Origin of the sequence: Sulfuricystis multivorans, assembly GCF_003966565.1 — a bacterium.
In the GTDB taxonomy this organism is placed as follows: Bacteria; Pseudomonadota; Gammaproteobacteria; order Burkholderiales; family Rhodocyclaceae; genus Sulfuricystis; species Sulfuricystis multivorans.
On the sequence record NZ_AP018718.1, the window covers coordinates 618,787 to 674,041 of the forward strand.

54 protein-coding genes and 3 tRNA genes (2 of these 57 running past the window's edge) are annotated in these 55,255 nt (G+C 63.9%); 21 read left to right on the plus strand and 36 right to left on the minus strand.

Annotation, left to right across the window (positions count from 1 at the left end; genetic code table 11):
• The 9 genes from EL335_RS03040 to EL335_RS03080 form a co-directional block, all read left to right on the plus strand.
• Window positions 1-181: the end of a DUF4910 domain-containing protein gene (locus tag EL335_RS03040; RefSeq protein WP_284155422.1), read on the plus strand. 1,115 nt of this gene lie to the left of the window's left edge; the window shows 181 of its 1,296 coding nt (coding positions 1,116-1,296); its start codon lies off the left edge, out of view; the stop codon is at window positions 179-181.
• 160 nt (window positions 182-341) lie between these two features.
• Window positions 342-1,970, plus strand: a complete 1,629-nt coding sequence (flgK, locus tag EL335_RS03045; RefSeq protein ID WP_126444187.1) for a flagellar hook-associated protein FlgK — start codon at window positions 342-344, stop codon at window positions 1,968-1,970.
• Window positions 1,971-1,975: 5 nt separating this feature from the next.
• Window positions 1,976-2,890 carry a flagellar hook-associated protein FlgL gene (gene flgL, locus EL335_RS03050; RefSeq protein ID WP_126444188.1) on the plus strand — a complete coding sequence of 305 codons (915 nt, stop codon included), beginning with the start codon at window positions 1,976-1,978 and terminating at the stop codon, window positions 2,888-2,890.
• Complete coding sequence (pseB, locus tag EL335_RS03055; protein ID WP_126444189.1) at window positions 2,890-3,891, plus strand: UDP-N-acetylglucosamine 4,6-dehydratase (inverting); 1,002 nt, start codon at window positions 2,890-2,892, stop codon at window positions 3,889-3,891. Before flgL ends, pseB begins: the two co-directional genes overlap by 1 nt.
• Window positions 3,888-5,048: a UDP-4-amino-4,6-dideoxy-N-acetyl-beta-L-altrosamine transaminase gene (gene pseC / locus EL335_RS03060; protein ID WP_126444190.1), complete on the plus strand. Its 1,161-nt coding sequence runs from the start codon at window positions 3,888-3,890 to the stop codon at window positions 5,046-5,048. Before pseB ends, pseC begins: the two co-directional genes overlap by 4 nt.
• The gene (gene pseG, locus EL335_RS03065; RefSeq protein WP_126444191.1) at window positions 5,008-6,246 is read left to right on the plus strand and encodes a UDP-2,4-diacetamido-2,4,6-trideoxy-beta-L-altropyranose hydrolase; all 1,239 of its coding nucleotides are present in this window, start codon (window positions 5,008-5,010) and stop codon (window positions 6,244-6,246) included. The genes pseC and pseG overlap by 41 nt, the downstream gene beginning before the upstream one ends.
• Window positions 6,224-6,868 (plus strand): UDP-glucuronic acid dehydrogenase, encoded by a 645-nt coding sequence (locus EL335_RS03070; protein WP_126444192.1) that lies wholly within the window; start codon window positions 6,224-6,226, stop codon window positions 6,866-6,868. Before pseG ends, EL335_RS03070 begins: the two co-directional genes overlap by 23 nt.
• Window positions 6,865-7,917, plus strand: coding sequence for a pseudaminic acid synthase (pseI, locus tag EL335_RS03075; protein WP_126444193.1), 1,053 nt, complete (start codon window positions 6,865-6,867; stop codon window positions 7,915-7,917). Before EL335_RS03070 ends, pseI begins: the two co-directional genes overlap by 4 nt.
• A complete protein-coding gene (locus tag EL335_RS03080) occupies window positions 7,910-8,371 on the plus strand; it encodes a hypothetical protein (RefSeq protein WP_126444194.1) in 462 nt (153 codons plus the stop codon). Before pseI ends, EL335_RS03080 begins: the two co-directional genes overlap by 8 nt.
• Here EL335_RS03080 and fliR read toward each other — a convergent pair whose 3' ends face one another.
• From fliR to fliF, 13 genes are all read right to left on the minus strand, one after another.
• Window positions 8,372-9,160 carry a flagellar biosynthetic protein FliR gene (gene fliR / locus EL335_RS03085; RefSeq protein ID WP_126444195.1) on the minus strand — a complete coding sequence of 263 codons (789 nt, stop codon included), beginning with the start codon at window positions 9,158-9,160 and terminating at the stop codon, window positions 8,372-8,374. It abuts the gene before it with no gap.
• On the minus strand, window positions 9,157-9,426 hold the full coding sequence (gene fliQ, locus EL335_RS03090; RefSeq protein ID WP_126444196.1) for a flagellar biosynthesis protein FliQ: 270 nt from the start codon (window positions 9,424-9,426) through the stop codon (window positions 9,157-9,159). Before fliQ ends, fliR begins: the two co-directional genes overlap by 4 nt.
• Before the next feature lie 10 nt (window positions 9,427-9,436).
• Window positions 9,437-10,186 (minus strand): flagellar type III secretion system pore protein FliP, encoded by a 750-nt coding sequence (fliP, locus tag EL335_RS03095; protein ID WP_126444197.1) that lies wholly within the window; start codon window positions 10,184-10,186, stop codon window positions 9,437-9,439.
• Window positions 10,176-10,595, minus strand: coding sequence for a flagellar biosynthetic protein FliO (gene fliO / locus EL335_RS03100; protein ID WP_284155485.1), 420 nt, complete (start codon window positions 10,593-10,595; stop codon window positions 10,176-10,178). The genes fliP and fliO overlap by 11 nt, the downstream gene beginning before the upstream one ends.
• 61 nt (window positions 10,596-10,656) lie before the next feature.
• A complete protein-coding gene (gene fliN / locus EL335_RS03105; RefSeq protein WP_126444199.1) occupies window positions 10,657-11,148 on the minus strand; it encodes a flagellar motor switch protein FliN in 492 nt (163 codons plus the stop codon).
• A 15-nt stretch (window positions 11,149-11,163) separates the two neighbouring features.
• Window positions 11,164-12,147: a flagellar motor switch protein FliM gene (gene fliM / locus EL335_RS03110; protein WP_126444200.1), complete on the minus strand. Its 984-nt coding sequence runs from the start codon at window positions 12,145-12,147 to the stop codon at window positions 11,164-11,166.
• 7 nt (window positions 12,148-12,154) lie between these two features.
• Window positions 12,155-12,736, minus strand: a complete 582-nt coding sequence (locus EL335_RS03115; protein ID WP_126444201.1) for a flagellar basal body-associated FliL family protein — start codon at window positions 12,734-12,736, stop codon at window positions 12,155-12,157.
• A gap of 23 nt (window positions 12,737-12,759) precedes the next feature.
• Entirely contained in the window at window positions 12,760-13,857 is a 1,098-nt protein-coding gene (locus EL335_RS03120) for a flagellar hook-length control protein FliK (RefSeq protein ID WP_126444202.1), read from the minus strand.
• A 66-nt stretch (window positions 13,858-13,923) separates the two neighbouring features.
• The gene (gene fliJ, locus EL335_RS03125; protein ID WP_126444203.1) at window positions 13,924-14,367 is read right to left on the minus strand and encodes a flagellar export protein FliJ; all 444 of its coding nucleotides are present in this window, start codon (window positions 14,365-14,367) and stop codon (window positions 13,924-13,926) included.
• Between the two features lie 19 nt (window positions 14,368-14,386).
• Window positions 14,387-15,784: a flagellar protein export ATPase FliI gene (gene fliI / locus EL335_RS03130; RefSeq protein ID WP_126444204.1), complete on the minus strand. Its 1,398-nt coding sequence runs from the start codon at window positions 15,782-15,784 to the stop codon at window positions 14,387-14,389.
• A 2-nt stretch (window positions 15,785-15,786) separates the two neighbouring features.
• Window positions 15,787-16,455, minus strand: coding sequence for a flagellar assembly protein FliH (locus tag EL335_RS03135; protein WP_126444205.1), 669 nt, complete (start codon window positions 16,453-16,455; stop codon window positions 15,787-15,789).
• 2 nt (window positions 16,456-16,457) lie between these two features.
• Window positions 16,458-17,426, minus strand: a complete 969-nt coding sequence (fliG, locus tag EL335_RS03140; RefSeq protein ID WP_431306261.1) for a flagellar motor switch protein FliG — start codon at window positions 17,424-17,426, stop codon at window positions 16,458-16,460.
• A gap of 22 nt (window positions 17,427-17,448) precedes the next feature.
• A complete protein-coding gene (fliF, locus tag EL335_RS03145) occupies window positions 17,449-19,092 on the minus strand; it encodes a flagellar basal-body MS-ring/collar protein FliF (RefSeq protein ID WP_126444207.1) in 1,644 nt (547 codons plus the stop codon).
• 151 nt (window positions 19,093-19,243) lie between these two features.
• On the opposite strand from fliF, the gene EL335_RS03150 reads away from it, so the two are divergent.
• The 3 genes from EL335_RS03150 to fliE are packed head-to-tail and all read left to right on the plus strand — an operon-like array spanning window position 19,244 to window position 21,896.
• Window positions 19,244-20,146, plus strand: a complete 903-nt coding sequence (locus EL335_RS03150; protein ID WP_126444208.1) for a sensor histidine kinase — start codon at window positions 19,244-19,246, stop codon at window positions 20,144-20,146.
• A complete protein-coding gene (locus EL335_RS03155) occupies window positions 20,143-21,537 on the plus strand; it encodes a sigma-54-dependent transcriptional regulator (protein WP_126444209.1) in 1,395 nt (464 codons plus the stop codon). The genes EL335_RS03150 and EL335_RS03155 overlap by 4 nt, the downstream gene beginning before the upstream one ends.
• Before the next feature lie 32 nt (window positions 21,538-21,569).
• The gene (gene fliE / locus EL335_RS03160) at window positions 21,570-21,896 is read left to right on the plus strand and encodes a flagellar hook-basal body complex protein FliE (protein ID WP_284155423.1); all 327 of its coding nucleotides are present in this window, start codon (window positions 21,570-21,572) and stop codon (window positions 21,894-21,896) included.
• Between the two features lie 10 nt (window positions 21,897-21,906).
• Here fliE and EL335_RS03165 read toward each other — a convergent pair whose 3' ends face one another.
• From EL335_RS03165 to EL335_RS03185, 5 genes are all read right to left on the minus strand, one after another.
• Window positions 21,907-22,701, minus strand: coding sequence for a flagellar brake protein (locus EL335_RS03165; RefSeq protein ID WP_126444210.1), 795 nt, complete (start codon window positions 22,699-22,701; stop codon window positions 21,907-21,909).
• A 17-nt stretch (window positions 22,702-22,718) separates the two neighbouring features.
• Window positions 22,719-23,024 carry an EscU/YscU/HrcU family type III secretion system export apparatus switch protein gene (locus EL335_RS03170; RefSeq protein WP_126444211.1) on the minus strand — a complete coding sequence of 102 codons (306 nt, stop codon included), beginning with the start codon at window positions 23,022-23,024 and terminating at the stop codon, window positions 22,719-22,721.
• Window positions 23,021-24,106, minus strand: a complete 1,086-nt coding sequence (gene fliK / locus EL335_RS03175) for a flagellar hook-length control protein FliK (RefSeq protein ID WP_126444212.1) — start codon at window positions 24,104-24,106, stop codon at window positions 23,021-23,023. Before fliK ends, EL335_RS03170 begins: the two co-directional genes overlap by 4 nt.
• A 34-nt stretch (window positions 24,107-24,140) precedes the next feature.
• Window positions 24,141-24,467, minus strand: a complete 327-nt coding sequence (locus EL335_RS03180) for a flagellar protein FliT (RefSeq protein ID WP_284155424.1) — start codon at window positions 24,465-24,467, stop codon at window positions 24,141-24,143.
• A gap of 327 nt (window positions 24,468-24,794) precedes the next feature.
• Window positions 24,795-25,634, minus strand: coding sequence for an SDR family oxidoreductase (locus EL335_RS03185; RefSeq protein ID WP_126444213.1), 840 nt, complete (start codon window positions 25,632-25,634; stop codon window positions 24,795-24,797).
• 73 nt (window positions 25,635-25,707) lie between these two features.
• Here EL335_RS03185 and EL335_RS03190 point away from each other — a divergent pair, with 73 nt between their 5' ends.
• The 5 genes from EL335_RS03190 to EL335_RS03210 are packed head-to-tail and all read left to right on the plus strand — an operon-like array spanning window position 25,708 to window position 31,532.
• The gene (locus EL335_RS03190) at window positions 25,708-26,883 is read left to right on the plus strand and encodes an acyl-CoA dehydrogenase (protein ID WP_126444214.1); all 1,176 of its coding nucleotides are present in this window, start codon (window positions 25,708-25,710) and stop codon (window positions 26,881-26,883) included.
• Complete coding sequence (locus EL335_RS03195) at window positions 26,855-28,102, plus strand: CaiB/BaiF CoA transferase family protein (protein WP_284155425.1); 1,248 nt, start codon at window positions 26,855-26,857, stop codon at window positions 28,100-28,102. Before EL335_RS03190 ends, EL335_RS03195 begins: the two co-directional genes overlap by 29 nt.
• A gap of 26 nt (window positions 28,103-28,128) precedes the next feature.
• Window positions 28,129-29,073: a TAXI family TRAP transporter solute-binding subunit gene (locus EL335_RS03200; RefSeq protein WP_126444215.1), complete on the plus strand. Its 945-nt coding sequence runs from the start codon at window positions 28,129-28,131 to the stop codon at window positions 29,071-29,073.
• A gap of 9 nt (window positions 29,074-29,082) precedes the next feature.
• Window positions 29,083-31,164: a TRAP transporter permease gene (locus tag EL335_RS03205; RefSeq protein ID WP_126444216.1), complete on the plus strand. Its 2,082-nt coding sequence runs from the start codon at window positions 29,083-29,085 to the stop codon at window positions 31,162-31,164.
• Window positions 31,161-31,532, plus strand: coding sequence for a DUF1850 domain-containing protein (locus EL335_RS03210; protein WP_126444217.1), 372 nt, complete (start codon window positions 31,161-31,163; stop codon window positions 31,530-31,532). The genes EL335_RS03205 and EL335_RS03210 overlap by 4 nt, the downstream gene beginning before the upstream one ends.
• A gap of 3 nt (window positions 31,533-31,535) precedes the next feature.
• Here EL335_RS03210 and EL335_RS03215 read toward each other — a convergent pair whose 3' ends face one another.
• From EL335_RS03215 to htpX, 3 genes are read right to left on the minus strand one after another with little or no spacing between them, the layout of a single operon-like run.
• Window positions 31,536-32,861, minus strand: coding sequence for an MFS transporter (locus EL335_RS03215; RefSeq protein ID WP_126444218.1), 1,326 nt, complete (start codon window positions 32,859-32,861; stop codon window positions 31,536-31,538).
• Window positions 32,858-34,267, minus strand: a complete 1,410-nt coding sequence (locus EL335_RS03220) for an MBL fold metallo-hydrolase RNA specificity domain-containing protein (RefSeq protein WP_126444219.1) — start codon at window positions 34,265-34,267, stop codon at window positions 32,858-32,860. Before EL335_RS03220 ends, EL335_RS03215 begins: the two co-directional genes overlap by 4 nt.
• A 12-nt stretch (window positions 34,268-34,279) precedes the next feature.
• A complete protein-coding gene (htpX, locus tag EL335_RS03225) occupies window positions 34,280-35,155 on the minus strand; it encodes a protease HtpX (RefSeq protein ID WP_126444220.1) in 876 nt (291 codons plus the stop codon).
• A 111-nt stretch (window positions 35,156-35,266) separates the two neighbouring features.
• Between htpX and nhaR the strand changes: the two genes are divergently transcribed.
• Window positions 35,267-36,229: a transcriptional activator NhaR gene (nhaR, locus tag EL335_RS03230; protein WP_126444221.1), complete on the plus strand. Its 963-nt coding sequence runs from the start codon at window positions 35,267-35,269 to the stop codon at window positions 36,227-36,229.
• Between the two features lie 78 nt (window positions 36,230-36,307).
• On the plus strand, window positions 36,308-37,273 hold the full coding sequence (locus EL335_RS03235) for a Tim44 domain-containing protein (RefSeq protein WP_126444222.1): 966 nt from the start codon (window positions 36,308-36,310) through the stop codon (window positions 37,271-37,273).
• A 252-nt stretch (window positions 37,274-37,525) separates the two neighbouring features.
• Here the strand turns inward: EL335_RS03235 and EL335_RS03240 are convergent.
• From EL335_RS03240 to rluD, 9 genes are all read right to left on the minus strand, one after another.
• Window positions 37,526-37,601 (minus strand) — tRNA-Glu (locus EL335_RS03240).
• Between the two features lie 7 nt (window positions 37,602-37,608).
• A tRNA-Ala gene (locus EL335_RS03245) sits at window positions 37,609-37,684 on the minus strand.
• A 59-nt stretch (window positions 37,685-37,743) separates the two neighbouring features.
• Window positions 37,744-39,135 carry an FAD-binding oxidoreductase gene (locus tag EL335_RS03250; RefSeq protein WP_348541422.1) on the minus strand — a complete coding sequence of 464 codons (1,392 nt, stop codon included), beginning with the start codon at window positions 39,133-39,135 and terminating at the stop codon, window positions 37,744-37,746.
• 2 nt (window positions 39,136-39,137) lie between these two features.
• Entirely contained in the window at window positions 39,138-40,004 is an 867-nt protein-coding gene (rssA, locus tag EL335_RS03255; protein WP_126444224.1) for a patatin-like phospholipase RssA, read from the minus strand.
• Window positions 40,001-41,347: a 30S ribosomal protein S12 methylthiotransferase RimO gene (gene rimO / locus EL335_RS03260; RefSeq protein WP_126444225.1), complete on the minus strand. Its 1,347-nt coding sequence runs from the start codon at window positions 41,345-41,347 to the stop codon at window positions 40,001-40,003. The genes rssA and rimO overlap by 4 nt, the downstream gene beginning before the upstream one ends.
• On the minus strand, window positions 41,348-41,911 hold the full coding sequence (phaR, locus tag EL335_RS03265) for a polyhydroxyalkanoate synthesis repressor PhaR (protein ID WP_126444226.1): 564 nt from the start codon (window positions 41,909-41,911) through the stop codon (window positions 41,348-41,350).
• A 29-nt stretch (window positions 41,912-41,940) separates the two neighbouring features.
• Window positions 41,941-43,551: a class I poly(R)-hydroxyalkanoic acid synthase gene (gene phaC, locus EL335_RS03270; protein WP_284155426.1), complete on the minus strand. Its 1,611-nt coding sequence runs from the start codon at window positions 43,549-43,551 to the stop codon at window positions 41,941-41,943.
• A 119-nt stretch (window positions 43,552-43,670) separates the two neighbouring features.
• A complete protein-coding gene (pgeF, locus tag EL335_RS03275) occupies window positions 43,671-44,456 on the minus strand; it encodes a peptidoglycan editing factor PgeF (protein ID WP_126444228.1) in 786 nt (261 codons plus the stop codon).
• Window positions 44,446-45,369, minus strand: a complete 924-nt coding sequence (gene rluD / locus EL335_RS03280) for a 23S rRNA pseudouridine(1911/1915/1917) synthase RluD (RefSeq protein WP_284155427.1) — start codon at window positions 45,367-45,369, stop codon at window positions 44,446-44,448. The genes pgeF and rluD overlap by 11 nt, the downstream gene beginning before the upstream one ends.
• A gap of 25 nt (window positions 45,370-45,394) precedes the next feature.
• Between rluD and EL335_RS03285 the strand changes: the two genes are divergently transcribed.
• Entirely contained in the window at window positions 45,395-46,186 is a 792-nt protein-coding gene (locus EL335_RS03285) for an outer membrane protein assembly factor BamD (RefSeq protein WP_126444230.1), read from the plus strand.
• A 217-nt stretch (window positions 46,187-46,403) separates the two neighbouring features.
• On the opposite strand, the gene rlmB is transcribed toward EL335_RS03285, so the two are convergent.
• From rlmB to rnr, 4 genes are read right to left on the minus strand one after another with little or no spacing between them, the layout of a single operon-like run.
• Window positions 46,404-47,141, minus strand: coding sequence for a 23S rRNA (guanosine(2251)-2'-O)-methyltransferase RlmB (gene rlmB / locus EL335_RS03290; protein ID WP_126444231.1), 738 nt, complete (start codon window positions 47,139-47,141; stop codon window positions 46,404-46,406).
• Window positions 47,131-48,042 (minus strand): D-hexose-6-phosphate mutarotase, encoded by a 912-nt coding sequence (locus tag EL335_RS03295; protein WP_126444232.1) that lies wholly within the window; start codon window positions 48,040-48,042, stop codon window positions 47,131-47,133. The genes rlmB and EL335_RS03295 overlap by 11 nt, the downstream gene beginning before the upstream one ends.
• Before the next feature lie 2 nt (window positions 48,043-48,044).
• Window positions 48,045-48,491, minus strand: coding sequence for a HEAT repeat domain-containing protein (locus EL335_RS03300; RefSeq protein WP_126444233.1), 447 nt, complete (start codon window positions 48,489-48,491; stop codon window positions 48,045-48,047).
• Window positions 48,488-50,686 carry a ribonuclease R gene (gene rnr, locus EL335_RS03305; RefSeq protein ID WP_126444234.1) on the minus strand — a complete coding sequence of 733 codons (2,199 nt, stop codon included), beginning with the start codon at window positions 50,684-50,686 and terminating at the stop codon, window positions 48,488-48,490. The genes EL335_RS03300 and rnr overlap by 4 nt, the downstream gene beginning before the upstream one ends.
• A gap of 39 nt (window positions 50,687-50,725) precedes the next feature.
• Between rnr and EL335_RS03310 the strand changes: the two genes are divergently transcribed.
• A tRNA-Leu gene (locus EL335_RS03310) sits at window positions 50,726-50,810 on the plus strand.
• Between the two features lie 49 nt (window positions 50,811-50,859).
• On the opposite strand, the gene EL335_RS03315 is transcribed toward EL335_RS03310, so the two are convergent.
• Entirely contained in the window at window positions 50,860-52,257 is a 1,398-nt protein-coding gene (locus EL335_RS03315) for a phosphomannomutase/phosphoglucomutase (protein ID WP_126444235.1), read from the minus strand.
• Between the two features lie 11 nt (window positions 52,258-52,268).
• Window positions 52,269-55,255 carry the 3' portion of a type I restriction endonuclease subunit R gene (locus EL335_RS03320; protein WP_126444236.1) on the minus strand. 394 nt of this gene lie beyond the right edge of the window, so the window shows 2,987 of its 3,381 coding nt (coding positions 395-3,381); its start codon lies off the right edge, out of view; the stop codon is at window positions 52,269-52,271.

A 55,255-nucleotide genomic window follows, 5' to 3' on the forward strand; every position in this document is an offset into this window, starting at 1 on the left:
TCCGACTTTGAGTACGCGAGATTCGGCGCGAGATGTTGCGACGATGATGAATCTGCTCGCTTACGCAGACGGCAGCCATGATCTGATCGCCATTGCGGAACGTATCGGCGTTTTTGCATTGGATTTGGTACCCATTGCCGAGCGCTTGCATGCAAAAGGCTTGCTGGAGATCCTGCAATGAAAGGACTGCTCAGCCGACATGTCAAAAGAAGAGTCAAAGGCATTTCAGGCCCGGTTCTTGCTGAACAGAACACGGGATAACGCCGCCCGGCAATTCCTGCCGACAGACTTCCCGCTAAGGCGGCGCCCATCCCGAAGCTTGTTATGAAAGGGCGTCAACCATGAGCACCTTGTCGATCGGCGTCAGCGCGTTGCGCAATGCGAACATCGCACTGGCAACGACAAGCCACAACATCGCCAATGTCAACACCGATGGCTTCCGCCGGCAAAGCGTCGTGTTCACGAACAATCCACCGATGTTCACCGGCAGCGGGTTCATCGGCCAGGGCGCGCAGATCGCCACGGTGCAGCGCAGCTACGACCTTTTTCTCGAGCGGCAGCTCATCCAGGTCGATGTCCAAAATGCCTATTGGCAGAAGAAGTCGGCGGCCCTGGGGCAGATCGATGCGATCCTCGGCGATCGCTCTGCCGGCGTCAGTGCGGCGCTGCAAGGCTTCTTCGCGGCATGGAACGATCTTGCCAACGACCCGACCAGCACCGCGGCCCGCCAGGGGGTGATCAGCGCCGCGCATACGCTGGCCGATACCGTGAATGCCCAGGGCAATTATCTGCTCGGCTTGCAAGACGGCGTCAATGGCGAAATCACTGACAAGGTGACCAGCATCAACGATCTCGCCCGCCGGGTCGCGGAACTGAACGTGCGCATCGGCGCGCTGCAGGGGGCCAGTGGCCACGAGGTCAACGACTTATTGGATCAGCGCGATACGGCGCTGGCGCAATTGAACCGGCTGGCCGGTGTGAGCGTCATCCAGAACAATGAGGCCGATGTCAGCGTATTCCTCGGCGGCCACGCGCTGGTGCAAAACGGCTCCTTCTTTCCGCTGACTGCGCAGGCCGCGCCGTATGATCCGGCGCGCATCGAGGTCTATGCCGGATCAAAGGCTTTGACGCAAGCCGGACTGATCGGCGGCGAGCTTGGCGCCCTGCTCGATTTTCGTCGGGAGAGCCTCGATACCGCGCAAAACGCGCTGGGGCGCATCGCGCTGGCGGTGGCGCAGCAGGTCAATACCCTGCATCAATCGGGTACGGATCTGGCGGGAAATTTAGGCGGCCTGTTTTTCGCCGATCCGACTTCTCTACCGGCAAGCTTTGCCGCGCAGACGAACTCCGGCACGGGAGTCTTGACCGCGCAGCTTTCGAATTCCGCGCAGCTGACCACCAGCGATTACGAGCTGCGTTACGATGGCGCGAACTACATCTTGCGTCGCGTCAGCGATGGGCAGACCTGGTCTGATACCAGTCTGGCGAGTTTGTCGGCGACCGCGGCACAAGGTTTCTCGCTGTCGATGACCGGCACGCCGAGCACGGGTGATAGTTTCCTGATCCGTCCGACCGCGCCAGCCGCAAACCGGCTCGAAGTGACGATTGCCGATACGGTAAAAATCGCTGCAGCTCTTCCCGGTGGCGGCACGCTCGACAACCGCAATGCGCTGGCGATTGCCGGCTTGCGTACCGATCGCACGGTGATTGCCGGCAACAACAGCTTCGAGAGCGCCTATGAGGGCTGGGTGAGCGATGTCGGGCATGCGAGCTCGGCCGCGAAAGCGCAAGGCGCGGTGTTCGACAATCTCTCCAAGCAGGCCAAGGCCGCGCAACAAGCCGAATCCGGCGTGAATCTCGACGAAGAAGCCGCCAACCTGATGCTCTACCAGCATTACTACCAGGCGGCGGCGCGGATGATCAAGGTGAGCGACGAGTTGTTCCAGACGATCCTGTCTCTAGGAGGGTGACTCCTATGCGTATTTCCACGGCCCTGATCTACGAACGCAACACGGCGGCATTGTTCGCCAAGCAGGAGCGTTTGTCCGGCTTGCAACAGCAGCTCGCCACCGGACGGCGCATTTTGACGCCGGCAGACGACCCGAGCGGCGCGCAGCGCGCCTTGCAGCTTGCACGCAGTCTGGCCGAGCTGTCGAGCTACGCGCAGAACATGCTGCGTGGTCAATCGCGTCTCAAAGAGGAGGAGACGGTCTTGCAGGCGGCGCGCGGCGTGCTCGATCAGGCGCGCAGCGCCACTATCGGCGTGCAGATGCAAACCGACATGACACAGCGCAATGCGGTGGCCGATTATCTGACACGGCTGCGGGAGGATCTGCTTGCCCATGCCAACAGCAAAGACGCCAATGGCGATTTCCTGTTCGCCGGGTCGAAAGCCAGCAGCGCACCCTTCACGGCCCATCCCACCCCGCCACCACCGCTACAGTACAACGGTGATTCATTGCAGCTCATGGTCGCCATCGATGAGAGCCGCCAGATTGCGGTTTCCGATCCCGGCAACAGCGTGTTCGACATCGGCGGGACCAACGATCCCTTCGCCGCGCTCGACCAGCTGATCACCGATCTGCAGGATACGACCTTGACCGGTGCGGCCTATACGGCGGCGATCACCAATGGTGTTGTCGCGCTGACGGGTGCGCTCGACCGGCTCGATACGGTGCGCAGCAGCGTGGCCCATCGGCAGGCGGAAATCACCGCCGCGCAGACCGTCAACTCGGCCTTGCGCAATCAATATCAAAACGAGCTGCAGCAGGTGGAAAGCGCGGATACGCAGAAGATCGCGGTCGAGCTACAGCTGCAGCAAGTCTCCCTGGAGGCTTCCCAAAAAGCCTTCGTCAATGCAAGCCAACTGATGCTGTTCAATTACCTCTGATGTTCGACGGCAAATCGATTCTGATCACGGGCGGTAGCGGTTCGTTCGGTCGCGCCTTCATCCGCGCGCTGCTCGAGCGTTTTTCGCCGCAACGGTTGATCGTCTTCTCGCGTGACGAGCTGAAGCAGTTCGAGATGCAGCAGGTTTTCGCTCAACCCTGTATGCGCTACTTCCTCGGCGATGTGCGTGACCGCGACCGGCTCGTGCAGGCGATGCGCGGCGTCGATTACGTCGTCCATGCCGCGGCGCTCAAACAGGTGCCGGCGGCCGAATACAACCCGATGGAATGCATCAAGACCAACATCCACGGGGCGGAAAACGTGATTCATGCCGCGCTGGCCAACGGGGTGGCGAAAGTGATCGCCCTCTCCACCGACAAGGCGGCCAATCCGATCAACCTCTACGGCGCGACCAAGCTCGCTTCCGACAAGCTGTTCGTCGCCGCCAACAACATCGCCGGCAGCAATCCGACGCGCTTTGCCGTCGTGCGCTATGGCAATGTCGTCGGCTCGCGCGGCTCGGTGGTGCCGTTCTTTCGCAAGCTGCTGGCGGAAGGGGCGCGCGAGCTGCCGATCACCGATGTGCGCATGACGCGCTTCTGGATCAGCATCGCGCAGGCCGTCGATTTCGTCTTGCGCAATTTCGCCCGCATGCAAGGCGGCGAAATCTTCGTGCCGAAGATTCCCTCGGTGCGCATCGTCGATCTGGCCGAGGCGTTGGCGCCGGGGATGCCGCACAAGATCATCGGCATCCGGCCGGGCGAGAAGCTGCATGAAGTGATGTGTCCAGCCGACGACTCCCATCTGACGCTGGAATTTTCCGACCATTTCGTCATTCGCCCGAGCATCCGTTTTTTCGGACTCGACTGCGATTACACCCGCAATCTGCTCGGCGAGTGCGGGGCACCCACCCCGGCCGGCTTCGAATATAACTCCGGCAACAATCCGCATTTTCTCGGCGTGGAGGAAATCCGCGCCTTCAATGCAGCTGCGGGTGTATGATCCCTTACGGCCGGCAGGACATCGACGAGCGAGATGTCGCAGCCGTCACCGAAGTGCTGCGCTCCGAGTGGCTTACCCAAGGCCCAATGGTGCCGCGCTTCGAGCAGGCCGTCGCGGCGTATTGCGGCGCGACGCATGCGGTGGCCGTCAATAGCGCCACCTCCGCGCTGCATCTGGCGTGCCTCGCGCTCGGTCTGGGGCCGGGCGATGTGTTGTGGACCAGTCCGATCACCTTCGTCGCCTCGGTCAATTGCGCGCGTTACTGCGGCGCTGACGTCGATTTCGTCGACATCGATCCGCACACCGTCAATATGAGCGTCGTGGCGCTGGCCGAAAAACTCGACCGTGCGGCGAAAACCGGTCGGCTGCCGAATATCGTCGTGCCGGTGCATTTTGCTGGCCAACCCTGCGAGATGGCGGCGATCCATGACTTGGGCCGCCAGTATGGCTTCCGCATCATCGAAGATGCTTCGCACGCAATCGGCGCGCGCTACCGCAACGAAGCGGTCGGCAACGGCCGCTTTAGCGACATCACCGTCTTCAGCTTCCACCCGGTGAAGATCATCACCACCGGCGAGGGCGGCATGGCGCTGACCAACGATGCAAGGCTTGCCGAAACGATGGTTTTGCTGCGTAGCCACGGCATCACCCGCGATGCGGCGCAAATGGATCACGCACCCGATGGCCCCTGGTATTACCAGCAAATCGCGCTGGGCTACAACTACCGGATGACCGACATCCAGGCCGCGCTCGGCGCCAGCCAAATAGAGCGCCTGGACGAGTTCGTCGCCCGCCGGCGCGCACTGGCCCGGCGCTATGACGAGCATCTGGCCGGTCTGCCGCTCGCTTTGCTCCGGCAGCATCCGGATTGCGCTTCGGCCTGGCATCTGTATGTGGTGCGTTTGCAGCTCGACCAGATCGGCAAAAGCCATCGGGAAGTGTTCGCAGCTTTGCGCGACAGAGGCATCGGCGTCAATCTCCATTACATTCCGGTGCATACCCAGCCCTACTATCGGCGCTTGGGCTTCAAATCGGGCGACTTTCCGCAAGCAGAGCGCTACTACGCCGAGGCGATCAGCCTGCCGCTCTACGCGGGGCTCAGTGAGGATGAACAGGATGAAGTCATCGCTGCCGTCGCGGAGGCGATCGACGCATGAGGATCGCCATCGCTACAAAGAGGAGCGGGAGCCGGTGAAAGTCCTGTTCCGTGCCGATGCCTCGTTCGAGATCGGTACCGGCCATGTGATGCGCTGCCTTACGTTGGCCGAGGCGCTGCGGGAAAGAGGCGCGAGATGCCGTTTCGTCTGCCGTGCGCATCCCGGCAATCTGATCGACACGATCCGGCAAAAAGGCTTCGAGGTGCACGCACTGCCCTATTGCGCGGATTGGCGGCCGGCAAAGACGCAACCTGCGCATGCCGCCTGGCTGGGCGCCGATTGGGCGGTGGACGCCGAAGAGACGAAACTCGGTGCTGGCGGAAATGAGAGCGTCCCGCCGGGCGCCGACTCGCTTCGAAGAGTCGGCGCTGGCGGGACGGCCCCCGACTGGCTGATCGTCGATCATTACGGCATCGACGCACGCTGGGAGCGTGCCATGCGCCCGTATGTCAGGCAGATTTTCGTCATCGACGATCTCGCCGATCGGGCGCATGAGTGCGATGCGCTGCTCGATCAGAACCTCGGCAGACAAGACAGCGATTACGCCGACCTGATTCCGCCCCAAGCCAGAATCTTCATCGGGCCGCGTCATGCGCTAGTGCGCAAGGAGTTCGCCCAGTGGCGCGAATATAGCCTCAAGCGTCGTGAGCATCCGCAGTTAAAGCGCCTGCTCGTCTCACTGGGCGGGGTCGATAAGGACAATGTCACCGCTCGAGTGCTCGGCGTGTTGAGTACATGCACACTTCCGCCCGATCTGGAGATCACCGTCGTGCTCGGCAAAAACGCACCGTGGATCGATGCCGTCAAAGCACAGGCAGAACGAATGCCCCGGCCGACGAAGGTGTTGGTCGATGTCGAAAACATGGCCGAATTGCTGGCGCAAAGTGATCTGGCAATCGGTGCGGCCGGAAGCTCGGCTTGGGAACGCTGTTGCCTGGGGGTGCCGACCTTGCAAATGGTTTTGGCGCAAAACCAGGAAACTGCTCACGCCGCGCTCGTGGCTGCGGGGGCTGCTTTGCCCTGGCCGTTGTACTCGACTTCCGAAAGGGAAAGTCAAGGTTTCGAATCGTTGCTGCCATGGGAAGATGTCCTGAAAAACATCTCCCAGGCAGCAAGCCAGGTTTGTGATGGGAAAGGTGTCTTTAGGGCCATAAGCGAAGTGTTTGGAGTTTTCGATGAAAATCAGTTTGCTGTGTAGCGACCCTAAGCATCCGGTTGTGCCTTATTTGATGAACTGGGGTCAAGCCCAAAAAGGGGTTCATGAAGTGGAGTTGGTGACAAGCAAGCGTCAGCTCTCTGGAGGCGATGTCCTTTTTTTGATCTCTTGCAGCGAACTGATCGGCAGTAGCGAAAAAGCCAAATATGAGGCCAGCCTTGTATTGCACGCAAGCGATTTGCCGACTGGACGTGGATGGAGTCCGCATGTTTGGGAGTTGTTATACGGCGCCAAAACTATCACGCTGTCCCTGATAGAGGCGGCTGAACCAGTGGATAGCGGAAGAGTCTGGAAAAAAACGAAAATAAATATTCCAAAGGATGCCTTGTGGGACGAAATCAATCATGCTTTATTCATGGCGGAGATTGAATTGATCGATTACGCGATACAAAATTTTGGCCTAATCGAGCCTGTACCTCAAGATGAGAAAAGTCAGCCTGTGACTCGTTATCGAAAGAGAACTCCCGAAGACAGTCGTCTCGATGTCAATAAGACGATTGCTGAGCAGTTTGATTTGATCAGAGTGTGCGATCCTCAGAGGTATCCGGCTTTCTTCGATCATCTCGGCCACCGTTACCTCCTCAAAATCGAGAAAATTTCATGAAGATCGATATCAGTATTGAAGGCCGAACCATTGGACAGGAATGCCCCCCCTTCCTCGTCGCCGAACTTTCTGCCAACCACAACGGCTCGCTCGAACGCGCGTTGGCGACGCTGGAAGCGGCAAAGCGTGCCGGCGCCGATGCCGTCAAGCTGCAAACCTATACTGCGGATACGATGACGATCGATTCTGATCAGGCCGATTTCAAGATTCGGGGCGGCCCCTGGGACGGCTATACGCTCTATCGGCTCTACGAGGAAGCGCACACCCCCTCTGAATGGCATCGCGCACTGTTCGACCATGCGCGTAGCCTCGGCATCACGATCTTTTCCACGCCGTTCGATGAGTCCGCCGTCGAGCTGCTGGAATCCTTGGGTGCGCCCGCCTACAAGATCGCTTCTTTCGAGCTGACCGATCTGCCGTTGCTTCAGGCAGTGGCCCAGACGGGCAAGCCGATCATCTTGTCGACCGGGATGGCAAGCTGCGAGGAAATCGGAGAAGCGCTGGAGACCATTCGCAATCATGGCGGCAATGAAATCGTCCTGCTGCATTGCGTCAGCAGCTATCCGGCGCCGCTCGAACAGGCGAATCTGCGCATGATCCCCCGGCTGGCCGAAGAATTCCGCGTGCCGGTGGGGCTTTCCGATCACACGCTGGGCACGACTGCGGCGACCATTGCCGTGGCGCTCGGCGCTTGCATGATCGAAAAGCATTTCACGTTGAGCCGGGCAGAAAAAGGGCCAGACAGCGCATTCTCGATCGAGCCGCAGGAGTTTGCTCATCTTGCCGAACAGACACGCGCCGCTTGGCACGCGCTGGGATCGGGAGATTTCGTCCGCCCGGAGGCCGAATCGACCAGCCGGGTGTTCCGGCGTTCGATTTATTTCGTGCGTGATCTGCCCGCGGGCGCCATCGTCGGGCCGGAAGACATCCGGCGCATCCGGCCGGGGTATGGCTTGGCGCCGAAGCATTTCGGTGCCTTGCTCGGCCGCCGGCTGAAGGTGGCCGTCACCCGCGGCACGGCCACACGCTGGGAGCACTTCGATGAATGAGCGCCTTTTCCCGACATGGCTCGCCTTGCTTGTTCTGGTCGGCTGCTCGGCTACGCCGAATCCTCCGACTCCGGCAGTAGCGAATGCGATCATTCCCAACAAGTCGATCGACATCGGTCCCTCGGTATCCTATCCGCTCGAAAAGCTGGTCTATTGGGGCCTGTATATCGGCGCCGCCTGGCTGATCGTCGATCCCTTGGCACCGAACTGGGAGATCGAGGAAGCGCGGCTGCCGGATGATTACGTGCATTTCTCCCTGAAGATGAAGCGCATCTACAGCGGTGGCGCCGGCGAAGCGCGTGCGGTGCTCGATCGCCGCGCCAAGGTGCTGGTGCGCGAGGGCGGCTATCGGGGTTACGAGCTCGTCGAATATGCCGAACGGCTCGATTCCTCGGTGCTCGGCTCGCAGCGCAAGGCAGAAGGAGTGATCCGGCTGATCAAGAAGGCGGGTTGATCAGATCGTGCCCAAGGCGCGCATCAATTGCGCCAGCGCGCGGAAAGCCTGATCGAACAGCCGCTCGAGCGCCGTGCCGAAATAGGGAATCGAGAACATCAGCACGACAAAGCCGGCAGTCAGCGTGACTGGAAAACCGACCGCGAAGATGTTGAGCTGGGGGGCGACGCGCGCCAAGACACCCATCGCCAGGTTGGCGATCAGTAGCGCAGTGATCAAGGGCAGCGCGAGCAGGATGCCGAACGAGAACATCACGGCGGACCAGGCAAGCAGGCTCATGATGCCTTCGGCTGCGAAGGGTGTGATGCTGACCGGCAGCAGTCGAAAGCTCTCGGCGAGCGCCGCGAGTGTGAGCAGATGGCCATCGAGCGCCAGGAAGATCAGCATGGCGATCAAACCGAGGAATTCGGCGACCACCGGCGTCTGGCCGGCATTCTGTGGATCGTAGAACATCGCGAAGGACAGGCTCATCTGCATGCCGATCAGCTCGCCGGCGATGTCGACGGCGGCGAAGGCGATGCGCAGGCAAAGGCCGAGCAAGAGGCCGATGACGACCTGTTGCGCGAGGATCATGAGACCCAGCCATGAACCGGCGGGCACGGCCGGCATCGGCGGCAGTGCCGGCACGAGGGCGAAAGTGACGACGAGGCCAACCGCCAGCCGCACGCGGCGCGGCTGCGCGGCATTGCCGAAGATCGGCGCCAACGACATCAGCGCGAGGATGCGGGCCAGCGGAAAGAGCAGGGCGTTGATCCAGGCGTCGAGCTGGGCGCTGGTAAAGGAGATCATCCTATCAGGCCAGGGATCGATCCGTAAAGGCGTTGCACGTAATCGGTGAGTACCGTGACCATCCACGGCCCGGCGACGATCAGCGTGACGAATACGACGATCAGTTTCGGCACGAAGGACAACGTGGCCTCGTTGATCTGTGTTGCGGCCTGGAAGATCGAGACGATCAGCCCGGTGGCCAGCGCGGCGACGAACAGCGGCGCCGAGATCAGTAGCGTGATTTCGACCGCCTGGCGGCCGATGTCGATGACGGTGGATGGAGTCATGGTGGTTTTCTCAGCCGAAACTATTGACCAGCGAGCCGATCACGAGCTGCCAGCCGTCGACGAGCACGAACAGCATGATCTTGAACGGCAGGGCGACCATCACCGGCGACATCATCATCATGCCCATCGACATCAGCACCGCGGCGACGACCATGTCGATGATCAGGAAGGGAATGAAAATGATGAAGCCGATCTGGAAGGCGGTCTTCAGTTCCGAGGTGACGAAGGCGGGGATCAGGACGCGCAGCGGCACGTCGTCGACCTTTTCCGGTGTCGGCGCCCGGGCGATTTTGGTAAACAGCGCGAGGTCGGCCACGCGCGTCTGCTTGAGCATGAAGCCGCGCAATGGTACCGCGCCGCGCTCGAGCGCTTCCTGAAAGCCGATCTTGTTCTCGGCAAGCGGCAGATAGGCATCCGTGTAGACCTTCTCGCCGACCGGCGCCATGATGAAGAAGGTCAGAAACAGCGCCAGGCCGACCAGCACTTGGTTGGGCGGTGAGGTTTGCGTTCCCAGCGCATGCCGCAGCAGCGAGAGCACGATGATGATGCGCGTGAAGCTCGTCATCATCAAGAGCAGCGCCGGCAGGAAGGTCAGGCTGGTGATCAACAGCAGCGTCTGGATCGACAGCGACCATTGCGTGCCGCCGCCGGCCACCGGCGTGCTGGTGAGCGCCGGCAGGGCCTGCGCATAGGCGCTCACAGGCAAGAGAGCGAGCGTGCCCTGCGCCAACGCAAGTAGCAGGAATGACTTACTTTTCACGCCGATGAACCATGCGCTTGAGCCAATCGGGGAACTCGCCGGCAGTCGATAGCGCCACACCCGGCGGCAGTTCCTGACGCGGAATTTCCGCCAGCGTGGTGACTTGTCCTGGGGCGACGCCGAGCACCAGCCAGCTGTTGCCGAGTTCGAGGATCACCACCCGCTCGCGCGGGCCGACGGCCACGCCGGCGACGACGCGCATCAGGCCCGCCGCCGCGCCATGCGGTTGACCGAGCCTTTTCATCAGCCATAGCGCGCCGATCAGCAAGGCGAGCACGACGATCAGGCCGAAGAACATCGACAGCGCGCTCGCGCCCAAATCCGGCGCTGACGAGACGGCACCCCCCTCGGCGGCACGGGCGAGCGGGATGAATGCAAACGACAGCAAGGCAAAGCCACGTGGCAGCATGGCCACGAAGCTTATGCCTCGTCCCAGGCGACGAAGGTCGAAATAAACGGCGAAATACGCCTTACCTGTTCAGCTTGCGGATGCGTTCCTGCGGCGTGATGATGTCGGTCAGGCGAATGCCGAATTTTTCATTGACGACGACGACCTCGCCCTGCGCGATCAGCGTCCCATTGACCAGCACGTCCATCGGCTCGCCGGCCAGGCCGTCGAGCTCGACCACCGAGCCGTGCGCCAACTGCAACAGGTTCCGGATCGAGATCTTGGTGCGTCCGAGCTCCACCGTGAGATTCACCGGGATGTCGAGGATCAGTTCGAGGCCCTGATTGACCGGTGCGGCGCTATTGCCGCCGAGCGGTTCGAAGAGTTTGGCCGTCGCAGCGGCAGCCGCTGCTCGACCTGCTTTTTCCTGCGCGGTCTGTTCCTGCATCGCCGCGGCCCAGTCGTCCTCGGTCGTCGCCGTCTCGCCCGCAGCCTGAGCATTCTCTTGCGCGGCCTGTTCGTTCATCGCCGCAGCCCAATCGTCATCGGTAACTTGGTTTTCGGTTTCAGCCATGATGGACCTCTGTCTTCATTCCGTGACTTCTTCCGGCGCGATGAATTTCTCCACCTTCAGCGCGTACTGGCCATTGTTGATCCCATAACGGCATTCCAGTAGCGGTATGCCATCGACCCTCACCAGGATGGTATCTGGGATGTCGATCGGCACGATGTCGCCGACCTTGAGCCGCGCGACCTCGCCCAAAGTCAGCTCGGTTTGACCCAGCGGCGCGACCAGCTCGACCTCGGCGCTCATCAGCTGCTTTCTGAGCATCGTCGTCCAGCGCTGGTCCTGACCCGCCTGCTCGCTGTGCATCGTGCTGTAGAGCACGTCGCGGATCGGTTCGATCATCGCATACGGCAGGCAGACATGCATCTCGGCGGTATTGCCCGACAAGTCGATCGTGAAGGTATAGGCGACCACGACTTCCGACGGCGTGGCGATGTTGACGAACTGCGTGTTCATCTCCGAGCGCACGTATTCGAAGCTGATCTCATAGACCGGCTTCCAGGCCTTTTCGTATTCGCGGAACACGACATTGAGCATGCCCATGATGATGCGCTGCTCGGTCGCCGTGAAGTCGCGCCCCTCGACGCGGGTATGGAAGCGGCCGTCGCTGCCGAACATGTTGTCGACGACGAGAAATACGAGATTGGGATCGAACACGATCAGAGCCGTGCCGCGCAGCGGCTTGATCTGCACCAGGTTGAGATTGGTGGGAACCACCAGGTTGCGGACGAAGTCGCTGTATTTCTGCACGCGCACCGGGCCGACGCCGATCTCGGTGTTGCGGTGCATGTAATTGAACAGGCCGATGCGCAGGTAGCGGGAGAAACGCTCGTTGATCAGCTCCAGCGTCGGCATGCGGCCGCGCACGATGCGCTCCTGGCGGCCGAGATCGTAGGGTTTTACACCGCCGCTTTCTTCCGGTGCGGCCGTCTCCTCTTCGGTCTCTCCGGTGACGCCCTTCAACAGGGCATCGACTTCTTCCTGAGAGAGGAAATCCTGGCTCATGAACGTCTCACTGGACGATCAGCGACGAGAAGAAGACCGCGATCACCGGGCCTTCTTCGTTGGTATCCGCCTTCTCCTTGGCCGGATCGGGCTTGCCGCCTTCGAGCGTGGCGTTGATCGACTCGCGGATCTGGTTGGCCAAAATCTGCATGCCTTCGGGCGTCGACAGCTCGGAAGCCTTCTTGCTGGCAAGGATCAACAGCACCTTGTGGCGGATCTCGGGCATGAAATTCTTGATCTGGTCCGCGACATGGGGATCGATGAGCTTGAGCTCCGGCACCGCCTGCACATAGGCTTCCTGCTGTTCCGCCTGAAGCTTCACGACGAAGGGATCGAGTTTCGCGAACGCCGGCGGCGTGCCATGATCGTCTTTCTTCTTCTTTTTCGCCTTGACGGTCTTCGCCGGCGGCTCGTCACCCTCGTCGGCAGCTTCCTCGTCGGCGGCCTTCTTCTTCATCAGGAAGAAAGCCGCACCGCCCCCGCCGAGCACCAGCACCAGCACGGCGATCAGGGTGATCATGAGCAGCTTGCTTTTCTTCTTCGGAACTTCACCCTCGGCGGGTGTCTCGGTTTTCTTGGCCTCGGCCATGGATCACTCCAGTTATTGGCGGTTCAGGCAAAAACATCGACCAAACCCCGCCCGGACTTGAGCCCATTGATGCGCGGGCCCTCCAGGCTGACCCATGATAGTGCCTGATTCGTGCCGAATGTGCGTGCCGAGTCAGATGCCGGATTATCCCCGTGTTTTTCCTGCTGGGCTTGTTGCCGCGAGTGTTCCGCCCCGACCTGGGCCTGGCCGAGCTGGATGCCGGCATCGGCGAGCAGCTCACGCAGACGCGGCAGTGCCGCTTCGAGTAGTTCGCGCACCACCGGATTGCTCGATGCGAAGCTCGCCGCGGCCTGATCGCCGTTGACGGTGAGGGAAACCTCGATGCGCCCCAGCTGCGGCGGATTGAGCACCAGCTCGGCCTGGCTCTTCCCCTGAGCGGCGATCCAGGTGATCCGGTTGCCGATCTCTTCGTTCCACCCAGGCACTCCGACGGGGTGAGAGATGGTCAGGCTTTCGTGGCCATGGGGCGACTGCGCCGGCGAAAAGTTCGCGATGACCTGCTGCACGGCAGCCGCGGTATTGCCGGGGGCGTGCGTTTCCTCATGGGCGGTGGTGATCGCGCTGGTCAGGTTTGCGGCGAATTCGCGTCCCGCCGGCGCGCTGCCGGGTTCGCTCTTGCCGGAAAGGTGCGGATCGAAGCCGATCGAAGGCTGGGACGAGGGCTCGGCACCCTGACTCGGCGCTGGCAAGGCGGCAGGCTCCGCCGCCAGGCCGGCAGAGTTTGCCGTGACTTGCACTGTTGTGAGCGGCGCAGCGAGCGCTACAGCGGTCGCTGCGGGCATTGGCTCGTCGCTGCCGGGGGGTTCCTCGCTGGCCGGGATATTGGCCGACGCTTTCATCAGCCCCAAGGGATCGAGTATCTGCGCCAAGGCATTCGCAGCGATGTTGCCGGCATCCGTGGGGTCTTGCGGCCCGTCCTCCGGCAGGGGGATATCGATCTTGGCGAGCGCGCTGGCCACCTGTTTTCCGGCCAGACGCTGGATGAGCGCTGCGAAGCTCGCTGCGCCATTGGTTTTCGCATCGAGCGCGCCCTCTCCGCTGGAGAGTTTCGTGGTCGGGGCCGCCTGAGCGGCGGTCGGCAAGGCAGGGGTGGTCGACATCGGATTTCCTCGTCTTGAAGAAGGTGCACCACCCGCATTACGCAAGGAATATGCCAATACTACTGATCAATCCTCGGCTTCGCCGAAAAACCTTGCCGCGTGCTCATCCATCAGTTTCTGCTGGTTGCGTGATTCTTCGTAGGCAATGCGGGCGCGGAAACGCTGCGCCAGTGTATCGAAGGCCTTGGCCTTGCCGCGCTGATCCAACCAATGCTTCTGGCCGGCGGTGGTGCGTTGCCGGGCCGTATTCGTCATCGTGCGCGCCTGTTCGATGGCTTCGTCGATCTTGGCGAGGAACTGGCGGTAATTGTGCCAGCGTTGCGGATCGAGCCCTTTTTCGGCCGCGGCGAGGAACAAAGCTTGGTATTCGTTGCGGTATTGCACCAGGAGCTCGAGACGCTCTTTCGCCTGCCGTTCGCCGTTGATCAGCTGGCCGAGCTGCCGCGCCGCCTGATCGAGGCGCAGATTCGACAGTTCCAGCAATGGCGCCAGATGGAAATGCTTTGCCATTTATCCAGTATAAAGCTGCTCAATCCGGCAGCAGCGCGTTGAGTGCCGCCAGACTCTGTTCCGCATCGGCGCGCTCTTCGATGCCTTGCTGCAGGAAGGCTTCCATCGCGTCATGCACGGCGATCGCGCGATCGAGCAGTGGGTCCGAGCCCGGCACATAGGCGCCGACCGCGAGCAAATCGCGCGCGCGCTGGTAGCGCGAGTAGAGCTGCTTGAAGCGGCGCACGCGCTCGAGATGGCCCGGGGTGATCAAGCTGGTCATCGCGCGCGAGATCGATTGTTCGATGTCGATCGCCGGATAGTGGCCGGCATCCGCCAATGAGCGGGAGAGTACGATGTGGCCGTCGAGGATCGCGCGTGCCGCATCGGCGATCGGGTCCTGCGGGTCGTCGCCTTCGGTCAGCACCGTGTAGAAAGCAGTGATCGAGCCGCCGCCCAGCGGGCCGTTGCCGGCGCGTTCGACCAGTTGCGGCAGGCGTGCGAACACCGACGGCGGGTAGCCGCGGGTGACCGGCGGCTCACCAACCGCCAGCGCGATTTCGCGCTGGGCCATCGCATAGCGGGTCAGCGAATCCATGATCAGCAACACGTGTCGCCCCTGGTCGCGGAAATGCTCGGCGATCGCGGTCGCATAGGAAGCGCCTTGTAGCCGCATCAAGGGGCTGACGTCGGCGGGTGCGGCGACGACGACGGCGCGCTGGCGGCCCTCGACGCCGAGATTGTGCTCGATGAATTCCTTGACTTCGCGGCCGCGTTCGCCGATCAGCCCGACGACGATGATCTCGGCAGCGGTGTAGCGCGCCATCATGCCCAAGAGCACGCTCTTGCCAACGCCTGAGCCGGCGAACAGACCGAGCCGCTGGCCGCGACCGACGGTGAGTAGCGCGTTGATGCTGCGGATGCCGACGTCGAGCACATGCTCAATCGGCGCCCGCTGGAGTGGGTTGAAAGGCCGACTGATCAGCGAACGCAGTGGCTTGGCCTCGAGCGGGCCGAGGCTGTCGAGCGGACGGCCGTTGCCATCGACCACGCGGCCGAGCAACTGCTCGCCGACCGGTAGATGTTTCGCGCGGTCAAAGGCGCGGCGGAAGGGCTGGGCGGTCTGACCGATGCGCGGCGGCGGCACGGGCGTTTCCAGCGGCGTGACCTGCGAGCCGGGAGCAAGGCCATAGACGTCCTCGGTCGGCATCATGTAGAGCCTCTCGCCATTGAAACCGACGACCTCGGCCTCGACCATGCCGTCATTCGGTATCTGGATACGGCAGCTCGATCCCAGCGGCAGCTTGAGGCCGGAAGCCTCCATCACCAGTCCGCTGATGCGTGTCAGACGGCCGCTGATCTGGAATGGCGTCACTTCGGAAAGCTGCCTGCGGCAGCTGGCGAGCAGATCGCGCCAAGCCTCGCTGTGAGGTGACATCGCTAGTCCTCGACGTGCCAGGGCACGTCGCTGCCCAGACCTTCGATCACCCGCCGCCAGCGCGTCGCGAGCGAGGCGTCGATCTGGCTTGCCCCCGCTTCCAGCAGGCACTCGCCCGGTTTGAGGCGAGGTTCCTCGAAGATGCGATGCCCGGCATGGCCGAGTGTCTCGCCGATCCCGGCGCGCACCAGCGCGGCATCCTGGGGATTGAGGTGGATCGTGGCATGTTGGTGCGGCAGCTGCGACAGCGCCTCGCTGACGACAGCAACGATCGATTCCGGCTTGAGTGTCACTTCATGACGTACCACTTGGCGGGCGATCTCGATCGCCAGCGCCACCAATTCGTCGGCGACCTGCTGGTCGAATTCCTTCAACGTCCGATCGAGCATGTCGGCGGCCTGGCGGATGCGCTCGGCCTCGGCCTGAACGGCGGCTTCGCCCGAGGTATAGCCTTTGCGCATGCCCTCCTGAAAACCGGCGTGGAAGCCGGCCTGATAGCCTTCTTCGCGCGCCTCGGCGCAAATGCGCTCGATTTCCGCCCGCTCCAACGCCGCGGGGGGCTGCTCGCCGGCCGCCGGCGCCGCAGCAGGCGGCGGCGCGAGCGCGACGTCCTCTTCGAAACTGGCCAGCTCCCAGCGTTCCCAGGCGGTGAGGTTCGAGGTCGCGGACATGGTCAGATCATCATGTCATCGCCGCCCTTGCCGCCGAGCTGGATCTGTCCTTCATCGGCGAGACGGCGGGCGATCTTGATGATTTCCTTCTGTTCGGCCTCGACTTCGGAAAGGCGCACCGGGCCTTTCGATTCGAGGTCTTCCTTGAGCATTTCGGCGGCGCGCTGGGACATGTTCTTGAAAATCTTTTCGCGCAGCTCGGGCGAGGCGCCCTTCAACGCGAGGATCAGCGAGTCGGATTGCTCCTCGCGCAGCAGCAGCTGGATGCCGCGGTCATCGACATCGAGCAGGTTCTCGAACGTGAACATCTCGTCGAGGATCTTCTGCGCCAGATCCGGGTCGTATTCGCGCACGTTGTCGATGATCGCCGTCTCGGCGGCCTGGCCGACGAAGTTGAGGATTTCCGCCGCGTGGCGCACGCCGCCCATCGCTGCTTTCTTGACGTTGCCCGAGGCGCCGGCCATCAGGCGCATCATCGCCTCGTTGAGCTCCTTCAATGCGACCGGCTGCACGCCGTCGAGCGTGGCAATCCTCAGCAGCACGTCGTTTCTGAGTCGCTCCGGAAACAGCTTGAGGATCTCGCCGGCATGGTCGTATTCCAGATGGACGAGGATCGTGGCGATGATCTGCGGATGCTCGTTCTTGATCAGATCCGCGACCGTCGGCGCATCCATCCATTTCAGGCTCTCGATGCCGGCGGTGTCGCTGCCTTGCAGGATGCGGCCGATCAGATTGGCCGCCTTGTCGTCACCCAGGGCCTTGGTGAGCATCGCGCGGATCATCTCCTCGTCTGCCGCCAAAGCCGCGCCCTTCGCGGCGCGGGCTTCGAGCTCGTCGAGCAGGCTTTCCACCTTCTCGCGCGGCACGGACTTGATGCCGGCCATCGCATGGCCGAGCTTTTGCACCTCGCGCGGCCCCAGGTTCTTCAGCACCTCGGCGGCCGCGTCGGGACCGAGCGAAAGCAGGAGCATCGCGCTTTTTTCCAGTCCTTCCTCAGGTCCCGGCACCCATCCACTCCTTCACCATCTCGGCGACCAGTTTCGGTTCCTGCTGCGCGAGTTCACGCGCCTTTTGCAGGCGTTCATCGAGTGTCGGCGGATGCGGCCCGAGCGGCGCTTCGCCGCCGACCGAGGGTTCCGTGGCAAGATTTTCCTCGCTGGCCGCTTTTTCGGCCACGGCGGCGGCCTTGAACATTTCGATGACCGGCTTGACGAGCTTGATCCAGACGAACAGCGCGACCAGAATGAAACCCAGATAGGGTAGCATCTCACGCACGAAACCGATCAGCGCCGGATCTTTCCACAGCGGCAGCTCGGGGATTGCTTCGGGTTCCGCCTGGACGAAATTCGCCGCGGCGACGTTGATCGTGTCGCCGCGCTTCTCGTCGAAGCCGATCGATTCACGCACCAGGTCGTTGATGCGCTTCAATTCTTCGGCGGAGGGCGGTACCGCCTTGCCCGGCTTGCCATCCTTGTCCAGCGGGCGTTTGTGGTTGACCGCCACGGCCACTGATAGGCGCTTGACGGCACCGGGCGTGGCGCGGGTATGGCGCACGGTCTTGTCGAGCTCGTAGTTGATCGTCGCATTGCGGGTGTAATTGCCGGCAGCGGCGCCACCCGCCGCCGTGGCGCCGGCCACCGGCGGCGTGGTGATCGGCGCGGTGGCCGGCACCGGCGGCTGGTTGGTCAGCGCCCCGGGCACGCCGAGCGCCGGCGGGTTGCCCGCGCCGCTCTCGCTGGTCTGCTGGCTGCGGATCGCGGTCCTTGGATTCGGATTCGGCTGATAACTCTCTTCGACTTGCTCGACCTGGCTGAAGTCGATCTCGGCCGCCACCTGGGTGCGAAAGTTGCCCTTGCCGAGCAAAGGCTCGAGGATCGTTTCGATGCGCTTGACGTACTGCGCCTCGACCTCCCTGACATAGCCGAGCTGGCTGGGGTTCAGGTTGTCGTTGCGGAAACCGTCGAGACGCTGCGAGATCAGCTTGCCGTCCTGGTCGATCACGCTGACGTTGGCCGGGGAGAGCTGCGGAACCGACGAGGACACCAGATGCACGATGCCGGCGATCTGCGCCGGTTCGAGGGTGCGCCCCGGCTGCAGGCTGACCAGCACCGAGGCCGAGGGCTTCAGGTCGTCGCGCAGGAATGCGGTTTGCTTCGGGATCGCCAGATGCACGCGCGCGGCGCGCACTGCGCCGAGCGCCTGGATCGAGCGCGCAAGCTCCCCTTCGAGACCACGTTGGTAATTGATCTGCTCGGCGAACTGGCTGATGCCGAGCTTCTGGTTCTCCATCAGCTCGAAGCCGACCAGCCCGCCTTTGGGCAGCCCCTGCGAGGCGAGTTTCAGCCGCGCTTCATGCACTTGGCCGACCGGCACCAGGATCGCGCCGCCGCCCTCGGAGATTTTGTAGGGGATGTTCTGCTGCTGCAGCGCAGCGACGATCTGGCCGCCGTCCTGATCGGAGAGATTGGAGAACAGCACGCCATAGGGCGGTTCGCGCGTCCACAGCCATGCCCCGATCAACAGCGCAACCGCCAGCGCGACCATCGCCAGCGCCATGAGCTTCTGGCGGGCGTCGAGTCGGGATAGGGCGGCCAGACCGAAAGGAAAGGCGGGCGAGGCAGCAACCGGTTCAGCCATGTCGTGGAATTCTCCAATGAACGGAGAGGATTGTGACCTGCCCAAGCAAGAGCGGTTCCTGCAATGAGCGGCAATAATTGCCGCCATTTCGGGTATTGTTCCGCCCTATTCTTCGTTTTGCCGGCAGTGCCGATTTGCGAACATACGCCCCATGAACATCGTCGAACCCGCGCCGTCTCCGACCCGGGGGCCGGATGCCGATCCGGCAAAGCTGGCCGAGGCCTTCCGCCTATTCAACCAGGTCTCGGAAGAGCTTTCCAGCGCCTATGGTGCGCTCGAAAAACAGGTCGAGCGACTGACCGCCGAGTTGGCCGCCGCGAATGCCGAGGCACAGCGGCTGCGCGAAGAGGCCGAGCGCAACAAGCGGCTGACCGCGATGGGCGAGATGGCGGCGCAGCTTGCCCATCAATTGCGCACGCCGCTTGCCGCGGCGCTGCTTTACGCCGGCAATCTGGAAACGCCCGGTCTGCCGGAAGGGACGCGCATCCTGCTTGCCCAGAAGACCGTCGAGCGGCTCAAGCATCTCGAACGCCTGATCCAGGACATGCTGCTCTTTGCGCGTGGCGAGGTGCTCGGGCGCGAAACCTTCGAGATCGCTGAACTGCTCGGCGAGCTGGTGATGACCTTCGAACCGCTGGCGCGCGCGCGTGGCGTGGTCTTCGCGGTGGGCGCGCCGCCTCTCGGCCTGACACTGACCGGCAATCGCAAGGCCCTCGGCGGGGCGCTGACCAATCTACTCGAAAACGCGCTCAATGCGGTCGCCGAGCGCCCCGACGGCCGCATCGGCCTCGAAGTCGAGGCCGACGAGGCCTCGATTAGTTTTTGTATCGTCGACAACGGGCGCGGCATGCCGGCCGAGGTCGTCTCGAGGCTCTTCGAGCCCTTCTTCACCACGCGCGCCGAGGGCACTGGCCTTGGACTGGCGATCGCCCGCGGAGTGGCCCGCGCGCATGGCGGCGGCATCGAGGTGGACTCTGCGCCTGGCAAAGGGAGCACGTTCCGGCTCATCATTGGGCGCGGGCCGAATGATCTCGTCGCGGCGGAGGATGGATGACGAAACAAGCGATGAACATCCTCGTCGTCGAGGACGACGCAGCGCTGCGCGACGCACTCTTGATCACGCTGGAGACCGCCGGCCACCGGGCCCGCGGTGCGGCAAGCGGGCCCGAGGCGCTGGCATTGCTCGAGCGCGAGCCGTTCCAGATGGTGGTTTCCGACCTGCGCATGACGCCGATGGACGGTTTGGCGCTGCTCGCGGAAATCCGTAGCCGCAAGCCCGGCCTGCCGGTGCTGTTGATGACCGCGTTCGGTGATGTCGACAAGGCCGTCGCGGCGATGAAGGGGGGCGCCTGCGACTTCATGTTGAAGCCCTTCGAACCGAGAGCGCTGATCGAGCAGATCGAGCGCCATGCGTTGCCGCCGCAAGCCGAGGGGGTGATCGCCGCCGATGCGAAGACCCGCGAGATCCTGCTGCTTTCCGCGCGGGTGGCGAAGACCGACGCGACGGTGCTGCTCACCGGTGAATCGGGCACTGGCAAAGAGGTGTTCGCGCGTTACCTCCACGACCAGTCGCCACGGGCGAAGGGGCCGTTTATCGCGATCAACTGCGCGGCGATCCCCGACAACCTGCTCGAAGCGACGCTGTTCGGGTATGAAAAGGGCGCGTTTACCGGGGCACAGAGCGCCCAAGCCGGCAAGTTCGAGCAGGCCGATCACGGCACGCTGTTGCTCGACGAAATTTCCGAGATGCCGCTCGCGCTCCAAGCCAAGCTCTTGCGCGTCCTTCAGGAGCGCGAAGTCGAGCGGGTCGGCGGCAAGAAGCCGATCCCGGTCGACATCCGCGTGCTCGCCACCTCGAACCGCGACATGGCGGCCGAAGTCGCCGCCGGGCGTTTTCGCGAGGATCTGTTCTATCGCCTCAACGTGTTTCCGCTCGCGATCCCGCCGCTGCGCGAACGCCCTGCCGACATCGTGCCGCTCGCGGAATACTTCCTCGCCCTGCATGGCGCGCGGCTCGGCCGGCGCGCACGCTTGACTGCCGATGCAGCGGCAAAACTTGCCGCCTACCGTTGGCCAGGCAACGTGCGCGAGCTGGAAAACGTCATCCAGCGCGCGCTGATCCTCGCACCGGGCGACAGAGTCGAGGCCGAGCATCTGTGCCTGGCGGATTCGGCTCAACCCGGCCCGGTGCCCGCGGTCAGCGCGGGCGTTGGTGCCGTTCCATCAGCGCCGAGTTTCGTCCCGCCGCCGGCTTTCGCGCCGCAACCCGCTGCGGCGGCGCCGGTGAACATGAAAGATCTCGAACGCCAGCACATCCTCGAGACGCTGGCCAAGGTCGGCGGCTCGCGCAAGAAGGCCATCGCGCTGTTGGGCATTTCGGAGCGCACGTTGCGCTACAAGCTCGCCCAATACCGTGAGGAGGGGTATCTCAAGGAAGGGGACTAGTCAGTCGGCACGCGCTTTGCTATAAATGATACATGGCTATCGATACCCGCAATCTCGACCAGATGCTCAGCGAGCTGCGCGCCGTCAGCGCGCTGGCAGAGGGCAAGCCGGCTGCCGCTTTGCAAGGAGCGGGAGGCGTCGCGTTCGCCGATGCGCTGAAAACCGCGATCGACCAGGTCAATGCCGCCCAGCAGCAGGCCCAACAGCTGGCGCAGGAATTCGCCGGTGGCAACGAGAACGTCGATCTGCAGGACGTGATGATCAACCTGCAGAAAGCCAGCCTGTCTTTCCAGCAGATGGTGCAGGTGAGGAACAAGCTCGTCACGGCCTATCAGGACGTGATGAACATGCCGGTCTGAAGATCCGCTTTCAGAACCCCAGCCCGGATTCGCGCGCCTTGCGTTCCCGTTCGACCTTGATGATGTAACGCTGGATCAGCGTCTGCTGCGGGCCGGGTAGCTCGACGAACTCGCAGCCGGCGCGTCGCCGCGCCTGTTCGCGGGTGAAGGAAACGCCCATCTGGCAGATGCGCAACGTGCCCTCGACGATGCCTACTTCAGGCAACTCGATGCGGCAATGCGGGATGATCTGACCCACTTCGAGCAGCAAATCCTCGGGAACATCGAGGCCGACACCGCCGACGCTGATGTCGAGGATCTTGGCTTCATAAAAGTGTATGCCGCCGTTGGACGGCGGTAGTGACAGCCGGCATTTCAACGGTCGGGCAACCGGTGATCTGAGCCGGTAATATTCGCGGCGCTGCAGCCGTAGCACTTCCTTCGGCAAAGCGGCCTGGAAAGCGGGACGGTGCTCGAAGCCGACGCGGGTGAAGGGCCCGAGCAGGAACTGGATGCGCACGCGGTCGAGCTGGCCGATGCAGTAGTGCTTTTCCGCCACGGCGATGCGCTGATTGACGTTTTCATCCGGGCCGATATCGAGGATCAGCCGCTCGGGCGTGACGTTAAGCAGCACGGTGAGCAGCATGTCTTGGCCGTCGTTACAGAACACGGTCAATTGCGTGATGCGTTCTTGCAGCTGGCGCAGCAGGGTGAACACCTCCTGCGGGGCGCGTAGCATGTATTTGTCGTATTCGCTGCCCTCGAGGACCGGCAGCGCAATCGTGGTCGGCGTCGAAGAGTTCTCGTTCGTCACGGCTGTGCTCATGGGCCGCGATTGTATTGTCAATTCGAGGGGGTGGGGGCCGGTTCCGTTTCGTCCGGATGTTCGAGGCGGTAGATCCAGGCCAGAAGTTCGGCGACGGCGAGATAGAGCGCCGGAGGGATGTGCCGGTCGATATCCACCTGCGCGAGCAGGGCGACCAGCTCCGGCGATTCATGGACGAAAACGCCATGCTCGCGGGCGCGGGCGACGATTTCCGCGGCGATCAACCCGCGCCCTTTCGCGACGACCTTCGGTGCCGTATCGCCCGGCGCATATTTCAGCGCCACGGCCAGCCCCGCCTTGTCATCAGGGGGCAGCACGCTCATCGCTCCACCGTCCATTGCAGGAGTGGCACGCCCGCGCGCTCGAGCGCGGCCGCCAGCGTCGGCATGGCGGCGCGGAGTCTGGCGGCGCTGTCCACCTCGTCCGCCTGGATCGCCAGCCGCACGCCCTGCGAGGTAAGCTGCAGGCGGGCTTCGATCCTCCCCAGTCGCGGCGTGGTCAGCGTGAGCCGGGTGTGCCAGGTGATGCCCTCCTCCTCGCCTTCACTGCCGCCGCCTTGCCTGTCTTCCCATTCGATCATCCAATCCATCGCCTGCTGCGGCCAGACCTCGCCATGCCAGAGGATGCGCTGGGAAGCCGCCGCCTCCAGCTGTTGCTGGACGATGGGCCGCAATTCTTCGGGAACCGATCCGGCAGTCGCGGTGCTTGGCTGGGAAGCGCCCTGGCGCGAAGCGGCAGCGGTATCAGGCGGGGTAGCTGCCGTTTCGCCAGCGCCGACTTTTTCCATTGCCGCATCAACGAAAGCCGACGGCGACGACCAGCGCCCTTGCGGCTCCTGCAACAGCTCGGCGAGCGGCAGCTTGCCCTTGACCCATTCGGCCTGGTGCGCTTCAAAGAACACGCCACTTTTCGTCACCGCCTCGGCAAGCGTCGCCGCCAGACGTGCCGCCGGCGCTTGCTCGGGCAAGGAGGCATTGATCAACGGCTGGCCGCGGTTGAGCGGTGCGGCCGGAGCAGCTTCGCCTTCGGCCGGCAGCAGGCTGCCGATCAGCCGCGCAGTGGGGCTCAAGCGGGTGAAGGGATAGGGGGATGCCTGCGCCGCTGGGTTGCCGGCATCGATGCGCTGCGCGATGATCGACCGCGGCGAACGGTCGATGACCACCAGCTCGAGCTGATCGCCGGCTTTGGCGCCTTCCGTGAGCTGCAGCGTCAGCTGCTTGCCGGCGACCAACGCGCGGTAGGTGTTGTCGGGCAGTGGTTCGAGGATGCGCGCCTGGAAGGTCTGCCCGGGCCGCAGATCGGGTAGCTCGGACGGGATCGGGCGCGCGGGTTGGACCGGCTCGAGCAGATTCGCTTCGGTCTGCATGCGCATGCGGATCGCCGCATCGGGAGGAACGAGAACCATCGCTCGAAGAGCCTGCCAGGAGTTCGCAGCGGGATCAGTGGCCGGTGCCGCAGGCGCGGTCGATCGGCGGTGCGTTGCCGGTCAGGAAACGCCGCACTTTTTCCATCCACGGCTCGGTATGGCGGCGCACCTCGGCATCGTCTTCGAGGATGCGGCGGATCAGTGCGCGGCGGCGCAGGGCGTCTTCCGGGCGGTCGAAGCCGGTATCGCCGTTTTGCAACAGCGATTCGCGCAGCTCGGCCACCGCGCGTTCGAGCGCGATCAGGCGGTCCCAGTCGTTGGCGCGCGCCGCCTCCACCATCCGGGCAGACAGGGCGCACATCTGTTCATAGATTTCGAGCGGAGCGGGCATTGCGTGCATGGTAACCTCGCGTCATTTGGGCGCCGGCGGAAACAACGGCCGGATCGCCCAGTTATTTACGGCAGAGTGTCGGCAACCTGTAGTGGGGAGACGATCATGCACTGGGGATACGCGCTTCAACCCGGATTATCCATTGAGAGCGGCCTTTCACCCGATGAGCGAGTCAATACGCTATCGCATCGGCCTGCGCGGGCGCTTTGGGTCTGCGGGCGGGTGATATCCGACCGCGCTCCTCGCCAATAGATACCGTTATTGGCTCGTCGCAAGGACGCCAATGGCCTCGCCCTCGCCGCCGAATCGCCTCGCGCCCTGGGGGGCAATCTGGGTTCAAAACGTTCCGGGATACGCGCCGCCATCGAGCAGCCAGTTCTGCCCGGTGATGTAGCCCGCCTGCGCGCTGCACAGAAAAGCGCAGGCGGCGCCGAACTCGGTCGGATCGCCGATGCGGCCGGCGGGAATGTTCGCGATGCGCTCGGCGAGCGCCTCATCGTACGACATCCCCTTGGCCTGGGCCTGTGCGCCGACCACGTTGCGGATGCGGTCGGTGTCGAACAGCCCCGGCAGCAGGTTGTTGATCGTCACGTTGTAGCGCACGGTCTTCCTCGCCAAGCCGGCGACGAAGCCGGTCAGCCCCGCGCGTGCGCCGTTCGAGAGCCCCAGCACGTCGATCGGCGCCTTCACCGCCGCCGAGGTGATGTTGACGATGCGGCCGAAGCGGCGCGCGATCATGCCATCCACCGTCGCTTTGATGAGTTCGATCGGCGTGAGCATGTTCGCATCGAGCGCCCTGATCCAGTCCTCGCGCGTCCAGTCGCGGAAATCGCCGGGTGGCGGCCCGCCTGCGTTGGTGACGAGGATGTCCGGGTCGGGGCAGGCTGCCAGAGCCTTCTTCCGCCCTTCCGGAGTCGTGATGTCGGCCATCACCGCTTGGTGTGCCGTCCCGCCAGCGCCGACTTTTCGAAGTGAGTCGGCGTCCGGCGGGACGTCCTCATTTCCGCCAGCGCCGACTTTTTGCAGTTCGGCCAGAGTCGTTTGCAAGGCCGCCTCGCCGCGCGCGACGATCGTCACCGCAACCCCCTCCGCCGCCAATGCCAGTGCGCAGGCGCGCCCCAAGCCTTTGCTCGCCGCGCAGACCAGCGCGCGTTTACCGCGAATGCCGAGATCCAAGTTTGTCTCCCAGAAGTCAATTGCCCGGGCGCCGGCGGAATAAACTTCCGCATCGCGTCCGGGAGGATCGAAGATGGCCAAGCATACCTTCAGTTGGGAGGATCCGCTGCTGCTCGATGAGCAGCTGAGTGAAGAAGAACGCATGGTGCAGGATACCGCTCGGCGCTATGCGCAGGAAAAACTCGCGCCACGCGCCCTCGAGGCCTTCCGCAACGAGCACACCGACCCGGCGATCTTCCGCGAGATGGGCGAGATGGGCCTGCTCGGCTGCACGCTGCCGGCCGACTATGGTTGCGCGGGGATGAATTACGTCTGCTATGGGCTCATCGCGCGCGAGATCGAGCGCGTCGATTCCGGCTTTCGCTCGATGATGAGCGTGCAGTCCTCGCTGGTGATGCTGCCGATCTTCGAATTCGGTACCGCCGCGCAGAAAGAGAAATATCTGCCCAAGCTGGCGACGGGCGAGTGGGTGGGCTGCTTTGGGCTCACCGAGCCCAACCACGGTTCCGACCCCGCGAGTATGGAGACGCGCGCGCGCAAGGTCCAAGGCGGCTGGAAGCTCACGGGAGCCAAGATGTGGATCACCAACAGCCCGATCGCCGACATCTATGTCGTCTGGGCCAAGGACGATGAAGGCCGAATCCGCGGCTTCGTGCTGGAAAAAGGCATGAAGGGCCTATCCGCGCCGGCGATCCACGGCAAGGTGGGCCTGCGCACCTCGATCACCGGCGAGATCGTGATGGACGAGGTGTTCGTGCCGGAAGAAAATGCCTTTCCGGAGATTCGCGGCCTCAAGGGACCCTTCACCTGCCTCAACTCGGCGCGCTACGGCATCGCCTGGGGCGCTCTGGGTGCCGCCGAATTCTGTTGGCATACGGCGCGGCAATACACGTTGGACCGCCACCAATTCGGCCGGCCGCTCGCTGCGACCCAGCTGATCCAGAAGAAGCTCGCCGACATGCAGACGGAAATCGCGCTCGGCCTGCAAGCTTGCTTGCGTCTGGGACGCCTGAAAGACGAGGGGCGCGATAGTCCCGAGATGACTTCGCTCTTGAAGCGCAATTCCTGCGGCAAGGCGCTCGAGATCGCCCGCACAGCGCGCGACATGCTCGGCGGTAACGGCATCTCGGACGAATTCGGCGTGATCCGCCACATGGTGAATCTGGAAGTGGTGAACACCTACGAGGGCACGCACGACATCCATGCGCTGATCCTCGGTCGTGCGCAAACGGGCATCGCCGCGTTCTGATCTGACGATGGGCGCGCTCTCCGGCTTGAAGGTGCTCGACCTCTCCCGGGTACTCGCGGGGCCCTGGGCGACGCAGCTCCTCGCCGATCTCGGCGCCGAGGTGATCAAGGTCGAGCGCCCCGGCACGGGGGATGATACGCGCCACTGGGGCCCGCCCTGGCTCGAGGACGCAAAGGGAGAAGCAACCGCCGCCTATTACCTGTGCACCAACCGCAACAAACGCTCGCTGACGGTCGATTTCACGCAGGCGGAGGGCCAGGCGATCGTGAAACGGCTAGCGCAGGAGGCCGATGTCGTGGTCGAGAACTTCAAGGTCGGCGGGCTAAAGCCTTACGGCCTCGACTACGCAAGCCTGAAGGCGCTCAACCCGCGGCTGATCTACTGCTCGATCACCGGCTTCGGCCAGGATGGCCCCTATGCAGGGCGCGCCGGCTACGACTTCTTGATCCAGGGCATGGGCGGGCTGATGAGCATCACCGGCCGTGCCGATGGCGAGGAGGGCGCCGGCCCGCAGAAGGTCGGCGTCGCGCTCACCGACATTCTCACCGGACTCTACGCCGCCGTCGGCATCCTCGCCGTGCTCCAGCATCGTCAGCAAAGCGGCGAGGGTCAATACCTCGATCTGGCCTTGCTCGACGTGCAGGTCGCGTGTCTGGCCAACCAGGCGCTGAACTACCTCGTCTCGGGCGTCGCGCCGAAGCGGATGGGCAATGCGCATCCGAACATCGTGCCCTACCAGGATTTCCCGACCGCCGATGGCGACATGATCCTCGCCATCGGCAACGATGCCCAGTTCGCGCGCTTTTGCGCCGTCGCCGGCCATCCGGAATGGGCGCATGATGCACGCTTCGCCACCAATGCCGCGCGGGTCGAGCATCGCGCGGTGCTGATTCCGCTGATCCGCCAGACGACCGTGATGAAGACTACCGACGCCTGGATCGCCGCGCTCGAAGCCGCCAATGTCCCTTGCGGGCCGATCAACGATCTGGCGAGCGTCTTTGCCGACCCGCAGGTGCGTCATCGCGGGATGGCGTTGCGCCTGCCGCAGTCCGGCGGCGTCGACGTGCCGCAGGTCGCCAATCCATTGAAATTGTCCGCTACCCCGGTCGCCTACCGCCGCGTACCGCCGTCTCTGGGTGCCGACACCGACGCGATCCTCGCCGAACTCGGCTACGATAGCGTCACTATCGCCCGCCTGCGCGCCGCAGGTGTGATCTGAAAACAACCGAAGAGAGGAGAAGAGCCATGAAACTGCGTTCCCTGCTTGCTGCATCCGCCCTGCTGCTTTCCGCTGTCACCAGTCATGCCGCCGAATTCATCAACGTGCTGACCGGCGGCACCAGCGGCGTCTATTACCCGCTCGGCGTCGCGCTGTCGCAGATCTATGCGAAGGCGATGCCCGACGCGAAGACCTCGGCGCAGGTCACCAAGGCGAGTGCCGAGAATCTGAACCTGTTGCAGGCGGGCAAGGGTGAGGTCGGCTTCTCGCTCGGCGATGCGTTTTCCGATGCCTGGAAGGGCGATGCCGAAGCCGGTTTCAAGGCGCCTTTGAACAAGCTGCGCACGCTCGCCGCGATCTATCCGAACTACATCCAGATCGTCGCCAATGCCGACTCCGGCATCAAGACGCTGGCCGACTTGAAAGGTAAGAAGGTCGCGGTCGGCGCGCCGAAGAGCGGCACGGAGCTCAACGCCCGCGCGATCTTCAAGGCCGCCGGCATGAGCTATCAGGATTTCGCGAAGGTCGAGTATCTGCCGTTCGGCGAATCGGTCGAGTTGATCAAGAACCGCCAGCTCGATGCGACATTGATCTCGGCCGGTCTTGGGGTGGCCGCGGTGCGCGACCTGGCCAGCGCGGTGAAGATCGTCATCGTGCCGGTGCCCGCCGACGTCGTCGCGAAAATCAACGATGCCGCCTATCAGGCCGGCACGATCCCGGCGAACACCTACAACGGCCAAACGGCCGATGTGCCGACCGTGGCGATCCAGAACTTCCTCGTCACTCATGAAGGCGTGCCCACCGAGACGGTCTATAAGATGACCAAGGCGCTCTTCGAGAACCTCGACCAGATGGTTGCCGCACATGGCGCGGCGAAAGCGATCAAGCTCGAAAACGCTGCGAAGGCGCCACCCGCGCCGCTGCATCCCGGTGCCGAGAAGTACTACCGCGAAAAGGGCATCATCAAGTAAGGGCCGGCGATGCGTGGCGCAGCCAGTGCTCCGGACCACGGCCTGCCCGACGTTTCCGAGCACGGCATCACGCGCCGGCTCGGCGGCTGGGCGCTCGCGCTCTTTGCCGCGTTCGCGCTGGCGTTTTCGACCTATCAGCTCGTCGTCGCCGCTTTCCACCCATTCTCGAGCCTGGTCACGCGCGCGCTGCATGTCGGCTTCCTGCTCGCGCTGACCTTCCTCCTCTATCCGTCGTTCAAGAGCAGCGCGAAACTTTCCAAACTCGGCACTGGCGATACGGCACTTGCGGTCGGCGCATTCCTGCTGTCGACTTATCAGTGGGTGTTCGAAGGCGCGCTGGTGCAGCGCGCCGGCGAACCGACCGTCGCCGACTTGTGGGTCGGCAGCGCGATGATCCTCCTCGTCTTCGAGGCGGCGCGCCGCATCATGGGGCTGGCGCTGCCGATCGTCTGCGGTGCCTTCTTGCTCTATGGCCTGTTCGGCCAATATCTGCCCGGTAGCCTTGCCCACCGCGGCTTCGATTTCGCCCAGCTCGTCGATCAGCTCGCGTTTGGCACCGAGGGCATCTTCGGCATTCCGACGCTGGTTTCCGCGACCTACATCTTCCTGTTCATCCTGTTCGGCAGCTTCCTCGAACATGCCGGGATGATCCACCTGTTCAACTCGATCGCGCTCGGTTTCGTCGGCCACACCAAAGGCGGCGCGGCGAAGGTGTCGGTGCTCTCGTCCGGCCTGATGGGTACGATCTCCGGCTCGGGTGTGGCCAATGTGCTGACCACCGGGCAGTTCACGATCCCGCTGATGAAGCGCTTCGGCTATTCCGGCGTGTTCGCCGGCGCGGTCGAGGCGACCTCCAGCATGGGTGGCCAGATCATGCCGCCGGTGATGGGCGCGGTCGCCTTCATCATGGCCGAAAACCTCAATGTCCCTTATGCCGAGATCGTCAAGGCGGCGCTGATTCCCGCCTGTCTCTACTACGCGACGGTGTTCTGGATGGTGCATCTCGAAGCCGGGCGCAAGAAGCTGACCGGTTTGCCGAAAGAGGAATGCCCGAATCCGTGGCGTGCGATGCGCAGCCAATGGTATCTGCTGCTGCCGCTCGCGGCGCTGGTCTGGATGCTGTTTGCCGGTTACACACCGATGTATTCGGGCATGGTCGGCTTGGCGCTCACCGCGATCCTGATCCTCGGCGCCGCGATCGCCGCGCGGCTGTCATCCACCGCCTTCCGCTATGTGTTCTGGCTGGCGGTGGGGCTTTCCGCCGCGACGCTGGTCAAATGGGGCGTCTATCCGGTGCTGGCGGTGATTGCGGCGCTCACCGCCTTAGCGCTTTCCGTGAAGGGTGGCCGCCATACCTTGAACCTCCTACGCGACAGCCTGATCGATGGCGCGCGCCAGGCGCTGCCGGTCGGCGTCGCCTGCGCGATCGTCGGCGTGATCATCGGTGTGCTGACGCTGACCGGCGCGGCATCGAGTTTCGCCGGCTTCATCCTCCAGGTCGGCGAAAAGAGCCTGTTTCTGTCGCTGGTACTGACGATGCTGGTCTGCCTCGTGCTCGGCATGGGCATCCCGACCATCCCGAACTACATCATTACCAGCGCGATCGCTGCGCCGGCGCTGCTGAAGCTCGGCGTGCCGCTGATCGTCTCGCACATGTTCGTGTTCTATTTCGGCATCATGGCGGATCTGACACCGCCGGTCGCGCTCGCCGCCTTCGCGGCCAGTTCGATCGCCAAGGAAGCGCCGCTGAAGATCGGCGTCAAGGCGGTGCAGGTGGCGATCGCCGGCTTCGTCGTGCCCTATATGGCCGTCTATGACAAAGCGCTGATGCTGCAGGGCGATCCAAGCTTGCCCGCGATCATTTGGGTCGTCTTCAAGGCGCTGGTCGCGATCGCGCTCTGGGGCGCAGCGGCGATCGGCTACCTCGCCGCGCCGCTTTCCACCTGGGAGCGCATCCTCGCCGCGGCGGGCGCCTTCCTGCTGGTCGCCGCGCTGCCGCTCACCGACGAGCTAGGGCTCGCGCTCGCCGCGCTGTTCGTCGTCCTGCACTGGCGACGCGTCAAAGTCGGCGCTGGCCAGACGGCAGCATGACCGGCCTGTGCCTCGCTGCCGGGCTCTTGATCGCGCCGCTCGGCGAGACGGTCACCGTGCGCTGGACGCATTCGATCGAGAAAACCCGCTGGGAGGAAGACTGGCGCCGGGAGGGTGACGGTTTGCGTCTCGTCGAGGCGCGCATCCGCACCACCGGCGCCGGGATGGAGATGCCGGCAGGCGCGCGGCTCGAGGACGGCGTCTGGCATTACACGCCGGGACTCCCACCCTTGCCGCGCGTGCTGCTACGCCATTCGCCCTATGTCGCGCCCTACGAATTCTGCAGCGCGGGAGCCTGCCGCACGGCCGCCGAGCTGCTGCCGGGCCTGCCGGATCAGGCCGTGCTGGAATTGGCGCCTTGCCGCTGAGCGTCAGCCCCTCTGGACGGCTCGGTCCTGCGCCGCGGCGGCAAGCGCCGCGCGCCGGCCGCGCGTCACATCCACGCCGGCCAGCAGCATCAGCCCGAGCACGAAATAGCCGCCGGTGAGCAGCAGGGCGCCACGGTGGTCGTTGCCGCTCACCCAGGTAAACAGGCCGTAGCCGAGCGGGCCGAGGATCGACGAGAGCTTCACCGACAAGCCCCAGAAGCCGAAGAACTCCGCCCGTCGCGTCGCCGGTGCCAGGAGGCCGACCAGCGCGCGGCCGGCCGATTGCGCGGCGCCCAGGCACAGTCCGGCGAGATTCGCGGCGAACCAGAACAAGCCGGTGGCCTCGCCGGGTTTGGCCGCCCACAAAAGCAGGATCGCGACGATCCAGCCGGAGAGCGTCAGCGCGATCGTACGCCGATGGCCGAGGCGGTCTTGCAGGTAGCCGAGGAAGAAGGCGCCGATTGCCGCGGTGATATTGACGACGAAGATCAAGAGCAAAGTGTCCTTGAGCCCGAAGCCCATCGCCTGCGTCGCGTAGATCGCCGCCAGCGCGATCACCGCCTGGATGCCGGCCTGATAGAACAGGCTGCAGACCAAAAAGCGCGCCAGATCGGCAAAGCGTCGCACATGCTGCAAAGTCTGCCAGACCTCGCGCCAGGCATCGAGGATCGCCCGCGCAGCAAGATTCGGTTGCGCGCGCTCTTTGAGCAGCAGGAAGGTCGGCAGGCTGGCGAGCAGAAAGATGGCGGCGGTGATCAGCATGCTGGCCGGCACGTAATCCGTGGCGCCGCGGCCATGCGCCTCGCTCCAGGTCACATAGACCAGACAAATGCCGAGCGTGAATAGCCCGCCGAGATAGCCGAGGCTCCAGCCCCAGCCGGAGACGCGGCCAAGCGCGCGCGGGCGCGCGAGTTCCGGCAGGAACGCCGCGATCAGGTTTTCGCCGGTGCCGAAAAAGAAATTCGCCGCGATCACGCCGACGATCGCGAGTGCAACCGCACCCGGCTGGGCAAACCACAGTAGCGCGGTGAAACTCACACAGCCGAGGGTGCTTATCGCCAGCAGGCGTTTTTTTGCCGCATGTTGGTCGGCGATCGCGCCGATGAGGGGCGCGCTGACGATGATCAGCGCATAGGAAGCGGACAGCGCGGCGGTCCACGCGAAGGTGGCCCAGGGGGCATCGCCGGCGACGACGGCGACGAAATAGGCGTTGAACAGCGCGGTGATCACCACCGTCGTGAAACCGGAATTGGCGAAGTCGTACATCGCCCAGGCCCAAACCTCGCGGGGCCGCACACCGGCCGCCAGGGCGCGGTTTTTCCCGCTCATGCGCGCAACTCGACGCGCTGGCCGGCTTGCGGCGCCTCGGCACGCCAGCCGAGGCGTTCCTGGATCAGCGCGGCAAAGCCCAGCGCAGTCGTCGCTTCGCCATGCACGACGAAGGTTTGCAGCGGGGGCGTGCGAAAACCTCCCAGCCAGCGCAACAGCGCATTGCGGTCGGCATGGGCCGACAAGCCGCCCAAGGTGTAAAGGCGCGCGTGCACCGGCACCTCCTCGCCGAAGATGCGCACCCGTTTCGCACCGTCGACCAGCCGGCGGCCGAGCGTGCCCTCGGCCTGAAAGCCGGTGATCAGCACCGCCGAATCGCGCCGCGGCAAGTGCGCCAGGAGGTGATAACGGATGCGTCCGGCCTCGCACATCCCGCTTGCCGAAAGGATCGTGATGCCGCCCCTGATCTTGTCGAGGGCGATCGACTCCTCGACGCTGTCGACGAAAGCGAGCTTGCGGAACCACTGCGCGCCGCCGTGCCGGCGCATCAGCGCCCGGGATTCGTCGTCGAGCAGGGCCATGTGCTTGTAGGTGATCTCGGTCGCGGCCGTGGCCATTGGCGAGTCGACATAGACCTCGAGCTTGGGGATGCGACCACGGCGCGTCAGGTCGGCCAGCAGATAGAGCATGTCCTGCGTGCGTCCGACCGCGAACGCCGGGACGATCAAATTGCCCCGCTGACGCTCGATGGTTTCGACGACTGCCTCGACCAACTCATCCTCGGTCTCCGGCATGCTCTTGTGCAGCCGATTGCCGTAAGTCGATTCGACCACCAGCCAGTCGGCCTGCTCGATCGGTGTCGGATCGCGCACCAGGGGGCGCGCGGGTTGGCCGAGATCGCCCGAGAAGACGATCTTGCGCCGCGTGCCGCCAACCATCAGCCAAATTTCGACGATCGCCGAGCCGAGGATGTGGCCCGCATCGCGGAAACGGCATTCGATCGAGGCATGAGGGCTGAAGATCTGCTCATACGGCACGGGTCGAAGCCGCCGCAGGCAGCTTTTCGCCTGCTCGACGGTGTAAAGCGGCGCTCGCTCGTTCTTGCCCGGCTTGCGGGTGTGGAAGCGCCGGTAATTCTCACGCTCCGCCTCTTTTTCCTGGATATGCGCGGCATCGGGCAGCATCACACCGAGCAGGTCGCAAGTGGCGGGCGTGGCAAAGATCGGCCCCTTGAAGCCGAGCGCGGTAAGCCTGGGTAACAGCCCGGAATGATCGATGTGCGCATGGCTAAGGATCACGAAGTCGATCGCGCCGGGATCGAAGGCGAAGGCGCGCAGGTTCTTCGCGTGTGCCTCGCGCCCGCCCTGGAACAGGCCGCAATCGACAAGAAAGCGGCTCCCAGCGCTTTCCAGCAGATAACAGGAGCCGGTGACCTCGCGCGCCGCGCCCAGGAATGTGAGGTTCACGGCGTCGCGCTATTACACTTGGGCTTGGAGCGCCGCGATGCGCTCTTCCAGCGGCGGGTGGGTCATGAACAGGCGCTTGATGCCGCTGCCGATGCCGCCGCTGATCCCGAAGGCCGCCATCTTGTCGGGCAGCGGCGCGGGATGCAGAGCGGCGAGGCGCTGCAATGCGGCGATCATGTTCTGGCGGCCGGCGAGCTGGGCACCGCCGCGGTCGGCGCGGAATTCGCGCTGGCGCGAGAACCACATCACGATGATCGAAGCGAGGATGCCCAGCACCAGCTCGGCGACGATCATCGTGATGAAGAAAGCCGGCCCCTGGCCGCGTTCGGTCTTGAACACGACACGATCGACGAGATGGCCGATCACGCGCGACAGGAACATCACGAAGGTATTGACCACGCCCTGGATCAGCGCCAGCGTCACCATGTCGCCGTTGGCGACGTGGCTGATCTCATGGCCGAGCACCGCCTCCGCTTCCTGGCGCGTCATTTGCTGCAATAGACCGGTGGAGACGGCGACCAGCGCATGATCGCGATTCATCCCGGTGGCGAAGGCATTCACCTCGGCCGAATCGTAGATGCCGACTTCCGGCATGCCGATGCCGGCCTTCTCGGCCTGTTTGCGGACGGTTTCGACCAGCCAGAATTCGGTCGAATTCGCCGGCGCCTCGATCACCTGCACGCCCATCGCCATCTTGGCCGACCATTTCGACATCGCCAGCGAGATCAGCGAACCGCCGAAACCCATCACGGCGGCGAAGATGAGCAAGGCGCCGGGGTCGATGCCGCTGGCCTGCAGGTAGGGCGCGATGCCCAACAGACGCATCGAGATCGACAGGACGAGCACGATGGCCAGGTTGGTGGCGAGGAAGAGAATGATTCGTTTCATGCGGCGAGTTCTCCTGGTTGCGAAGATGCTGATAATGTTAGGCTCTCATGATGCTTCGAGCAATTCGATTTATGTTTAACCTCGATTCGACATTCGCGAAGTAAATTTATTGTGGCGAGCCTGAATTTCAAGCATTTGCGCTACTTCTGGATGGTCGCCAAGGCCGGCAGCATCGCCCGTGCCAGTGAGCGATTGCATCTGACACCGCAGTCGATCAGCGGGCAGCTCCGGGAATTCGAGGAGGCGCTGGGCGTGCAGTTGTTGCGCCGTGCCGGCCGTGGTCTGGAGCTCACCGAAGCCGGCCAGCGCATTCTCGGCTATGCCGAACAGATCTTTTCGCTCGGCGAAGAAATGCTCGCCGTGCTGCGCGATGCGACACAGGCGCAGAGCATCACCTTCCGTGTCGGCATCGCCGATTCGGTGCCCAAAATGGTCGCCTACCGCCTCGTGGAACCGTCGCTGGGCCTCGACGAACCGGTGAAGCTGATCTGCCGCGAGGGAAGTTTGACGAACTTGCTTGGCGAACTGGCCGTGCACCGCCTCGACATGGTGATCGCCGACCGGCCGATACCGGAGAATCTCCATGTGCGAGCCTATACTCATTTCCTCGGCGCGAGCGGAGTGAGCATCCTCGGGGCGAGGAGATTGGTAGAGAAATCTTCGCCGAGCTTCCCGCAAGGGCTCGATGGGGCATCGTTCCTCATGCCTGGGGCGGAGGTCGCGCTGCACGCGCGGCTATTGCGCTGGTTCGAAGCCGAGCGCCTCCAGCCGCACATCGTCGGTGAATTCGACGACAGTGCGCTGATGTTGGCCTTCGGTCAGGCGGGAGCGGGGTTTTTCGCCGCGCCGACGGCGATCGAGCGGCAGCTCGTGCGCCAGCACGATCTCGTCGTCGTCGGCCGCATCGAGAGCGTGCGCGATCAGATTTATGCGATTACCAACGAACGCAAGCTCAGCCATCCGCTCGTGGCGGCGATCTGTCGCTTCGCCCAGCACGACATTTTCGGCGTTGCCACCGCGGCAGCGCCGCGCAAGGTGCGCAAGCCCCATCATCAGGATAATTCGAATCATTGATCACGATTATTCTGTTTTCCTTTTTCAGGAAAGACAACTAACCTTACGGCTGCATCACCACTTCAAGGAGACCAAACCATGAAAATCCTTTCTCTGTTTGCTGCCGCCGTGTTGACCGTGGGTCTTGGCCTGGTCGCCCATGATGCCGAAGCCAAACGGCTCGGCGGCGGCCGCCCGCTTGGCATGCAGCGTCAGATCGAGGCGCCTCGGCCGGTCACACCGCCGACCGCGGCACCTGCCCCCGCACCGACCAATGCCGCTCCCGCCAAGAGCGCGGCGCCGGCAGCTGGCTCCGCGCCGGCGCGTTCCTCCTGGATGGGGCCGCTCGCCGGGCTGGCCGCCGGCATCGGTCTGGCGGCGCTGGCTTCCCATTTCGGCTTTGGCGAGGAACTCGCCTCGCTGATGTTGATCATTCTGGTGGTCATGGCCGTCCTTGCCGTCGTCGGCTTGGTCATGCGCAAGCGAGCCCTGGCGCAACAGCCAGCCCTGGCCGGCGTGGGTGGCATGCGCAACCTCGCGCAGGAACCGGTCATGGACTCTGGCCATTCCGCTGCTTCGCCCGTTTCCGCTGCGCTCTCGAACGAGCCAGCGGCCCGCGGCAAGATTCCGGCCGATTTCGATGTCGCCGGCTTCGTGCGCAGCGCCAAGGTGCATTTCATCCGCCTGCAAGCTGCCAACGATGCCGGCAATCTCGATGACATCCGCGCCTTCACGACGCCGGAGATGTTCGCCGAGTTGAAGATGGACATCGCCGAACGCGGCAAGGTAGCACAGGAAACCGATGTACTGAATGTCGACGCCGAGGTGCTCGAGGTCGTCGAGGAAGGCGATCGCTATGTCGCCAGCGTGCGGTTTGTCGGCCAGATCCGCGAAGAGAAAAACGGCCCGGTCGAGAACGTCGATGAAATCTGGCATCTCATCAAGCCGCGCGATGGCAAGGGTGGCTGGCTGTTGGCGGGGATTCAACCCAGATTGTCCATTGGAACGCGAGCGGGTTTCGAAGGCGAGGGCGAGCAGGTTTGCGTCCCCGCGACGAGCCAATAACCGTGTCTATTGGCGAGGAGCGGGGGCGCGAAGATGCCGCCCGCAGCCCGAAAACCGCCGCGTAGGGCAATGAAATGATCGTATCGAATGCTCATGGCGAATCAGCCCGCTCTCAATGGATAATCTGGGTTCAACCATTGCAGTGACGGCATTCGCCATGAGAAGCCACCCGCGGGTGGCTTTTCACTTGCCTAGAACGAAAAAAACGCCGACCAAAAAAACGCCGACCTTTTGGTCGGCGCTTGTTTATTCTGGCGTCCCCACGGGGATTCGAACCCCGGTTCTCACCGTGAAAGGGTGATGTCCTAGGCCTCTAGACGATAGGGACTTCGTCGTGGTGGAGGTAAGCGGGATCGAACCGCTGACCTCTTGCATGCCATGCAAGCGCTCTCCCAGCTGAGCTATACCCCCTAAAGAGAGGGCGCATTATACCGGTGCGAAATTCCTTGTAAACCATCGGTGCGAATTTTTTACAGAACCTTGCCGGGATTCATCAGGCCGCGCGGATCGAGCGCTCGTTTGATGGCGCGCATCATGTCCATTTCCACGTCGCTCTTGTAACGCAAAATTTCCTCGCGCTTGAGCTGACCCAGCCCGTGTTCGGCAGAAATCGAGCCGCCGAGCGCGTGCACGAGATCATGCACGATGCGGTTGACCGCGGGTGTCTGGGCGATGAAGTCGGCATTGTCCTGGGCAAGCGGTTTCGATTGGTTGTAGTGCAGATTGCCGTCGCCAAGGTGTCCGAAGCAGACGATGCGCACGCCGGGAAAAGCGGCTTCGAGCTCGGCATCGCAGCGGTTGATGAATTCGGGAATGCGCGAGACCGGCAGCGAGATGTCGTGCTTGATGGAGAGCCCTTCGCGTTTTTGCGCCTCGGAAATGTTCTCGCGCAGCGCCCAAAGGGCGCGCACCTGTGTTTCATTGGCGGCGAGCGCGGCATCCAGCGCGATGCCGGTGTCGAGCGCACCTGCCAGCACGGCCTCTAACGGTTCGGCCAGATCGGTGGCCATCGTGTCGGTAAGTTCGATCAGCACTTGCCACGGTGATGTGACGGGTAGGGGATCGCGGCTGCCGGGGATGTGCTCGAGCACGAGATCGAGCGCAGTCCGGCCGATCAGCTCGAAGGCCGTGACGCGCCCCCCAATCTGCTCGCGCAGCCGGGTGAGCAGGGCGACTGCGGCGGCCGGCTGTGGCACGGCGACCCAGGCCGTGGCGATGCTCCGGGGCGGCGAGAAAAGTTTCAGCACTGCGGCGGTGATCAGCCCCAGCGTGCCCTCGCTACCGATGAAGAGATGCTTCAGGTCGTAGCCGGTGTTGTCCTTGCGCAAGGCCTTAAGGCCGTTCCAGATGCGGCCGTCTGGCAGCACCACTTCGAGGCCGAGACAAAGTTCGCGGGCGTTGCCGTAACGCAGCACCTGCACGCCGCCGGCATTGGTGGCGAGGTTGCCGCCGATGGTGGCCGTGCCTTCCGCGGCGAGCGAGAGCGGAAACAGGCGCCCTGCCGCGGCGGCGGCCTCCTGCACGGCAGCGAGCGTGCAGCCGGCCTCGGCGATCAGCGTGTTGTTGTCGGGATCGATGGCGCGGATGCGGTTTAGGCGCGTGAGGCTGACGACGACTTCTCCTCCGGTCGGCGTCGCGCCGCCGCACAGCCCGGTATTGCCACCTTGCGGCACGACGGCGACATTGGCGGCGGCGCAGGCGCGTACCACGGCGGCAACTTCTTCGCTATTGGCTGGGCGCACCACACAGAGCGGCTGGCCGCTGTAGCGACCGCGCCAGTCGGTGCAGTAGGGGGCGATATCGGCGGCTTCGGTGAGGACATGGGCGCTGCCGAGTATGGCGCGCAGAGTGTCGATCAGCATGTTCATTGGCTGAGGGCAATCTCGATCGCGGGCAGCATGCGTTTGACGGCGGCTGCGCCTTCGGCGATGGCGTCGCTGGCGCGATGAAAGTCCATCAGGGCGAGATGCGCCAGCCGCGGGGCGATCAGCGCGTCCGCCGGTTCGCCGGCCAGCCGGCTGCGGGCGATGCGCACCTGCATGATGTTGATGCTCGTGGCCATCACGGCGGCAAGAGAAGGCGCTGCCTCGTCGCGCTTGAGGCCGAGACTCTTCAGCAGGGCGTCGGTCCAACCCATAGCGGCGCCACCCTTGGCTGCGATATTGCGCTTGAGGGAACGTCCGACGAGGTCGGAGCCGAGGTCGACCGCGATGACGATTTCGGCGCCGAGCGCCCGGCACAGGGACACCGGCACCGGATTGACGAGCCCGCCATCGACGAGGAGCCGTCCAGCGAGATTGACTGGTGCAAACAAACCCGGCAAGGCAATCGAGGCGCGCACGGCGGCGGCCACCGAACCCTCCTTCAGCCAGATTTCCCGCCCGGTGGCGAGTTCCGTCGCCACGCAGGCGAAGGGCAGGGGCAGCGCGGAGAAGTCTTTGTCGACGAAATGCCGCTCGAAGAAGGCGATCAGTTTGTCGCCTTTGATCAGACCGCCCGTGAAGCTGGGGTCGAGCAATCCGACCACGTCCTGCCAGCGCAGGCCGCTCACCCAGCGTTCCAAGGCGTCGATGTCGCCGTCGGCATACGCGGCGCCCACCAACGCGCCGATCGAGCAGCCGCAGACGATATCCGGCACGATGCCCGCCTCATGCAGGGCGCGTATCACGCCGATGTGCGCCCAGCCACGAGCCGAGCCGCTGCCAAGCGCCAGGCCGATCTTGCGTTTCATGGCTTGATCAAAGTGGCGCTCAGTTGGCCATAGAGGTCGTGCACGTCGCAATCGGTGATCGTCACCGTGGCGAATTCGCCGACCGCCAGTTCGTGGCCATCGGTGATGTAGACCAGGCCGTCGATGTCGGGCGCATCGCCCTCGGTGCGCGCGATCGCGCCATCCTCGTCGATCTCGTCGACCAGCACCGTGAGGGTCTGACCGATCTTTGCTTCCAGCCGCTGCGTCGAGATGTCTTCCTGATGGCGCAGCAGGCGCAGCTTGCGCTCCTCGCGCACTTCTTCCGGCAGCGCACCAGGCAGCTGGTTTGCCGCCGCGCCCTCGACCGGCGAGTAGGCGAAGGCGCCGACGCGATCGAGTTGTGCGGCGTCGAGGAAATCGAGCAGCTCGTTGAACTCGGCTTCGGTTTCGCCGGGGAACCCGGTGATGAAGGTCGAGCGGATGGTGAGATTCGGCACGGCGCGGCGCCAGGCACCGATGCGCTCGAGCACCTTCTCCACGTCGCCGGGCCGCTTCATCAGTTTGAGGATTCTCGGGCTGGCATGCTGGAAGGGTACGTCCAGGTAGGGGAGGAGCTTTCCCGCCGCCATCAGCGGCAGCAGGTCATCGACGTTTGGATAGGGATAGACGTAGTGCAGCCGGATCCACATCCCGAGTTCACCCAGCTCCTTGCAGAGCTCATACAGGCGCGTCTTCACCGGCCGGCCACCGACGAAGCCGGTGCGATAGCGGACATCGACGCCATAGGCGCTGGTATCCTGGGAGATGACGATCAGTTCCTTGACGCCGGCATGGGCGAGCGTCTCGGCTTCCTTGAGCACTTCGCCGATGGGGCGCGAGACGAGATCGCCACGCAGGCTTGGGATGATGCAGAAGCTGCAACGGTGGTTGCAGCCTTCGGAAATCTTCAGATAGGCGTAATGCTCGGGTGTCAAGCGAATGCCCTGCGGCGGCACCAGATCGACGAGAGGATCGTGCGCCGGGGGAAGATGGGCATGCACCGCGTCCATCACCTCCTGCAAGGCATGCGGACCCGTGACGGCGAGCACCTGCGGATAGGTTTCGCGCACGACGTCGCCCTTCGCGCCCAGACAACCGGTGACGATCACTTTGCCGTTTTCTTCGAGCGCCTCGCCGATGGCATCGAGCGACTCCTCGATCGCCGGGTCGATGAAGCCACAAGTGTTGATGATCACCAGGTCGGCCCCGGCATGGTCGCCGGAGATTTCGTAGCCCTCGGCGCGCAGGCGGGTGAGGATCAATTCGGCATCCGAGGCGGCCTTCGGGCAGCCGAGTGAAACGAAACCGATGCGCGGTATGCGCGCCTTCTTTCTCGACGCCACTTACTTTTTCTTTTCCGCCGTCGCCTTCGGCGTCTGGCCTGACATCTGGAAGCTGCCAAATAGCTTCTTCGTCTGCTCCTGGATGTTTTCCTGCATCTGCTGGAACATCTTCTGGCTTTGCTCGACGTAGGCGCCCATCATGCTCGCGAGCACCGGTCCCTGGAAGTTGAGGAATTGCGACCAGAGATCCTTGCTCATCGTGGCATTGTCGCCATAGAGGTGCTTGACCTGTTCCTGAAGCTTCTTCTGCATCTCGGTGAAGGCCATGATGTTGTTTTCCAGATACTGGCCGAGCATACCCTGCATCGCATTGCCATAGAAACGGATCATCTGGGCGAGCAGATCGGAGGTGAACATCGGTGCGCCGCCGGCTTCTTCTTCGAGGATGATCTGCAGCAAGATGTTGCGCGTCAGGTCTTCGCCGCTCTTGGCGTCGACGACGCGAAATTCTTCGTGTTTGAGCACCAGCTCCTTGACGTCGGCCAGGGTGATGTAGCTGCTGGTGCGGGTGTCATAAAGACGGCGGTTTGGGTATTTCTTGATCAGTCGGGTCGTTTCGGCCATGGTGTCGATTCCTTTGTTGCGTTGCGATGTTACAACGCCTTTTCCTTGACATACCGCCCGGGCGCCGGCTCTCCGGGTGGGTGTTTTTTGCTGCCCAGCCGGCCACGGGCGGGGACCTCACCACCGGCGAACTGCTTGAGCCATTCAGACCAGCGGGACCACCAACTACCGGGGACTTCGGTCGCGCCGGCCAGCCAGCGTTCGGCATCCGGCGTATTGCTGTCGTTCACCCAGTGGCTGCGCTTGTTCTTCGCTGCCGGGTTGATGACGCCGGCGATGTGGCCGGAAGCGCCGAGCACGAAGGTGGACGGCCCGCCCAGATGCTTGCGGCCGAGATAAGACGATTGCCAGGGGACGATGTGGTCCTCGCGCGTGGCGAGGATGAAATGCGGCATGTCGACCTTGCCGAGATCGGCATGAACCCCGCACATTTCGAGCTTGCCCGGTACGCGCAGGCTGTTTTCCAGATACAGGTGACGCAGATACCAGGCGGCGAACGGCCCGGGCAGATTGGTCGAGTCCGAATTCCAGTAGAGCAGATCGAAGGGCGCCGGCTTGTCGCCTTTCAGGTAGTTGCCGACGACGTATTGCCAGATCAGATCGTTGGCGCGCAAGGCCGAAAAGGTCGATGACAGCTCGCGCGCGGTGAGCAGGCCGCCTTTGCCGATGGTGGCCTCGCGCTGGGCGACCGACTGCTCATCGACGAACAGGCCGATCTCGCCGGTGTCGGTGAAATCGAGCAAGGTGGTGAGCAAGGTGAGCGAAGTCACGCCAGCGTCGCCACGTGCTTTGGCCACCGCCAGCGCGGAAGCCAAAATCGTGCCGCCGACGCAAAAGCCGAGTGCATTGACCTCGTCGACGCGCGAGATCTCTCGCACCACCTCGAGCGCCGCGAGCGGCCCTTTTTCGAGATAGTCATCCCAGGTGAGATGCCCGAGATCGGCCTGGGGGTTGCGCCAGGAAATCAGGAATACCGTCTGCCCCTGTTCCACGACGTAGCGGACGAAGGAATTCTCCGGCTGCAGGTCGAGGATGTAGTATTTGTTGATGCAGGGCGGCACGATCAAAAACGGCCGTTTCGCCACCGTGTCGGTCAGCGGCGCGTATTGGATCAGCTGGATCAGCTCGTTCTCATAGACGACCGCGCCGGGGGTGATGGCGAGATTGCGGCCGACCTCGAAGGCCGAATCGTCGGTCATCGAGATGCGGCCCTTCTCCATGTCGGCGATCAGATTCGCCAAGCCCCTCCGGATGCTTTCGCCATGGGTCTCGATGGCCTTCTGGATGAATTCGGGATTGGTGGCGGCGAAGTTCGACGGCGCGAGGGCATCGACGAACTGGCGGGTGGCGAACTGCAGGCGTTTGCGCGCCAGCGTATCGGGCGAGGGGAACAGCTCGATCGCCCGTTTCAGATACTGGGCATTGAGCAGATACGCCTGGTGAAGATAATCGTAGATCGGGCTCATCCGCCAGGCGGGGTGGTTGAAGCGCCGATCGCCGGGCTCGGGCTGCACCATGGGGGTGGGCGGGGGTTGCTTGTCGCGCTGGAGCATCGTCTGCCAGAGCGCCGCATGGCGCTCGCGCCATTCCTGTTGCAGCGCGAGCAGGGCGTTCTCTTGGGGAGGGATGGTCGTCGTCATGTGCCGATTCTGCATTGCACCAAAAGGTGCTGTCAATCGATACCCCAGCCTGACTTGCTGCGCGGGCGGCCTGCTGCGTTGCGCGCTGCTCGCTCCCTCGCCTACCTGCCTGGTATGTCTCAGTCGCTGCGCTGCGTGCGTCTTGCATCCCCTCCCGCTCGCGGCGTCAAGCCGGGGTTTCCGAGCCAGATCAGGCTCGCCATCCGCCCGGTGACGCCGTCACGCCGATACGAGTAAAAACGCTCTGCGTCGCGGACGGTATCGAAGTCGGCGCTGGTGATACGGCACACGCCCAGGGCTTGGAGGCGCAAGGCGGCGAGCCGGTAGATATCGCACAGCCATTTGCCGTTCGCCTGCGCGCGGAAGGCGCTCGCGGCTGCCGGGTCATGAGCGATGAAAGCGCCGCGCACCTCGCCGCCGACCTCGAAACTCTGCGGGCCGATCGCTGGGCCGAGCCAGGCGAGCAGGCGCTCGCCAGGAACGTTCATCGCCGCGACCGTCGCTTCGATCACCCCAGCGGCCAGGCCCCGCCAGCCGGCGTGCGCCGCCGCGACGACCGTGCCGGCTTCATCACACAGCAGCACCGGCAGACAGTCCGCGGTGAGTACGGCGCAGACGACGCCCGGGATGCGGGAATAGGCGGCGTCGGCCTCGCAGCCGACCGCGACGCTTGCCGCATCGATGCAGCGCGTGCCATGCACCTGCTCGAGCCAGACGGGTTCGGTAGGGAGAAAGGCGCGCAGCCTGTGACGGTTTTCGGCGACGGCCTCCGGATCGTCGCCGACGTGGTCGGCGAGGTTGAAGCTCGCATACGGCCCGGTGCTGACGCCGCCGGCGCGCGTCGTGACGAGCGCATGGATGTGCGGTGGCGCCGGCCAGTCGGGGACGATGAAATCAGCCGGCACGCAGCGCCTCCAGCAGGGCGGTGAAGTCCGCCGGTAGTGGTGATTCCCACGTCATCTCGGTGCCGGCGGCGGGATGTGCGAGCGCGAGCCGGAAGGCGTGCAGCGCCTGACGGCCAAAGCTGTCGAGCAGCGCATCGCCGCTTTTCTTTTTGCCATAGACCGGATCGCCGACCAGCGGGTGGCCAATGCTGGCCATATGCACGCGGATCTGGTGCGTGCGGCCGGTCTCCAGCCGGCATTCGAGCAGCGTTGCGCGCTTGAGGCGTTCGCGCACCGCGTAATGCGTGCGTGCCGCCTTGCCACCCTGTTTCACCACTGCCATCTTGATCCGCTGTGTTGGATGGCGACCGATCGGCGCATCGACGCAGCCTTCCGCCTCGACGCGGCCATGGACCAGCGCGAGGTAATGGCGCTTCACTTGGCGCGCAGCCAGCGCGCGGACGAGATGGGTTTGCGCCGCGAGGGTCTTGGCGACGACCATCAGGCCGGAGGTGTCCTTGTCGAGCCGATGGACGATGCCGGCGCGCGGCACTTCGGCGAGTTCCGGCGCATGATGCAGCAGCGCGTTCATCAAGGTGCCACGCTCGTTGCCGTTGCCGGGATGGACGACCAGGCCCGCGGGCTTGTCGATGACGATCAGGCTGTCGTCCTCGTAAATGATGGGCAGCGGGATGTCTTCGGCCGCATGTTCCAAAGTCGGCGCTGGCAAAACGGCAAGGCGGATCGTCTCGCCGCCATGCACCTTGCGTTTGGCATCGGCAGGCAGGCCATCGACGCGAATCGCACCACTTTTTAACCAGGCTTGCAAGCGGCTGCGCGAATGTTCCGGAAACAGTCGCGCCAGCGCCGCGTCGAGCCGCAGGCCCGCGCAGTCGGTGGGTAGGGTGATTTCGCTATAATCGACCGGACTCATCCGACCTTCCCGAGATTGGCTCATCATGCGCAGTTTATCCCTGCTGGTCCTGTTCCTGCTCGTCCTCATCGGCGGCTGCGGCTTGCTGCCCGAACAGGTCGACGAGACGGCCGGCTGGTCGGCCAACAAGCTCTACGCCGAAGCCAAGAGCGCGATGGCGGACGGCGCCTACGATAAGGCCGTCAAGTATTTCGAGAAGCTCGAAGCGCGCTACCCTTACGGCCGCTATGCGCAGCAGGCGCAGATCGAAACCGCCTATGCCTATTACAAACAGGACGAGAAGGCGCTCGCCCTGGCCGCCTGCGACCGCTTCATCCGGCTGCATCCGAACCATCCCCATGTCGATTACGTCTATTACCTGAAAGGGCTGATCAATTTCAACGAGGATCTCGGCCTGCTCGGTTACATCAGCATGCAGGATCCGAGCGAACGCGATCCAAAGGCGGCACAGGAGTCCTTCGCGGCGTTCAAAGAGCTGGTCACCCGGTTCCCGGACAGCAAGTATGCCAAGGATGCGAGCCTGCGCATGGCCTATCTGGTCAATGCGCTCGCTTCGCATGAGGTGCATGTTGCGCGCTATTACCTGAAGCGCGGCGCCTATGTCGCCGCCGCCAACCGCGCGCAGCACGCGATCAAGACCTACCCCGACGCGCCGGCCATCGAGGAGGCGCTGTTCATCATGGTCAAGGCCTATGATGCGCTCGGCATGAACGATCTGCGCGACGACGCCGAACGGGTGATGAAGAAGAACTTCCCCAACAGCGAGTATTTCAAGCGCGGGCTCGACAAGCCCGAGCCGTGGTGGAAGCTCTGGTAAAGCTCGGATCAAATCAGTGAAACCCGGCTGGGTGGCCCGGCTCATGGCTCGCATTCGGGGGCCTCGTCAGGCTTGCGCCCGGGCCGCCCGCAACTCGCTGCGCTCGGACAAGCGGGCGGCTTTGCCGTGCGCTGCGCCAACGATGCCCGACGAATGCTCACGAATCGCCTTGCCGCCCAGCCGGGTTTCATGTCTGGGCTGACGATCGTCGCCGCCGTCAGCACCGTTGCCGGCGCGCCTCGAACAGGCAGATGCCCGCCGCTACCGAGACGTTGAGGCTTTCCACCGCGCCATACATTGGAATCTTCGCCAGCTCGTCGCAGGTCTCGCGCGTCAAGCGCCGCAAGCCCGCGCCTTCCGCGCCCAGCACCCAGGCGGTCGGCCCGGTCAGATCGATCGCGTAGAGGTCTTTTGTCGCCTCCCCGGCGGCGCCGATCGTCCAGATGCCGCGCTCTTTCAGTTCCCGCAGCGTGCGCGCGAGATTGGTGACGACGATGTAGGGCACGCTGTCCGCGGCGCCGGACGCGACTTTGATCGCCGTCGAGTTTAGCCCGCAGGCGCGATCCTTCGGCGCGATCACCGCGTGCGCGCCGGCCGCATCGGCGACGCGCAAACATGCGCCGAGATTGTGCGGATCGGTGATGCCGTCGAGCACCAAGAGCAGGGCCGGCTCGCTGAGTCCTTCCAGCACATCAGCGACCGCCAGGTACTTCTGCTGCGCCGCGATCTTCGCCACCACGCCCTGATGACGGGCGTGGCCCGTCAGCGCGTCGAGACGGGCGGCATCGACAGCGATGATGCGCACGCCGCGTGCTTCGGCCTGCTGCACCAGATCGCGCATGCGCGCATCCTGGCGGCCTGCGGCCAGGTAGAGCTCGCGGATGCTCTCCGGCGCGTGTCTGAGCTTCGCGGTGACGGCGTGGAAGCCGTAGATCAGGCGCGTTTCATCCGCCATGCTTGATCACGCGGTATTGAGCGGTCATGCGATGGGTTTCACCGGGAGCCAGCGTGATTACGTCGTCGGCGGCATTCGCAGTTTCGACGCAGACCATGCGGTCTTCACCCTTGGGCCCGAAATCGCCCATCCTGGCGGCATTCTCCTTGCCCGGATTCCAGACCACCGTGGAACGGCTGCCGGTGCTGGTGATGAGCAGTGTGCGCTGCCAGGCCGGGTCGATGATGCCGCAGCAGCCGGCCGTGTCGAGATAGATGCGATTGAGCTCACCCGCGATGGTCACGCGGCCCTTCTGCTTCTTGCGTTTGCCGCCATCGACCTTGTCGAGGTAGGGGCAGCCCTCCAGCCCGGCGATCTCGATCCGGCGCACGTCGCCGACCGCGAAATAGGTGTGCAGTGCCTGGCCGAGGGTGAAGGTGGCATCGCCGGTGTTCGTCGTGGCGAGGCTGGCGACGAGCTCCTGGCCGAGCGTGATCGTGTAACGCACGGACGACGGATGCGGCCACTGGCTGCGGCAGGTTTCGTCGAGCTGTGGCTCGAAGACCAGCCGCACGCGGCGATCCGGCAGCCTGTGCGCCTCGAGCAACAGCCAGGGGATCGTGCGCGCGAAGCCGTGGCCGGGATAGCTGCTTTCCGTCGCATGCGGGCCGAACCACGGCCAGCAGATCGGCACGCCGCCGCGGATCGATTTGCCCGGGGCGAATTTCGCTGCCTTGGAGAGCCAGATCACCGGCTTGTGACCCTTGGGCTGCCAAGTCATCAGGTGAGCGCCTTGCAGCGCGACGCTCGCTTTGGAAAACGGCGTGGCGACGTCGATGACGATGAAACCCGGCGCGACTTCTCTGAAGCTCAGGAAATCGGCGGCAGCGAAGCGCAGTTGCAGTTCGGTAAGTCTGGTCATGATCATTCCTCCTTGCTTTGTAATTCTGCGAGGCTCTCGGCGACGATCTCGCGCACGTCCGGGTCGGGGTCGTCGCGCCGGGCCTCCAGATATTTGATGGCCGCCGGGCTGTGGGTCAAGCCAAGCAGGTGGCAGGCATCGGCGCGCACGCGTGCATCGCCATGGCCGGTCAGCATTCCCAATGCCGGGATCAAGGCTTTGAGAGGCGGTTTGCCGGCGTAACGTTCGAGCACTGCGCTGGCGCCGAAGCGCACATTCAGATTCGCTTCTGGGTCGGCGACGATCGGCAACAGGTCGGCGAGCGCCGCGGGAATGCGCTCGACGACGGCAAAGACGTCTTTGATGCGGCCTTCGAGCAGCCAGATCGCAAACTGCTCGGCGCGATCGCGCATCGAGGCGCGCAACAGGGCGCGCGTCGCGTCGCTGGCGATGGGATAACCGAAATTCACACTTCCTCCGCCAGCCGGAAATCGATCTTGTTCTGGTCGAGATCGACGCGCAAGAGCTTGACGCGCACGCGGTCGGCGAGCCGGTAACGCACCCCCGTGCGCTCGCCGATCATCGCATGCTGCTTCTCGTCGAAATGGAAATAGTCGCGGCCGAGATCGGAGACATGCACCAGCCCTTCGACGAACACGCTATCGAGGGCGACGAAGATGCCGAAGGGCACCACCGCCGAGATGCTGCCGGTGAATACTTCGCCGATCTTGTCCTGCATGTACCAGCACTTGAGCCAGCTCTCGACATCGCGCGTCGCCTCGTCGGCACGGCGCTCGGTGGCCGAGCAGGCCAGACCCACGGCCTCCCAGTCGATGCTGTCGTAGCGCCGACCCGCCAGCACCGCCTTGATGGCGCGGTGGATCAGCAGATCGGGATAGCGGCGGATCGGCGAGGTGAAGTGGGTGTAGCTCTCGTAGGCGAGGCCGAAATGGCCGACGTTCTCCGGGCTGTAGATCGCCTGCTTCAGCGACCTCAACATCACCGTCTGCAATAGCTGCTTGTCGGGACGATCCTTGATCTGGTCGAGCAGCCGGGCGTAGTCCTTCGCATGCGGTGTGTTGCCACCCCTAAGATGCAGACCGAAGGTGGCGAGAAATTCGCGCAGCTTCTCCAGGCGTTCTGGTGTCGGCCCCTCGTGGATGCGGTAGAGCGCCGGATGATCATGCGCCTTGAGGAATTCCGAGGCGCAGACGTTCGCCGCCAGCATGCACTCCTCGATGATGCGATGGGCATCGTTGCGCTCGTAGGGTTCGATGCGCAAGATCTTGCCGTGCTCGTCGAAGATCATCAGCGTCTCGAGCGTCTCGAAGTCGATCGCGCCGCGCTTCGTGCGCGCCTTTTGCAACACGCGGTAGAGCGCGTCGAGGGCTTCGAGCTGCGGCAGCAGCGCGCCGATCTTCTGCAGCGCTGCCTTGTCTCTGTCATACAGCGCGGCGGCGACTTCGGTGTAGGTGAGACGCGCATGCGAAAACATCACCGCCGGGTAGAAGCGGTAATGCTTGATCGCGCCGGTCGGTGAGATCGCCATGTCGCAGACCATGCACAGGCGTTCGACCTGCGGATTGAGCGAACACAGACCGTTCGACAGTTTCTCCGGCAGCATCGGGATCACGCGGCGCGGGAAATACACCGAATTGCCACGCGCGCGGGCATCCGCATCGAGAGCACTGCCATCCTGCACGTAGTGCGAGACGTCGGCGATGGCGACGACGAGGCGAAAGCCCTTGCCCTGGCGTTCGCAATACACGGCATCGTCGAAATCCTTCGCCGTTTCGCCATCGATGGTGACGAGCGGCAGCCGTGTCAGGTCTTCGCGCCCCTTCCAGTCACTTTTCCTCACCGCGTCCGGCAGCCTCGCTGCTTCGAGAAGCGCCTGCTTGGAGAACACGAAGGGCAGCTCATGTTTCCTGAGCGCAATCTCGACTTCCATGCCGGGATCGGCGTAATTGCCGAGGACTTCGATCACCCGGCCGATCGGCTGGCGTTCCTTGGTCGGCTGCTCGACGATCTCGATCATCACCACCTGGCCGGACTTGGGTTTGAGCGCTTTCCGGTCACCCTTTTCCGGCGGCGCGATGAGGATGTCCTGGCTGATGCGGCGGTTTTCGGCGACGACGTAGAACACCCCATGTTCCTCATGCACGCGGCCGACGACACGCTGGTTGGCGCGTTCGGTGACCTCGACGATCTTGCCCTCGGGACGCCCCTTGCGATCGATGCCGACGATGCGGGCGATGACGTGATCGCCGTGCAGCACCTTGTTCATTTCCTTTTCCGGCAGGAACACATCCGGCCCGCCGTCGTCGCGCACCAGAAAGCCGAAGCCGTCTGGATGCCCCTGCACGCGGCCGCGCAGCAGGTCGGCCTTGTCCGGGATCAGCCAATCGTTGCGGCGGTTTTGCAAGAGTTGTGCGTCGCGCGCCATCGCGCCCAGCCGCCGCTGGAAGGCTTCGCGCTCGTGTGCGGCGATGTCGAGCAGCTCGCACAGCCGCTCGAAGGAAACCGGCACCCCCTGTTCGGTCAGTGTTTGCAGGATGTATTCGCGGCTCGGCAGCGGGTGGGGATATTTGGCCTGCTCGCGTTCCAGGAAGGGGTCGGCGCGGCGGATGCTCGAAAGCTTGGAAGTGGTGCGTGGTTTTGACATTGGCGGTTTTTTCATTAGAATTCGCGTTCTTTACGCCGTGCCCAGGTGGCGGAATTGGTAGACGCACTAGTTTCAGGTACTAGCGGGTAACACCGTGGAGGTTCGAGTCCTCTCCTGGGCACCAGAGAATACAGGAAGCCGCCGGATCGGGGAAACCCGCTCCGGCGTTTTTTTTAGTGACCACCGGCGAATTCGACCTGCAACCCCGGCCAAATGCTTTCCAAAGCGGCCTTGAAGTCGGCCTGGATGCGCGAAAGCGCCGCTTCATCGTCCGCCTCGAAACGCAGCACGACGACCGGTGTGGTATTCGAGGCGCGCGCCAGGCCAAAGCCGTCGGCGTATTCGGCGCGCACGCCATCGATGGTGACGAGCTCGCGGGCACCTTTGAGCACGCGCTTCTCTAGCGCCGCTTCCTTCAGCTTGGCGATCAGCCGGTGCGGCTCGCCTTCCTGCATTTTCAGGTTCAGTTCCGGCGTCGAGAGGGCGTTCGGCAGGTGTTTCAAAGGCCAGTTGGCATCCTCCCAGCGGCTGACGATTTCGAGTAGCCGCGCGCCGGCGTAGAGGCCATCGTCGAAGCCATACCAGCGTTCGTTGAAGAACATGTGGCCGCTCATCTCGCCGGCCAAGGGCGCGCCGGTTTCCTTCAGTTTGGCCTTGATGAGCGCATGGCCGGTCTTCCACATCAGCGGCACGCCGCCCTGATGCCGGATCGATTCGGCCACCCAGCGCGAGCATTTGACGTCGAAGATGATCGTAGCACCCGGATGGCGGTAGAGGATGTCGGCGGCGAAGAGCATCAGCTGCCGATCCGGATAGATGATCTCGCCATCTTTGGTGACGACACCGAGACGGTCGCCGTCGCCGTCGAAGGCCAAGCCCAGCTCGGCATCGGTTTCATGCAGCGCGCGCTGTACGTCGCGCAGGTTTTCCGGCTTCGACGGGTCGGGATGATGGTTCGGAAAGCGGCCATCCACCGTGCAGAAAAGATCGATGACTTCGCAGCCCATGCGCCGGAACAGCTCGGGCGCGAGTTCTCCGGCGACGCCATTGCCACAATCGACGACGATCTTCATCGGTCGGGCGAGCTTGACATCCGAGACGATGCGCGCCAGATACGCCTCACGCACATCGGTGCGGCGCAGCACGCCGCGGCCGGTCGCAAAGTCGGCGCTACTGATACGGCACCGCAATGCCTGGATGCGCTCGCTTGCCAGCGTCTTTCCGCCCAGCACGATCTTGAAGCCGTTGTAGTCGGGCGGATTGTGGCTGCCGGTGACCGAGACGCAGCTTTGCGTGCCGAGATGATGGGCGGCGAAATAAGTGACCGGTGTCGGCACGCAGCCGATGTCGACCGCATCGGTGCCGGTGCCGACGATGCCCTCGGCCAGTGCGGCGGCAAGCTCGGGGCCGGAAAGCCGCCCGTCGCGGCCGATGACGATCGCGCGAATGCCGGCCTGGCGCGCTTCCGTGCCGAGCGCCTGGCCGATCAGACGCGCTGTCTCGGCGGTGAGCGACTGGCCGACGATCCCGCGGATGTCATAGGCCTTGAAGATTTCTGGGGCGAGGTTCATCGGGTTTCCTTTCAAATGGAGTTGGGTGCGCTGCGCGCCTGTTCGGACAAGACCCAGGTGGACGAGAGCGTCTCGGCCTGCGCCAGCACCGTCTGCACCGCAGCATCCTGCAGATCGGGCGGGTAGCCGTATTTGCGCAGGATGCGCTTGACCAGCACTCTGAGCCGCGCACGGGCCGATTCGCGGTGCGCCCAGTCCACGGTGACGTTCTCGCGCAAGGATACCAACAGCTCGTGGGCGATGACGCGCAGCTTCTCGTCGCCCATCACCTGCACGGCGGATTCGTTTTCGGCCAAGGCGTCGTAGAAGGCGATTTCCTCGTCGGACAAGCCCTGCTCCTCGCCGCGGCTGCGGGCCGCGCGAATGTCGCGAGCCAGCTGGATCAGCTCCTGCAACACCTCGGCCGTGGTGATGGCGTTGGCGTGATAACGCGCCACCGCATCTTCCAATCGTTGGGAAAACGCCCGCGTCTCGACGATGTTGGCCTTGCTGCGCGAGCGAATGCCGTCATTGATCAGCTTCTTCAAGGCTTCCAGCGCCAGGTTCTTCTTCTCCATCTGCTGCACTTCGGCGAGGAACTCGTCGGAGAGGATGGAGATGTCCGGGCTCTGGATACCTGCGGCCTGGAGGATGTCCACGATCTCGGTCGAAACCACCGCGCGGCTGACGATTTGCTGGATCGCCCACTCGCGCTCTTGCTGGGTTCTGCCTGCGCCCGTGCGACTCTTGACCAGCGCGGCGCGGATGGCCTGGAAGAAGCCTACCTCCTCGCGGATGGCGCGCGCTTCATCGGAGCTTGCGGCCAGCGCGAACGCCTTGGACAAGGCCAGCACCGCATCGAGAAAGCGCCGGTGCGCGGCCTTCTTGCCTTCCGGCGTCGTCTCCTGCGCCGCCCAGTGCTGCTGGCGCTCCAGAATCCACTCGATGGCGTCGGCCATCATCGCCAGCCGCTGATGGGGTGGGCCATCGAGCGCACTGCGGTAGTCGAAGCCGAAGAACATATCGCGCACGACCTCGAGCTTTTCCAGCAGCACCGCGACGGCCTCGGCCTCGTCGATGCCGGTCTGCTCGCGGTCGCGCGGCGAGTATCGGGCAAGTGCGTTCTTCAGGTTCTGCGCGATGCCGATGTAATCGACGATCAATCCCGCGGGCTTGTCGCGGAACACGCGGTTGACGCGGGCAATGGCCTGCATCAGCCCGTGGCCGCGCATCGGCTTGTCCACGTACATCGTGTGCATGCACGGCGCGTCGAACCCCGTGAGCCACATGTCGCGCACGATCACGAGCTTCAAAGGGTCTTTGGGGTCGCGGGCGCGCTTCGCCAAGAGATCGCGCCGCGCCTGGTTGCCGATGTGCCGCTGCCACTCGGGCGGATCGCTCGCCGCCCCGGTCATCACGATCTTGACGCTGCCTGCGTGGTCATCGTCGCTGTGCCAGTCGGGGCGCAGTTTGACGATCTCGTCGTAGAGCTTCACGCAGATGCGCCGGCTCATGCAGACGATCATCGCCTTGCCCTCCAGCGCCGCCACCCGGTCCTCGAAGTGGCGGACGATGTCCTCTGCGACCTGGCGCAAGCGTTTATCCGCGCCCACCAGTGCCTCCACCGTCGCCCACTTTTGCTTGATGCGCTCCCGGGATGGCTCCTCCTCGTCTTCCAAAATCTCCTCGATTTCGGCATCGATCTTGGGCTTTTCGTCTTCGTCCAGCTCGATGCGCGCGAGTCTGGACTCGTAGTAGATCGGCACCGTGGCGCCATCTTCGACCGCGCGGCTGATGTCGTAAATGTCGATGTAGTGGCCGAATACCGCAGGGGTGTTGACGTCGTCCGCCTCGATCGGCGTGCCGGTAAAGCCGATGAAGGAAGCATTCGGCAGCGCATCGCGCAGGTACTTGGCAAAACCGTAGGAAATCTCGCCCGTCTTGGCGTCCACCTTGGCCTTGAAGCCGTACTGGCTGCGGTGCGCCTCATCGGCAATCACCACGACGTTGCGGCGCGTCGTCAACGTAGGGGCGACCCTCGTGGTCGCCCCATTGGGGGCAGGCACGAGACCTGGGGCAGGCACGAGACCTGCCCCTACGGTGGTTGCCCCATCCACGGCATCCGTAGGGGCAACCCTTGTGGTTGCCCGATCCGTCGTGGTTGCCCGATCTCGGGCAGGCACGACACCTGCCCCTACGGGACCGAATTTCTGCAAGGTCGTGAAAATCACCCCGCCCGCAGCCCGGTCGAGCAGCGCCTGGAGATGCTCGCGGCTTTCCGCCTGCACCGGCGTCTGGCGGATGAGATCGCGGCACATCGAGAAGGTGGCAAAGAGCTGGTCGTCCAGGTCGTTGCGGTCGGTGATCACCACCAGCGTCGGGTTTTCCATCGCCGGGTGTTTGACCAACATTCCCGCATAAAAGGCCATCAACAGGCTCTTGCCCGAGCCCTGGGTGTGCCAGATCACCCCCACGCGCCGGTCGCCCGGTTTCTGGTCGCGCGCCGCGGGTAGGCCGTAGCGCGCCGGGTCTTCGCGCAACTGGTTTGCGGGCGGCAGCGCGCGCAGCGTCTGTTCGACGGCTTTTTTCACCGCGTGGAACTGGTGGTAGCCCGCGATGATCTTGATAAGCCCCGAGCCGGTCTCGCCGAACACCGTGAAATCGCGCAAGAGATCGAGCAGACGGCGGTGTTCGAACACGCCCTCGACCAGCGTCGGGAGCTCCGGCGCACCCTTCGGGGCAACGCCCGTTCCGTCGGTGGTGCGCCACGGCATGAAGCGCTCGAAGTCGGCCGAGAGCGACCCCACCCGCGCGGTGATGCCATCCGAGGCCACCAACAGCGCGTTGGTATGGAACAACTGCGGAATCTCGCGCTTGTAGGTCTGTAACTGGTTGAACGCACCCACGACCGTCGCCTGCTCTGCGGCCGGAGCCTTCAGCTCGATCACCGCCAGCGGCAAGCCATTGACGAACACCACCACATCGGGCCGCCGCCTGTGCGGGCCGTGGATCACCCCGA

What these genes read in the sequence shown, in the direction of transcription:
- flgK (WP_126444187.1), top strand. Translation starts at nt 342, where the DNA reads ATGAGCACCTTGTCGATCGGCGTCAGCGCGTTGCGCAATGCGAACATC.
- flgL (WP_126444188.1), top strand. Translation starts at nt 1,976, where the DNA reads ATGCGTATTTCCACGGCCCTGATCTACGAACGCAACACGGCGGCATTG.
- pseB (WP_126444189.1), top strand. Translation starts at nt 2,890, where the DNA reads ATGTTCGACGGCAAATCGATTCTGATCACGGGCGGTAGCGGTTCGTTC.
- pseC (WP_126444190.1), top strand. Translation starts at nt 3,888, where the DNA reads ATGATCCCTTACGGCCGGCAGGACATCGACGAGCGAGATGTCGCAGCC.
- pseG (WP_126444191.1), top strand. Translation starts at nt 5,008, where the DNA reads ATGAAGTCATCGCTGCCGTCGCGGAGGCGATCGACGCATGAGGATCGC.
- EL335_RS03070 (WP_126444192.1), top strand. Translation starts at nt 6,224, where the DNA reads ATGAAAATCAGTTTGCTGTGTAGCGACCCTAAGCATCCGGTTGTGCCT.
- pseI (WP_126444193.1), top strand. Translation starts at nt 6,865, where the DNA reads ATGAAGATCGATATCAGTATTGAAGGCCGAACCATTGGACAGGAATGC.
- EL335_RS03080 (WP_126444194.1), top strand. Translation starts at nt 7,910, where the DNA reads ATGAATGAGCGCCTTTTCCCGACATGGCTCGCCTTGCTTGTTCTGGTC.
- fliR (WP_126444195.1), bottom strand. Translation starts at nt 9,160, where the DNA reads ATGATCTCCTTTACCAGCGCCCAGCTCGACGCCTGGATCAACGCCCTG.
- fliQ (WP_126444196.1), bottom strand. Translation starts at nt 9,426, where the DNA reads ATGACTCCATCCACCGTCATCGACATCGGCCGCCAGGCGGTCGAAATC.
- fliO (WP_284155485.1), bottom strand. Translation starts at nt 10,595, where the DNA reads ATGCTGCCACGTGGCTTTGCCTTGCTGTCGTTTGCATTCATCCCGCTC.
- fliN (WP_126444199.1), bottom strand. Translation starts at nt 11,148, where the DNA reads ATGGCTGAAACCGAAAACCAAGTTACCGATGACGATTGGGCTGCGGCG.
- fliM (WP_126444200.1), bottom strand. Translation starts at nt 12,147, where the DNA reads ATGAGCCAGGATTTCCTCTCTCAGGAAGAAGTCGATGCCCTGTTGAAG.
- EL335_RS03115 (WP_126444201.1), bottom strand. Translation starts at nt 12,736, where the DNA reads ATGGCCGAGGCCAAGAAAACCGAGACACCCGCCGAGGGTGAAGTTCCG.
- EL335_RS03120 (WP_126444202.1), bottom strand. Translation starts at nt 13,857, where the DNA reads ATGTCGACCACCCCTGCCTTGCCGACCGCCGCTCAGGCGGCCCCGACC.
- fliJ (WP_126444203.1), bottom strand. Translation starts at nt 14,367, where the DNA reads ATGGCAAAGCATTTCCATCTGGCGCCATTGCTGGAACTGTCGAATCTG.
- fliI (WP_126444204.1), bottom strand. Translation starts at nt 15,784, where the DNA reads ATGTCACCTCACAGCGAGGCTTGGCGCGATCTGCTCGCCAGCTGCCGC.
- EL335_RS03135 (WP_126444205.1), bottom strand. Translation starts at nt 16,455, where the DNA reads ATGTCCGCGACCTCGAACCTCACCGCCTGGGAACGCTGGGAGCTGGCC.
- fliG (WP_431306261.1), bottom strand. Translation starts at nt 17,426, where the DNA reads ATGCTCCTGCTTTCGCTCGGTCCCGACGCGGCCGCCGAGGTGCTGAAG.
- fliF (WP_126444207.1), bottom strand. Translation starts at nt 19,092, where the DNA reads ATGGCTGAACCGGTTGCTGCCTCGCCCGCCTTTCCTTTCGGTCTGGCC.
- EL335_RS03150 (WP_126444208.1), top strand. Translation starts at nt 19,244, where the DNA reads ATGAACATCGTCGAACCCGCGCCGTCTCCGACCCGGGGGCCGGATGCC.
- EL335_RS03155 (WP_126444209.1), top strand. Translation starts at nt 20,143, where the DNA reads ATGACGAAACAAGCGATGAACATCCTCGTCGTCGAGGACGACGCAGCG.
- fliE (WP_284155423.1), top strand. Translation starts at nt 21,570, where the DNA reads ATGGCTATCGATACCCGCAATCTCGACCAGATGCTCAGCGAGCTGCGC.
- EL335_RS03165 (WP_126444210.1), bottom strand. Translation starts at nt 22,701, where the DNA reads ATGAGCACAGCCGTGACGAACGAGAACTCTTCGACGCCGACCACGATT.
- EL335_RS03170 (WP_126444211.1), bottom strand. Translation starts at nt 23,024, where the DNA reads ATGAGCGTGCTGCCCCCTGATGACAAGGCGGGGCTGGCCGTGGCGCTG.
- fliK (WP_126444212.1), bottom strand. Translation starts at nt 24,106, where the DNA reads ATGGTTCTCGTTCCTCCCGATGCGGCGATCCGCATGCGCATGCAGACC.
- EL335_RS03180 (WP_284155424.1), bottom strand. Translation starts at nt 24,467, where the DNA reads ATGCACGCAATGCCCGCTCCGCTCGAAATCTATGAACAGATGTGCGCC.
- EL335_RS03190 (WP_126444214.1), top strand. Translation starts at nt 25,708, where the DNA reads ATGGCCAAGCATACCTTCAGTTGGGAGGATCCGCTGCTGCTCGATGAG.
- EL335_RS03200 (WP_126444215.1), top strand. Translation starts at nt 28,129, where the DNA reads ATGAAACTGCGTTCCCTGCTTGCTGCATCCGCCCTGCTGCTTTCCGCT.
- EL335_RS03205 (WP_126444216.1), top strand. Translation starts at nt 29,083, where the DNA reads ATGCGTGGCGCAGCCAGTGCTCCGGACCACGGCCTGCCCGACGTTTCC.
- EL335_RS03210 (WP_126444217.1), top strand. Translation starts at nt 31,161, where the DNA reads ATGACCGGCCTGTGCCTCGCTGCCGGGCTCTTGATCGCGCCGCTCGGC.
- EL335_RS03215 (WP_126444218.1), bottom strand. Translation starts at nt 32,861, where the DNA reads ATGAGCGGGAAAAACCGCGCCCTGGCGGCCGGTGTGCGGCCCCGCGAG.
- htpX (WP_126444220.1), bottom strand. Translation starts at nt 35,155, where the DNA reads ATGAAACGAATCATTCTCTTCCTCGCCACCAACCTGGCCATCGTGCTC.
- EL335_RS03235 (WP_126444222.1), top strand. Translation starts at nt 36,308, where the DNA reads ATGAAAATCCTTTCTCTGTTTGCTGCCGCCGTGTTGACCGTGGGTCTT.
- EL335_RS03250 (WP_348541422.1), bottom strand. Translation starts at nt 39,135, where the DNA reads ATGCTGATCGACACTCTGCGCGCCATACTCGGCAGCGCCCATGTCCTC.
- rssA (WP_126444224.1), bottom strand. Translation starts at nt 40,004, where the DNA reads ATGAAACGCAAGATCGGCCTGGCGCTTGGCAGCGGCTCGGCTCGTGGC.
- phaR (WP_126444226.1), bottom strand. Translation starts at nt 41,911, where the DNA reads ATGGCCGAAACGACCCGACTGATCAAGAAATACCCAAACCGCCGTCTT.
- phaC (WP_284155426.1), bottom strand. Translation starts at nt 43,551, where the DNA reads ATGACGACGACCATCCCTCCCCAAGAGAACGCCCTGCTCGCGCTGCAA.
- rluD (WP_284155427.1), bottom strand. Translation starts at nt 45,369, where the DNA reads ATGAGTCCGGTCGATTATAGCGAAATCACCCTACCCACCGACTGCGCG.
- EL335_RS03285 (WP_126444230.1), top strand. Translation starts at nt 45,395, where the DNA reads ATGCGCAGTTTATCCCTGCTGGTCCTGTTCCTGCTCGTCCTCATCGGC.
- rlmB (WP_126444231.1), bottom strand. Translation starts at nt 47,141, where the DNA reads ATGGCGGATGAAACGCGCCTGATCTACGGCTTCCACGCCGTCACCGCG.
- EL335_RS03295 (WP_126444232.1), bottom strand. Translation starts at nt 48,042, where the DNA reads ATGACCAGACTTACCGAACTGCAACTGCGCTTCGCTGCCGCCGATTTC.
- rnr (WP_126444234.1), bottom strand. Translation starts at nt 50,686, where the DNA reads ATGTCAAAACCACGCACCACTTCCAAGCTTTCGAGCATCCGCCGCGCC.
- EL335_RS03315 (WP_126444235.1), bottom strand. Translation starts at nt 52,257, where the DNA reads ATGAACCTCGCCCCAGAAATCTTCAAGGCCTATGACATCCGCGGGATC.